This is a genomic window from Aeromonas simiae (genome assembly GCF_014892695.1).
In the GTDB taxonomy this organism is placed as follows: Bacteria; Pseudomonadota; Gammaproteobacteria; order Enterobacterales; family Aeromonadaceae; genus Aeromonas; species Aeromonas simiae.
The window spans coordinates 3,870,001-3,912,500 of record NZ_CP040449.1 but is presented as its reverse complement, the minus strand read 5'-3'; the positions used below and the strand labels follow the sequence as shown (position 1 = coordinate 3,912,500).

36 protein-coding genes, 5 tRNA genes and 2 rRNA genes (1 of these 43 running past the window's edge) are annotated in these 42,500 nt (G+C 59.6%); 5 read left to right on the top strand and 38 right to left on the bottom strand.

What is annotated here, in order from left to right; all coding sequences use genetic code 11:
* Positions 1–91: 91 nt before the first annotated feature.
* From gmhB to FE240_RS18540, 23 genes are all read right to left on the bottom strand, one after another.
* Positions 92–631: a D-glycero-beta-D-manno-heptose 1,7-bisphosphate 7-phosphatase gene (gmhB, locus tag FE240_RS18650; protein ID WP_042048500.1), complete on the bottom strand. Its 540-nt coding sequence runs from the start codon at positions 629–631 to the stop codon at positions 92–94.
* A 117-nt stretch (positions 632–748) separates the two neighbouring features.
* Positions 749–1,933 (bottom strand): elongation factor Tu, encoded by a 1,185-nt coding sequence (gene tuf, locus FE240_RS18645; protein WP_193002862.1) that lies wholly within the window; start codon positions 1,931–1,933, stop codon positions 749–751.
* Positions 1,934–1,987: 54 nt separating this feature from the next.
* Complete coding sequence (gene fusA / locus FE240_RS18640; protein ID WP_042048502.1) at positions 1,988–4,093, bottom strand: elongation factor G; 2,106 nt, start codon at positions 4,091–4,093, stop codon at positions 1,988–1,990.
* A 75-nt stretch (positions 4,094–4,168) separates the two neighbouring features.
* On the bottom strand, positions 4,169–4,639 hold the full coding sequence (gene rpsG, locus FE240_RS18635) for a 30S ribosomal protein S7 (RefSeq protein WP_042048503.1): 471 nt from the start codon (positions 4,637–4,639) through the stop codon (positions 4,169–4,171).
* A 94-nt stretch (positions 4,640–4,733) separates the two neighbouring features.
* Positions 4,734–5,108: a 30S ribosomal protein S12 gene (rpsL, locus tag FE240_RS18630; protein ID WP_005360265.1), complete on the bottom strand. Its 375-nt coding sequence runs from the start codon at positions 5,106–5,108 to the stop codon at positions 4,734–4,736.
* 146 nt (positions 5,109–5,254) lie between these two features.
* On the bottom strand, positions 5,255–5,533 hold the full coding sequence (gene tusB, locus FE240_RS18625; protein WP_042048504.1) for a sulfurtransferase complex subunit TusB: 279 nt from the start codon (positions 5,531–5,533) through the stop codon (positions 5,255–5,257).
* 7 nt (positions 5,534–5,540) lie between these two features.
* Positions 5,541–5,897 carry a sulfurtransferase complex subunit TusC gene (gene tusC / locus FE240_RS18620; protein WP_042048505.1) on the bottom strand — a complete coding sequence of 119 codons (357 nt, stop codon included), beginning with the start codon at positions 5,895–5,897 and terminating at the stop codon, positions 5,541–5,543.
* Between the two features lie 13 nt (positions 5,898–5,910).
* Positions 5,911–6,303: a sulfurtransferase complex subunit TusD gene (gene tusD / locus FE240_RS18615; protein ID WP_193002861.1), complete on the bottom strand. Its 393-nt coding sequence runs from the start codon at positions 6,301–6,303 to the stop codon at positions 5,911–5,913.
* A 90-nt stretch (positions 6,304–6,393) separates the two neighbouring features.
* Positions 6,394–6,774, bottom strand: a complete 381-nt coding sequence (locus tag FE240_RS18610; protein WP_042048507.1) for a RidA family protein — start codon at positions 6,772–6,774, stop codon at positions 6,394–6,396.
* A gap of 23 nt (positions 6,775–6,797) precedes the next feature.
* Positions 6,798–7,514 (bottom strand): helix-turn-helix transcriptional regulator, encoded by a 717-nt coding sequence (locus FE240_RS18605; protein WP_042048508.1) that lies wholly within the window; start codon positions 7,512–7,514, stop codon positions 6,798–6,800.
* 187 nt (positions 7,515–7,701) lie between these two features.
* Positions 7,702–12,006, bottom strand: a complete 4,305-nt coding sequence (gene rpoC, locus FE240_RS18600) for a DNA-directed RNA polymerase subunit beta' (protein WP_042048509.1) — start codon at positions 12,004–12,006, stop codon at positions 7,702–7,704.
* Positions 12,007–12,086: 80 nt separating this feature from the next.
* Positions 12,087–16,115 (bottom strand): DNA-directed RNA polymerase subunit beta, encoded by a 4,029-nt coding sequence (gene rpoB, locus FE240_RS18595; protein ID WP_084214848.1) that lies wholly within the window; start codon positions 16,113–16,115, stop codon positions 12,087–12,089.
* Positions 16,116–16,335: 220 nt separating this feature from the next.
* A complete protein-coding gene (rplL, locus tag FE240_RS18590) occupies positions 16,336–16,704 on the bottom strand; it encodes a 50S ribosomal protein L7/L12 (RefSeq protein ID WP_042048511.1) in 369 nt (122 codons plus the stop codon).
* Between the two features lie 51 nt (positions 16,705–16,755).
* Positions 16,756–17,253 carry a 50S ribosomal protein L10 gene (gene rplJ, locus FE240_RS18585; protein ID WP_042048512.1) on the bottom strand — a complete coding sequence of 166 codons (498 nt, stop codon included), beginning with the start codon at positions 17,251–17,253 and terminating at the stop codon, positions 16,756–16,758.
* Positions 17,254–17,499: 246 nt separating this feature from the next.
* Positions 17,500–18,201 (bottom strand): 50S ribosomal protein L1, encoded by a 702-nt coding sequence (gene rplA, locus FE240_RS18580; protein WP_042048513.1) that lies wholly within the window; start codon positions 18,199–18,201, stop codon positions 17,500–17,502.
* Between the two features lie 4 nt (positions 18,202–18,205).
* On the bottom strand, positions 18,206–18,634 hold the full coding sequence (rplK, locus tag FE240_RS18575; protein ID WP_042048514.1) for a 50S ribosomal protein L11: 429 nt from the start codon (positions 18,632–18,634) through the stop codon (positions 18,206–18,208).
* Between the two features lie 133 nt (positions 18,635–18,767).
* Positions 18,768–19,319, bottom strand: a complete 552-nt coding sequence (gene nusG, locus FE240_RS18570; RefSeq protein ID WP_042048515.1) for a transcription termination/antitermination protein NusG — start codon at positions 19,317–19,319, stop codon at positions 18,768–18,770.
* A 9-nt stretch (positions 19,320–19,328) separates the two neighbouring features.
* On the bottom strand, positions 19,329–19,712 hold the full coding sequence (secE, locus tag FE240_RS18565) for a preprotein translocase subunit SecE (protein WP_042048518.1): 384 nt from the start codon (positions 19,710–19,712) through the stop codon (positions 19,329–19,331).
* 60 nt (positions 19,713–19,772) lie between these two features.
* Positions 19,773–19,849: transfer RNA gene (locus FE240_RS18560), tRNA-Trp, on the bottom strand.
* A gap of 52 nt (positions 19,850–19,901) precedes the next feature.
* Positions 19,902–21,086 (bottom strand): elongation factor Tu, encoded by a 1,185-nt coding sequence (gene tuf / locus FE240_RS18555; protein ID WP_042048519.1) that lies wholly within the window; start codon positions 21,084–21,086, stop codon positions 19,902–19,904.
* A 94-nt stretch (positions 21,087–21,180) separates the two neighbouring features.
* A tRNA-Thr gene (locus tag FE240_RS18550) sits at positions 21,181–21,256 on the bottom strand.
* 4 nt (positions 21,257–21,260) lie between these two features.
* A tRNA-Gly gene (locus FE240_RS18545) sits at positions 21,261–21,335 on the bottom strand.
* A gap of 36 nt (positions 21,336–21,371) precedes the next feature.
* Positions 21,372–21,456, bottom strand: a tRNA-Tyr gene (locus FE240_RS18540).
* A gap of 255 nt (positions 21,457–21,711) precedes the next feature.
* On the opposite strand from FE240_RS18540, the gene coaA reads away from it, so the two are divergent.
* Positions 21,712–22,647 (top strand): type I pantothenate kinase, encoded by a 936-nt coding sequence (gene coaA, locus FE240_RS18535; RefSeq protein ID WP_042048522.1) that lies wholly within the window; start codon positions 21,712–21,714, stop codon positions 22,645–22,647.
* 89 nt (positions 22,648–22,736) lie between these two features.
* Here the strand turns inward: coaA and FE240_RS18530 are convergent, their stop codons facing one another.
* From FE240_RS18530 to murB, 3 genes are all read right to left on the bottom strand, one after another.
* Positions 22,737–24,059, bottom strand: a complete 1,323-nt coding sequence (locus tag FE240_RS18530) for a Na+/H+ antiporter family protein (protein WP_042048523.1) — start codon at positions 24,057–24,059, stop codon at positions 22,737–22,739.
* A 151-nt stretch (positions 24,060–24,210) separates the two neighbouring features.
* On the bottom strand, positions 24,211–25,173 hold the full coding sequence (gene birA / locus FE240_RS18525) for a bifunctional biotin--[acetyl-CoA-carboxylase] ligase/biotin operon repressor BirA (protein ID WP_042048525.1): 963 nt from the start codon (positions 25,171–25,173) through the stop codon (positions 24,211–24,213).
* Entirely contained in the window at positions 25,170–26,207 is a 1,038-nt protein-coding gene (gene murB, locus FE240_RS18520; RefSeq protein WP_042048527.1) for a UDP-N-acetylmuramate dehydrogenase, read from the bottom strand. Before murB ends, birA begins: the two co-directional genes overlap by 4 nt.
* 128 nt (positions 26,208–26,335) lie before the next feature.
* On the opposite strand from murB, the gene FE240_RS18515 reads away from it, so the two are divergent.
* Together FE240_RS18515 and FE240_RS18510 are read left to right on the top strand one after the other, a co-directional pair.
* Entirely contained in the window at positions 26,336–26,989 is a 654-nt protein-coding gene (locus FE240_RS18515) for a potassium channel family protein (RefSeq protein ID WP_042048529.1), read from the top strand.
* The gene (locus tag FE240_RS18510) at positions 26,986–28,338 is read left to right on the top strand and encodes a TrkH family potassium uptake protein (protein ID WP_042048530.1); all 1,353 of its coding nucleotides are present in this window, start codon (positions 26,986–26,988) and stop codon (positions 28,336–28,338) included. Before FE240_RS18515 ends, FE240_RS18510 begins: the two co-directional genes overlap by 4 nt.
* A gap of 41 nt (positions 28,339–28,379) precedes the next feature.
* Here the strand turns inward: FE240_RS18510 and FE240_RS18505 are convergent, their stop codons facing one another.
* The 3 genes from FE240_RS18505 to FE240_RS18495 all read right to left on the bottom strand — a co-directional run bounded on the left by FE240_RS18505 (position 28,380) and on the right by FE240_RS18495 (position 33,063).
* Positions 28,380–30,323 carry a DNA topoisomerase III gene (locus FE240_RS18505; protein WP_042048532.1) on the bottom strand — a complete coding sequence of 648 codons (1,944 nt, stop codon included), beginning with the start codon at positions 30,321–30,323 and terminating at the stop codon, positions 28,380–28,382.
* Between the two features lie 68 nt (positions 30,324–30,391).
* Entirely contained in the window at positions 30,392–31,474 is a 1,083-nt protein-coding gene (locus FE240_RS18500; protein ID WP_042048534.1) for an endonuclease/exonuclease/phosphatase family protein, read from the bottom strand.
* Entirely contained in the window at positions 31,471–33,063 is a 1,593-nt protein-coding gene (locus FE240_RS18495) for a GGDEF domain-containing protein (protein ID WP_052449522.1), read from the bottom strand. Before FE240_RS18495 ends, FE240_RS18500 begins: the two co-directional genes overlap by 4 nt.
* 147 nt (positions 33,064–33,210) lie before the next feature.
* On the opposite strand from FE240_RS18495, the gene FE240_RS18490 reads away from it, so the two are divergent.
* Positions 33,211–34,101: a DMT family transporter gene (locus FE240_RS18490; RefSeq protein ID WP_042048535.1), complete on the top strand. Its 891-nt coding sequence runs from the start codon at positions 33,211–33,213 to the stop codon at positions 34,099–34,101.
* Between the two features lie 40 nt (positions 34,102–34,141).
* Here the strand turns inward: FE240_RS18490 and FE240_RS18485 are convergent, their stop codons facing one another.
* The 6 genes from FE240_RS18485 to arcA all read right to left on the bottom strand — a co-directional run bounded on the left by FE240_RS18485 (position 34,142) and on the right by arcA (position 40,115).
* On the bottom strand, positions 34,142–34,999 hold the full coding sequence (locus tag FE240_RS18485) for an AraC family transcriptional regulator (RefSeq protein WP_042048536.1): 858 nt from the start codon (positions 34,997–34,999) through the stop codon (positions 34,142–34,144).
* Positions 34,996–35,145, bottom strand: coding sequence for a hypothetical protein (locus tag FE240_RS18480; protein ID WP_156991838.1), 150 nt, complete (start codon positions 35,143–35,145; stop codon positions 34,996–34,998). The genes FE240_RS18485 and FE240_RS18480 overlap by 4 nt, the downstream gene beginning before the upstream one ends.
* Positions 35,146–35,321: 176 nt before the next feature.
* On the bottom strand, positions 35,322–36,725 hold the full coding sequence (locus tag FE240_RS18475; RefSeq protein WP_042048537.1) for a YfcC family protein: 1,404 nt from the start codon (positions 36,723–36,725) through the stop codon (positions 35,322–35,324).
* Between the two features lie 122 nt (positions 36,726–36,847).
* On the bottom strand, positions 36,848–37,852 hold the full coding sequence (gene argF, locus FE240_RS18470; protein WP_042048539.1) for an ornithine carbamoyltransferase: 1,005 nt from the start codon (positions 37,850–37,852) through the stop codon (positions 36,848–36,850).
* A 50-nt stretch (positions 37,853–37,902) separates the two neighbouring features.
* A complete protein-coding gene (gene arcC / locus FE240_RS18465; RefSeq protein ID WP_042048540.1) occupies positions 37,903–38,829 on the bottom strand; it encodes a carbamate kinase in 927 nt (308 codons plus the stop codon).
* Positions 38,830–38,894: 65 nt separating this feature from the next.
* Positions 38,895–40,115: an arginine deiminase gene (arcA, locus tag FE240_RS18460; RefSeq protein WP_042048541.1), complete on the bottom strand. Its 1,221-nt coding sequence runs from the start codon at positions 40,113–40,115 to the stop codon at positions 38,895–38,897.
* A 736-nt stretch (positions 40,116–40,851) separates the two neighbouring features.
* Here arcA and FE240_RS18455 point away from each other — a divergent pair.
* Positions 40,852–41,019 carry a hypothetical protein gene (locus FE240_RS18455; RefSeq protein WP_156991839.1) on the top strand — a complete coding sequence of 56 codons (168 nt, stop codon included), beginning with the start codon at positions 40,852–40,854 and terminating at the stop codon, positions 41,017–41,019.
* A 446-nt stretch (positions 41,020–41,465) separates the two neighbouring features.
* Here the strand turns inward: FE240_RS18455 and FE240_RS18450 are convergent.
* The 3 genes from FE240_RS18450 to FE240_RS18440 form a co-directional block, all read right to left on the bottom strand.
* Positions 41,466–41,542 (bottom strand) — tRNA-Asp (locus tag FE240_RS18450).
* A 96-nt stretch (positions 41,543–41,638) separates the two neighbouring features.
* Positions 41,639–41,753, bottom strand: a 5S ribosomal RNA gene (rrf, locus tag FE240_RS18445).
* A gap of 103 nt (positions 41,754–41,856) precedes the next feature.
* Positions 41,857–42,500, bottom strand: a 23S ribosomal RNA gene (locus FE240_RS18440) (it continues 2,243 nt past the right edge of the window).

Here is a 42,500-nt window from a genome sequence, read left to right as displayed (position 1 = left end):
CATTATAGGGATCTCAACGCGGCTGGCAAGGGGAAAAAGCAGAAAAAGATGCCCTTTGCATTTGTTCGTTCAATAAACCAGCAAAAACGCTTTATAAGGTAGGAACACTCTTGGCAAACGCCAGTAGATCATCATAAACCGCATTCGCTAGCGTCTCCCCCTGGTCAGTGAGCGCCTTCCCGGTTCGCACCAGCACGTTTGTCCCAACACCGGCCTTGATACCGGCTTGGATATCGGCGGTCTTGTCTCCCACCATGTAGGAGGAAGGCAGGTCAATGTCCAGCTCCTTGGTCGCAGCCAACAGCATACCCGGCTCTGGTTTGCGGCAATCACAGGCAGGTCCATGTTCTGGGTGGTGGGGACAAAAGTAGATGCCATCGAGATCCACATCGCGATCGGCCAGAGACCAATCCATCCACTCGGTCAGATTCATGAAATCAGCTTCACTAAAGTAGCCGCGGGCAATACCGGACTGATTGGTCACAACAACCAGCAGATAGCCCTTCTTCTTCAGGAGTTGCAGCGCTTCGATGGTACCGGGCAGGAAATGAAAATCGTCAACCTGGCTCACATAGCCGGTGTCTTCATTGATGACACCATCACGATCGAGAAATATTGCGGACTTGGCCACGATGACTACCTCTGAAAAATAATGCGTCCGGATTATGGCACAGTGCCGTGATCGGAAAAACAAAAGGGGCGGCCAAAGCCACCCCCTTTCATAGACATTGAAACGCAGGGATATCGATTAAGCGATAACCTTGGCAACAACGCCGGCGCCAACAGTACGGCCACCTTCACGGATTGCGAAGCGCAGACCGTCGTCCATCGCGATCGGGCAGATCAGGGTAACAACCATCTTGATGTTGTCGCCCGGCATCACCATCTCTACGCCTTCCGGCAGTTCGATGGTGCCAGTCACGTCGGTGGTACGGAAGTAGAACTGCGGACGGTAGCCCTTGAAGAACGGGGTGTGACGGCCACCTTCGTCCTTGGACAGTACGTACACTTCGGATTCGAACTTGGTGTGCGGGGTGATGGTGCCCGGCTTGGCCAGTACCTGACCACGCTCTACGTCTTCACGCTTCACGCCACGCAGCAGTGCGCCGATGTTCTCGCCTGCACGACCTTCGTCCAGCAGCTTACGGAACATTTCTACACCGGTACAGGTGGTCTTGGTGGTGTCCTTGATGCCGACGATCTCGACTTCTTCACCTACCTTCACGATACCACGCTCTACACGACCGGTTACTACGGTACCACGGCCTGCGATGGAGAATACGTCTTCGATCGGCATCAGGAACGGCATGTCGATGGCACGCTCCGGCTCCGGGATGTATGCATCCAGGTGGCCTGCCAGCTCGATGATCTTCTCTTCCCACTGGGCGTCGCCTTCCAGTGCCTTCAGAGCAGAACCACGTACTACCGGCAGGTCGTCGCCCGGGAAGTCGTACTCGTTCAGCAGCTCACGCACTTCCATTTCTACCAGCTCGAGCAGCTCTTCATCATCAACCATGTCGCACTTGTTCATGAACACGATGATGTACGGAACACCTACCTGACGACCCAGCAGGATGTGCTCACGGGTCTGCGGCATCGGGCCGTCAGTCGCTGCAACTACCAGGATCGCGCCGTCCATCTGGGCAGCACCGGTGATCATGTTCTTAACGTAGTCGGCGTGACCCGGGCAATCTACGTGAGCGTAGTGACGGGTCGGGGTGTCGTATTCTACGTGGGAGGTGTTGATGGTGATACCACGCTCACGCTCTTCCGGGGCCTTGTCGATCTGGTCGAAGGCGAAGGCCTTACCACCGTAGTGCTTGGCCAGCACGTTGGTGATGGCGGCGGTCAGGGTGGTCTTACCGTGGTCAACGTGGCCGATGGTACCCACGTTTACGTGAGGCTTGGAACGCTCAAATTTTTCTTTAGACACGACGTAGTCCTTCTAGGTTAAACCCGCCTGCCGTCGCAGGCGGGGATTCTGAAATTACTTGGATTTGCGCTCGTCAATCACTGCCTGGGCAATGTTGTTCGGAGCTTCAGAGTACTTGCCGAACTCCATGGAGTAGGAGGCACGACCCTGGGTAGCGGAACGCAGGTCGGTAGCGTAGCCGAACATCTCAGCCAACGGAACCATGGCGCGTACGATCTTGCCGGACGGGCCATCTTCCATGCCTTCGATGATGCCACGACGACGGTTCAGGTCACCGATCACGTCACCCATGTAGTCTTCCGGGGTCTCAACTTCGACCTTCATCACCGGCTCGAGCAGAACAGGGCTGGCCTTCATGAAGCCGTCCTTGAACGCCATAGAAGCAGCGATCTTAAACGCCAGTTCGGAAGAGTCCACATCGTGGTAAGAACCGAAGTGCAGACGAACACCCAGGTCTACTACCGGATAGCCGGCCAGCGGACCAGTCTTCAGCTGCTCTTGGATACCCTTGTCGACGCCCGGGATGAATTCACCCGGAATCACGCCACCCTTGATGTCGTTAACGAACTCGTAGCCCTTGCCTTCTTCCAGCGGGTACATGTCGATAACCACGTGACCGTACTGACCACGACCACCAGATTGCTTGGCGTGCTTACCAGTGATGTCCACCGCCTTGCTGCGGATGGTTTCACGATAGGCAACCTGCGGCTTACCTACGTTGGCTTCAACCTTGAACTCGCGACGCATACGGTCAACGATGATGTCCAGGTGCAGCTCGCCCATACCGGCGATGATGGTCTGACCGGATTCTTCGTCGGTCCATACACGGAAGGACGGGTCTTCCTGAGCCAGACGGCCCAGTGCCAGGCCCATCTTCTCTTGGTCAGCCTTGGTTTTCGGCTCAACCGCGATGGAGATTACCGGCTCCGGGAATTCCATACGCTCGAGGATGATCGGGGCCTTCTCGTCACACAGGGTGTCACCAGTGGTAACGTCCTTCAGACCGATGGCAGCCGCGATGTCACCCGCGCGTACTTCCTTGATCTCTTCACGCTTGTTGGCGTGCATCTGTACGATACGGCCAAAACGCTCGCGCTTGTCCTTAACGGAGTTCAGCACGGAGTCACCGGAGTTAACCACACCGGAGTAGACGCGGAAGAAGGTCAGGTTGCCCACGAACGGGTCGGTGGCAATCTTGAACGCCAGAGCAGAGAACGGCTCGTCATCGGAAGCGTGACGCTCGTCTTTGGTCTCACCGTCCATCTTCAGGCCATCGATGGCCGGAACGTCGGTCGGGGCCGGCAGATAGTCGATCACGGCATCCAGCATGGCCTGTACGCCCTTGTTCTTGAACGCGGAGCCACAGGTAACCAGGATGATTTCGTTGTTCAGCACGCGCTGGCGCAGAGCACCCTTGATCTCTTCCTCGGTCAGGTCTTCACCGCCCAGGTACTTCTCCATCAGCTCTTCGGAGGCTTCAGCAGCAGCTTCGATCAGGTTCTGACGCAGCTCAAGTGCTTTGGCTTCCAGCTCAGCAGGAACGTCTTCATAGGTGAAGCTCACGCCTTGGTCGGCTTCGTTCCAGTTGATGGCCTTCATCTTGACCAGGTCGATGACGCCCTTAAAGTTCTCTTCTGCACCGATGTTCAGTTGCAGCGGAACCGGAACGCCCTTCAGACGGGTCTTGATCTGCTCAACGCAGCGCAGGAAGTTAGCACCGGTACGGTCCATCTTGTTGACGAACGCGATACGGGGAACTTTGTACTTGTTAGCCTGACGCCATACGGTCTCAGACTGGGGCTGAACACCACCTACGGCACAGTAAACCATCACGGCACCGTCCAGAACACGCATGGAACGCTCTACCTCGATGGTAAAGTCCACGTGACCCGGGGTATCGATGATGTTGATGCGGTGCGGCTGGAACTGCTTGCCCATGCCGGACCAGAAAGCGGTGGTCGCAGCGGAAGTAATGGTGATACCACGCTCCTGCTCCTGCGCCATCCAGTCCATGGTGGCAGTCCCTTCATGGGTCTCACCGATCTTATGGTTTACACCGGTATAAAACAGAACACGCTCGGTGGTAGTGGTCTTACCTGCGTCGATGTGAGCGGAGATACCGATGTTACGGTAACGCTCAATGGGGGTTGTACGAGCCATTGTCATCCTCTTACTAAGGAATAGTCCTTAGGTCTGCAAAAGATGCGCAGAGCCCATAGGCCCTGCGCAGGCGGATTACCAGCGGAAGTGAGCGAAAGCCTTGTTCGCTTCAGCCATGCGGTGCACGTCTTCACGCTTCTTGACGGAGGCGCCTTTGTTTTCGGCTGCATCCAGCAGTTCACCTGCCAGGCGCTGAGCCATAGATTTTTCACCACGTTTACGAGCGGCCTCAACCAGCCAGCGCATTGCCAGGGCATTGCGACGTACCGGACGCACTTCTACCGGCACCTGATAGGTTGCACCGCCGACACGACGAGACTTAACTTCGACGGCCGGACGGATGTTGTCCAGAGCCTCTTCGAATACGGCCAGGTGCTCTTTGCCAGTCTTAGTGGCAATGATATCCAGGGCACCGTATACGATGGCTTCGGAAACAGATTTCTTACCGTCAACCATTACTACGTTGACGAACTTGGCCAGCAGCTCAGATCCGAACTTGGGATCCGGCAGGATTTTACGCTGACCAACAACACGACGTCTTGGCATTTCAAATTCTCCGTGAACTTCAGGGGTTACCCAAAACTAGAAAGTTTTTAACTAGATAACGTATTAACGTTTGGCCTTACTTAACGGAGAACCATTAAGCTTTCGGGCGCTTCACACCGTACTTGGAACGAGCTTGCTTACGATCCTTAACGCCAGCGCAGTCGAGGGCGCCGCGAACGGTGTGATAACGCACACCCGGCAGGTCCTTAACACGACCGCCACGGATCAGCACAACGCTGTGCTCTTGCAGGTTGTGACCTTCACCACCGATATAGGAGGTGACTTCGAAACCGTTGGTCAGACGCACACGGCAAACTTTACGCAGAGCGGAGTTCGGCTTCTTCGGGGTGGTGGTGTATACACGGGTGCACACGCCACGCTTCTGAGGGCAGGCTTCGAGTGCCGGAACGTTGCTCTTGTACACGTTCTTGACACGCGGCTTGCGCACCAGCTGGTTGATAGTTGCCATCAAAAGGCTCCTGATAATGACTTCATAAACATGTGAAAAATCCTCCCCGCATACACGGGGACGCGAAATTCTAGGTCTACATGGGACGTGAGTCAAGATTTATACAATTCTTGCCCGGCAAATGATCGGGTAGCGCTCTTTTCGGATCACTCGGGCCAGCTGTGGGGCGAGCCGAGGCGGGCCACCAGATCAACCAAGCCGGTCATCGTGATCAGGGTACCGACCTTCGCCTCAAGGCCACGCGCCTTGAGATCCTCCTCCAGCACATACAGCGCCACCCCCTGCAAGCGAGAGGCATGTTGTGGCGCACTCGCCGCAATCACCCCATCTTGCAGCAACACCAGCGCATCATCGGCAGAGCGATAAGCCAGGTACTGTTCCAGTGCCGAAGAGGTGAAAGGAGAGCTCATGACCAAATGCAGCATGGAAGCCTCAGAATGTGATGTGGGTCGGGAAGCGTTGCCAGCAGACAACCAGCTCACTGCGGGACAACAGAGTAACCGGAATGAGTAGATCATCCCGCGTCAAGCCACGCTCGGCCAGGGAGTCGGCGCACACATAGACTTGCTCGATGTCATAGAGTTCGAGCATGCGGAACGTGGGGGCATAGTGGCGCTGCCCTACCCCCTCAGGTTGCTGACCGGCCAGCAATTGATACACACCGTCACCGATAAAGAAGAGGGCGAGATCCTCGGTCAGTGCAGAGGTCGCCAATACTGCGTCGAGGGCTTCGCGACCATAAGCGCTACCGTGCGGAGCATGGCGGGTGATGAAGGCAATCGGGTTCATGAAGGACTCCAGCTCAAAATTGCACGAAGCGATCGGCCTCGAGGGCCGCCTCAGCCAACTGACCCAAGCCACTCATCACAAACGGTGCAGACAGGTTATGCTGCGCCTTGCCTTGAGCCTGCGCCTCGCCCGCATCGATGACCCCGCGCCGCATCGCGGCCGCGACACAGACATCAAGGCACAGCCCTTCTCCTTCGGCCAACTCACGCCAGCGCTGAACCAAGTCCACTTCATCGCTAGCCGGGGCATGGAGAAAATTGGCATTGGCCACACCATCCCCATAGAAGAACAGATGGCTGATGCGATGCCCCTGCTCCAGCACCTGGCGAGCGAAGCGGTAGGCGCTATGGGCTCGTTCGATGCCATAAGGGGGGGCCGTGACCAGGATGGCAAATGTCAGGCTCATGGATCCACTCTCTTTGCTGCAAACGCCCATTCTAGGGAGATGCAGGATAACAAAAAAGCCCCAGAGGGGCTTTCATGCACAGGGTATTGCTCAGACGTGGGCGATGGCTTCGACTTCCACCTTCACATCTTTCGGCAACCGAGCGACTTCGACGCAAGAGCGGGCCGGAGCGGATTCACCGAAGTACTTGGCATAGACCTGGTTGAACGCGACGAAGTCATTCATATCACTCAGGAAGCAGGTGGTCTTGAGCACCTTGTCGGCCCCCGAGCCCGCCTCTTCCAGCACGGCCAGCAGATTCTTCATCACCTGCTCAGCCTGCACCTCGATCCCCCCGTTGACGATCTCCATGGTCGCCGGGTCGAGCGGGATCTGGCCTGAGGTGAAGATCAGGTCGCCCAGCCGGGTACCCTGAACATAGGGGCCGATGGCGGCCGGCGCCTTGTCGGTTGCAATGATCTGTTTTGCCATTAAGTTATCCCCCTGTTTGGCAATTATTCGCTCTCCTCTTCACCCTGCTTGCGCTGCCGGATGTAGAGATAGACGGTGTGTTTGGAAATATTCAGCTTGTCCGCCACCAAGTTGATGGAATCCTTGATATCGAAGATCCCCTTCTCGAACAACTGAGTCACGATGAAACGATTCTTGGCGTTATTGGCCACCGTCGGGTCCCGGTTGATCTCGTCGATGGTGTTGTCCACCGTCTGAGCAACCAGCTCTTCGACACTATTGGCAAACGTCTCGGGTGTATGCCGTTCCACCTGTTGCGGGGTCGGGAAAAACTCGGCCACAAACTCGTGAAACGGCGCATTGATGTGTAAGTTGATGCAAATAAGGCCGATGACCCGCTGCTCCTTGTTACGGATAGCGATGGTGGTCGACTTCATCAGGGCACCGGTACGACTGCGGGTAAAGTAGCTCTGGGTATAATCCAGCCCGGTCGTTTCGATGTCCTTAAGCATGCGCAGTGCCAGATCGGTGATCGGCGCCCCTTCGGTGCGCCCGGTGTTGAACCCGTTGGCAATCTTGATGACTGATTCGTGCAGGTTTTCCAGGGAATGGAGCACCACTTCGCAGTGTTTGCCGAACAACTCGGCCATGCCCAATACCACCCCTTCATAGGAGCGCAACAATTCCCTGTCTTCTGCGGTAAATGCGCATCCAATTGCTGCCTCTTCAGGCAACAGCGCTTCCTCTATACCGACCGTCATGGTCCCCCCTGTAAAACCACATAACTTTGTCGAGTTTTCAGAGCCGGCCAAGGCTTGTCAACTTTTTTTGATTTTTTGCTTCATAAGCTTGAGTCAGATCATCCTGATCCGGGCCGACCTGACACACTACGCCAGTCGGCAGGATAAAAAAAGGGCTCCCGCAGGAGCCCTTTCTATCAGCAGCAGCTTACTCTTCGTCGAAGCTACCGGCTGCGTTCAGCAGATCCGCCAGGTTCTGCTGCGCCTCGTCGGCGGTCACCTGCGGCACACCCACGTCACGCGCTGCGGCAGCGCGCTTGGTGATGCGGCCCTGGTGGTACGCAAAACCGGTACCGGCCGGGATCAGACGACCCACGATCACGTTCTCCTTCAGACCGCGCAGTTCATCGCGCTTGCCACCAACGGCGGCTTCGGTCAGTACGCGGGTAGTCTCCTGGAAGGAGGCCGCGGAGATGAAGGATTCGGTGCTCAGAGAAGCCTTGGTGATCCCCATCAGCACGTGACGGAACGTCGCCGGCGTCTTACCTTCGGCAACCAGTCGACGGTTGGCGATGTTGACGCGGGCAATTTCCACCTGCTCGCCATCGATGAACTCGGAATCACCGGAGTTCATGATCTCACCCTTACGCAGCATCTGACGTACGATGACTTCGATGTGCTTGTCGTTGATCTTAACGCCCTGCAGACGGTAAACGTCCTGCACTTCGTTAACGATGTAGTTGGCGACCGGGCTGATACCACGCAGACGCAGGATATCGTGTGCAGATTCCGGACCGTCGGCCAGCACTTCACCCTTGGTGACCTTTTCACCTTCGAAGACGTTCAGGTTACGCCACTTCGGAATCATCTCCTCGTAGGCGTCGCCGCCCTCGGTCGGAGTGATCACCAGACGACGCTTGCCCTTGGTCTCCTTACCGAAGGAGATGGTACCGGAGATCTCGGCCAGGATGGCCGGCTCTTTCGGTTGACGCGCTTCGAACAGATCCGCAACGCGCGGCAGACCACCGGTGATGTCCTTGGTACCGCCGGATTCCTGCGGGATACGCGCAACCGCGTCACCCACGTTCACGTTGGCACCATCTTCCAGGTTGACGATCGCCTTGCCCGGCAGGAAGTACTGGGCGGCGACATCGGTACCCGGGATCATCACGTCGTTGCCGGCTGCATCGAGCAGCTTCACGGTCGGACGCATCTCCTTACCGGCGCTCGGACGCTCGTTGACGTCCAGCACGACGATGGAGGAGAGACCGGTCAGCTCGTCGGTCTGACGAGTGATGGTCACGCCATCGATCATGTGTTCGAAGTGGATACGACCGGCCACTTCGGTGATGATCGGGTGGGTGTGCGGGTCCCAGTTAGCAACGGTCTCGCCTGCGTTCACAGCCTGGCCGTCCTTCACTTCCAACACGGCACCGTAGGGCAGCTTGTGGCTTTCCTTGGTACGGCCCATGTCGTCCATGATGGTCAGTTCGGTAGAACGGGAGGTGATAACCAGCTTGTCGTCGCTGTTGTGAACGAACTTGGCGTTCTGCAGCTTGATGGTACCGGTGTTCTTCACCTGGATGCTGCTCTCGGCCGCGGCACGGGATGCAGCACCACCGATGTGGAACGTACGCATGGTCAGCTGGGTACCCGGCTCACCGATGGACTGGGCGGCGATAACACCGACCGCTTCACCACCGTTCACCAGGTGGCCACGGGCCAGATCTCGGCCGTAGCAGTGGGCGCAGATACCGAAGTCAGTCTCACAGGTGATGGCAGAACGTACCTTCACACGGTCGACGGAGTTGCGCTCCAGCAGGTCACACAGATGCTCGTCGAGCAGGGTGTTGCGAGCCACCAGGATCTCGTCCTCGGTACCCGGCTTGATGACGTCTTCCGCCACCACACGACCCAGCACGCGCTCACGCAGCGGCTCGACCACGTCACCACCTTCGATCAGCGGAGCCATCCACAGACCTTCAACGGTGCCACAGTCGCTCTCGGTCACCACCATGTCCTGCGCCACGTCAACCAGACGACGGGTCAGGTAACCGGAGTTCGCGGTCTTCAGCGCGGTATCCGCCAGACCCTTACGAGCACCGTGAGTGGAGATGAAGTACTGCAGTACGTTCAGACCTTCACGGAAGTTCGCCACGATCGGGGTTTCGATGATGGAGCCGTCCGGCTTCGCCATCAGGCCACGCATACCGGCCAGCTGACGGATCTGGGCAGCAGAACCCCGTGCACCGGAGTCAGCCATCATAAAGATGCTGTTGAAAGAGGCTTGCTCTTCCTCTTCGCCCAGGGAGTTGACGGCGCGCTCCTTGGACAGGTTCTCCATCATGGCCTTGGAGACACGCTCGTTGGCGCTGGCCCAGATGTCGATAACCTTGTTGTAGCGTTCGCCCGCGGTCACCAGACCGGACAGGAACTGATCCTGGATCTCGGCGACTTCGGCTTCGGCGGCGGCGATGATGTCCTTCTTGGCATCCGGGATCAGCATGTCGTCGATGCCTACGGAGGCACCGGACAGGGCTGCATAGTGGAAACCGGTGTACATCAGCTGGTCAGCGAAGATGACGGTGTCCTTCAGGCCCTGCTTGCGATAGCAGGTGTTCAGCAGACGGGAGATCTGCTTCTTGCCCATGGCCTGGTTGGAGACGTACTTGATCCAGTTCTGCGGGTTGGCAGCCAGATCGGCCTTAGCGGCCTCGGTCAGCACCATCGGCGGATCGATCAGCGCGTACTCCATGCCCTTCGGCAGGATCAGGCTCAGGATGGCACGACCGACCGTGGTGTTCTTCATCTCGGTCTTGGCAACCAGCTCACCGGCTTCGTTCTTCACGTACTCGGTGATGCGAACCTTGACGCGAGCGTGCAGGTCGGCCAGACCGGCGCGGTACACCTTCTCGGCTTCCTTCGGGCTAGACAGCACCATGCCTTCGCCCTTGGCGGCGATGCGGGCACGGGTCATGTAGTACAGACCCAAGACCACGTCCTGGGACGGCACGATGATCGGCTCACCGGAGGCGGGCGACAGGATGTTGTTGGTGGACATCATCAGGGCGCGCGCTTCGAGCTGGGCTTCCAGGGTCAGCGGAACGTGTACCGCCATCTGGTCACCATCGAAGTCCGCGTTAAACGCGGCACACACCAGCGGGTGCAGCTGGATGGCCTTGCCTTCGACCAGGGTCGGTTCGAACGCCTGGATACCCAGACGGTGCAGGGTCGGCGCACGGTTCAGCATGACCGGGTGCTCGCGGATCACTTCGTCCAGGATGTCCCAAACGACCGCTTCCTCGCGCTCCACCATCTTCTTGGCAGCCTTGATGGTAGTCGCCAGACCACGGGTTTCCAGCTTGCCATAGATGAAGGGCTTGAACAGCTCGAGGGCCATCTTCTTGGGCAGACCGCACTGATGCAGGCGTAGGGTCGGACCTACGGTGATAACGGAACGACCGGAGTAGTCGACGCGCTTACCGAGCAGGTTCTGACGGAAACGACCTTGCTTACCCTTGATCATGTCAGCCAGGGACTTCAGCGGGCGCTTGTTGGAGCCAGTGATGGCGCGGCCACGACGACCGTTATCCAGCAGCGCATCTACAGATTCCTGCAGCATACGCTTTTCGTTGCGCACGATGATGTCCGGGGCAGCCAGGTCGAGCAGGCGCTTCAGACGGTTGTTACGGTTGATCACGCGGCGGTACAGATCGTTCAGATCGGAGGTCGCGAAACGACCACCGTCGAGCGGCACCAGCGGGCGCAGATCCGGCGGCAGCACCGGCAGCACGGTCATGATCATCCACTCCGGCTTGTTGCCGGATTGCAGGAAGGCTTCCATCAGCTTCAGACGCTTGGTGGTCTTCTTGCGCTTGGTCTCGGAGTTGGTCTGATCCAGCTCTTCGCGCATGGTACGCACTTCGCCTTCCAGATCGATGCCGCGCAGCAGCTCGAGGATGGCTTCGGCACCCATCTTGGCGTCGAACTCATCACCCCACTCTTCCAGCTTGTCCAGGTACTGCTCTTCGGTCAGCATCTGGCTGCGCTCGAGATCGGTCATGCCCGCTTCGATCACCACATAGGATTCGAAGTAGAGCACGCGCTCGATGTCACGCAGGGTCATGTCCAGCAGCAGACCGATACGGGACGGCAGCGACTTCAGGAACCAGATGTGAGCGGTCGGGCTGGCCAGCTCGATGTGGCCCATGCGCTCGCGGCGCACCTTGGTCTGGGTCACTTCGACGCCGCACTTCTCGCAGATCACGCCACGGTGCTTGAGGCGCTTGTACTTGCCGCACAGACACTCGTAGTCCTTCACCGGTCCGAAGATACGGGCACAGAACAGACCATCACGCTCCGGTTTGAAGGTGCGGTAGTTGATGGTCTCAGGCTTCTTGACCTCACCGAACGACCACGAACGGATCATGTCGGGAGAGGCCAGACCGATCTTGATGCTATCAAACTCTTCGGTCTTGGTCTGAGCCTTCAAAAACTTGAGTAAGTCTTTCACGTGTTTCCCCTGTCAGGAGTCTAACCTCGGCGCCCCTTGCGGGGCGCCCACGTCAATTTGTGAACAATAAGAGCTTGCTCTTACTCTTCTTCCAGCTCGATGTTGATACCCAGGGAGCGGATTTCCTTCAGCAACACGTTGAAGGACTCGGGCATGCCCGGCTCCATGCGGTGGTCGCCATCCACGATGTTCTTGTACATCTTGGTACGGCCGTTCACATCGTCGGACTTGACGGTCAGCATCTCCTGCAGGGTATATGCCGCACCGTAAGCCTCCAGGGCCCACACTTCCATCTCACCGAAACGCTGACCACCGAACTGCGCCTTACCACCCAGCGGCTGCTGGGTAACCAGGCTGTAGGAACCGGTAGAACGCGCGTGCATCTTGTCGTCTACCAAGTGGTTCAGCTTCAGCATGTACATGTAGCCAACGGTAACCTTGCGCTCGAACGGCTTGCCGGTGCGACCGTCGATCAGGGTGATCTGACCGGATTCCGGCAGATCGGCCAGCTTCAGCAGCGCCTTGATTTCACGCTCCTTGGCACCGTCGAACACCGGAGTGGCGACCGGCAGACCCTTACGCAGGTTCTCAACCAGAATACGAACTTCATGGTCGGAGAGCTCGGCGATGTCGACCTGCTGGCTGTCCTTCTCGCCCAGGTCATAGACCTGTTGCAGGAAGTTGCGCATCTCGTGCAGTTCGCGCTGCTCCTTGACCATGCGATCGATCTTCTCGCCGATCCCCTTGGCCGCCAGGCCCAGGTGAACTTCGAGGATCTGACCGATGTTCATACGGGAAGGTACGCCCAGTGGGTTCAGTACGATGTCGACCGGACGGCCGAACTCGTCATGCGGCATGTCTTCGACCGGGTTGATCTTGGAGACCACACCCTTGTTACCGTGACGGCCCGCCATCTTGTCACCCGGCTGGATGCGACGCTTAACGGCCAGATAGACCTTAACGATCTTCAGCACGCCCGGCGCCAGGTCATCGCCCTGGATGATCTTGCGACGCTTGTTCTCAAACTTCTTGTCGAAGTCAGCCTTCAGCTCGACGTGCTGTTCGGCGATCTGCTCCAGCTCGGTCTGCTTGCCTTCGTCTTCGATGGCCAGCTCGAACCACTTGGTGCGATCCAGCTTGGAGAGCTTGTCTTCGCTGTAACCGGCAGAGGTCAGCAGGTTGCGGGCACGACCGAAGATACCGTTCTCGAGGATCTTGAACTCCTCGGTCAGGTCCTTCTTGGCCTGCTTGAGCTGCATCTCTTCGATTTCCTTGGCACGCTTGTCCTTCTCCACGCCATCGCGGGTAAAGACTTGCACGTCGACCACGGTACCGTAGACGCCGTTCGGCACGCGCAGGGAGGAGTCCTTCACATCGGAGGCCTTCTCACCAAAGATGGCGCGCAGCAGCTTCTCTTCCGGGGTCAGTTGGGTTTCGCCCTTCGGGGTCACCTTACCAACCAGGATATCGCCACCCTTCACCTCGGCACCGACGTAGACGATACCGGACTCGTCCAGCTTGGACAGCGCGGCCTCACCCACGTTCGGGATGTCAGCGGTGATCTCTTCCGGGCCCAGCTTGGTATCACGGGAGATACAGGCCAGTTCCTGGATGTGGATGGTGGTCAGACGGTCTTCCTGAACGATTCGCTCGTTAAGCAGGATGGAGTCTTCGAAGTTGTAACCGTTCCACGGCATGAACGCGACGCGCAGGTTTTGGCCCAGCGCCAGTTCGCCCAGGTCGGTAGACGGGCCGTCAGCCAGCACGTCGCCCGCCATCACCGGCTCACCCAGCATCACGCAGGGGCGCTGGTTGATACAGGTGTTCTGGTTGGAACGGGTGTACTTGGTCAGGTTGTAGATGTCGATACCGGCTTCGCCAGGCATCAGCTCATCTTCGTTCACCTTGATCACGATGCGGGAGGAGTCGACCTGGTCAACCATACCGCCACGCTTGGCAACGACGGTCACACCGGAGTCAACGGCCACCGCACGCTCCATACCGGTACCAACCAGCGGCTTGTCGGAGCGCAGGGTCGGCACGGCCTGACGTTGCATGTTCGAACCCATCAGTGCGCGGTTCGCGTCATCGTGCTCAAGGAACGGGATCAGGGCCGCTGCAACGGAAACGATCTGTTGCGGGCTCACATCCATGTACTGGATCTGATCGGCGTTCATGAAGGTGGATTCACCCTTATGACGGCAGGGGATCAGCTCGTCCTTCAGGCGGCCGTCTTCGGTGGTCGCAGCGTTAGCCTGTGCGATCACATACTTGCCTTCCTCGATAGCGGAGAGGTATTCAACCTCATCGGTGATCACACCGTCGTTCACCTTGCGGTACGGGGTCTCGAGGAAGCCGTACTCGTTGGTACGGGAGTAGACGGACAGCGAGTTGATCAGACCGATGTTCGGACCTTCAGGCGTCTCGATCGGGCACAGACGACCGTAGTGGGTCGGGTGTACGTCTCGAACTTCAAAGCCGGCACGCTCACGGGTCAGACCGCCCGGGCCCAGCGCAGAGATACGGCGCTTGTGGGTCACTTCGGACAGCGGGTTGTTCTGGTCCATAAACTGGGACAGCTGGCTGGAACCAAAGAACTCCTTGACCGCGGCAGAGATCGGCTTGGCGTTGATCAGATCCTGCGGCATCAACGCGTCCAGGTCGCCCAGAGACAGGCGCTCCTTGACGGCACGCTCAACACGGACCAGACCGACGCGGAACTGGTTTTCGGCCATTTCACCGACGGAACGGATACGACGGTTACCGAGGTGGTCGATATCGTCCACTTCGTCGTTACCGTTACGGATGTCGATGAGGCGCTGCATGACCTCGACGATGTCGTCCTTGGTCAGCACACCGACGCCAGTCTCGTCTTCACGACCCAGACGACGGTTGAACTTCATGCGACCCACGGTGGACAGGTCATAACGCTCGGAAGCGAAGAACAGGTTCTCGAACAGCTGCTCGGCGGCTTCACGAGTGGGCGGCTCGCCCGGACGCATCATGCGGTAGATTTCTACCAGGGCTTCCAGACGGTTGGTGCTGGAGTCGATGCGCAGGGTCTCGGACATATAAGCACCGTGATCCAGTTCGTTGGTGAACAGGACCTCGAAATGCTTGAAGCCGGCTTGGGACAGGTTGGCGATCGCCTCCAGGCTCAATTCCTGGTTGGCGGTCACGACCAGCTCGCTGGTCTGCGGGTTCAGGTAATCCTTGGCGGAAACCTTGCCCACAACATACTCAACCGGTACCTCGATCTGGGTGATGGCGTCTTTTTCCAGCTGGCGGATGTGACGGGCGGTGATACGACGACCCTTCTCAACGACCACATTGCCATTGGCAACGATATCGAAGGTAGCGGTCTCGCCACGCAGGCGCTCCGGCACCAGATCCATCATCAGCTTGCCATCCTTGATCTCGAAACGGATGGTGTCGAAGAAGGTGGCCAGGATCTCTTCGGTGGTGAAGTCCAGCGCACGCAGGATGATGGAAGCCGGCAGCTTACGGCGACGGTCGATACGGACAAACAGGTTGTCCTTGGCATCGAACTCGAAATCCAGCCAGGAACCACGGTAGGGAATAACGCGAGCGTTATACAGCACCTTACCGGAGGAGTGGGTCTTGCCCTTGTCGTGATCGAAGAAGACACCCGGGCTGCGGTGCAGCTGGGAGACGATCACACGCTCGGTACCGTTGATGACAAAGGTACCGTTGTCGGTCATGAGCGGAATTTCGCCCATGTACACTTCTTGTTCTTTGATGTCTTTGACGGTGCCGGCTGCCGCTTCACGGTCATAGAGGACCATGCGAAGTTTTACGCGCAGCGGCGCGGAGTAGGTCACTCCACGGATTTGGCATTCTTTTACATCAAATACCGGCTCACCCAGGCGATAGCTGACATATTGAAGCTCAGCACTACCGGAGTAACTGGTGATCGGGAAAACGCTACGGAAGGCAGCCTCAAGGCCGTACGCACCTTCCGGGTCAGCCTCGATGAACTGCTTGAAGGAGTCCAGCTGAATGGACAACAGATAAGGCGTGTCCAGTACCTGGTCTCGCTTACCGAAGTCCTTACGAATGCGTTTTTTTTCGGTATAAGAGTAAACCATAGGGTTCCTCAGCTCGCTGATAAGTGACCCACTCTGCCCAATAGGGCAGCTCTGTCTCAACACCGTTTTTGTAGACCGGACAACAGGGTCGTCCAGGGCTGCGATTCTGAGAGACGAAAACGGTGTGAAATGCTCTCAGTCTACAGCGCAAAAGGGCCGGTGAATAAAAATTCACCAGCCCTAGCCCGAAATGAATCAGGCTAATCTACATAAATGCAGATTATTTGATCTCAACGGAGGCACCGGCAGCTTCCAGCTCTTTCTTCAGAGCTTCAGCTTCGTCCTTGGAGATGCCTTCCTTCAGGTTAGCCGGAGCGGATTCAACCAGATCCTTAGCTTCCTTCAGGCCCAGACCGGTAGCAGCGCGTACAGCCTTGATGACGGCAACCTTGTTGGCACCGGCGTTGGTCAGTACTACGTCGAACTCGGTCTTCTCTTCAGCAGCGTCAGCGGCAGCAGCCGGGCCAGCCATAACGGCAGCAGCGGCGGAAACACCGAACTTCTCTTCCATGGCGGAGATCAGCTCAACTACGTCCATTACGGACATGGAAGCAACGGCTTCGATGATTTGGTCTTTAGTGATAGACATGACAAAAATTCCTGATGTTGAATTAACTTAAACTGCCTATAGAGGCGAGAATCAAGCAGCTTCTTTCTGATCGCGGACAGCAGCGATGGTACGAACCAGCTTGCCAGCGGCGGCTTCCTTCATGGTAGCCATCAGCTTTGCAATTGCTTCTTCGTAAGTCGGCAGCGTGGCCAGACGATCAATTTGTGCAGCGGCGATAAACTCACCGTTAAAAGCGCCAGCCTTGATCTCGAACTTTTGGTTCGCCTTGGCAAACTCCTTGAACAGACGAGCAGCAGCGCCCGGGTGTTCGTTGGAGAATGCGATCAGGGTCGGACCGCTGAAAGCGTCGTTGAGGCACGCGAATTCGGTACCTTCAACAGCGCGACGCAGCAGGGTGTTACGCACAACGCGCATATACACACCGGCTTCACGAGCGCTCTTACGCAGGGCGGTCATCTTGTCTACAGTAACGCCGCGAGAATCGGCAACCACTGCGGACAGGGCGCCTTTGGCAGCTTCGTTGACTTCAGCAACAATCTGCTTTTTGTCTTCGAGTCCCAATGCCATTGGCTTAACTCCTGGATTGAACCTGGGCCACCGTGACCCAGAAATAAAACACCCCTTACGGGGAACGATATCGGTGGCAGGATTCCAGAAGAGACAGAATTCTATCTCGCTGGGTTTCCGGCACCGTCTACGCAGGGAAATTAAGGTTTTTCAACCACCTGCGGTCTTGGACGGAGGTCGAAGCCCCCAACCAAACTCAAGGCGCAAAATTGTAGTTCAAATTTTGCGCCTTGTAAATCAGATCAATTAGGCTTGGGTGCTCAGGGAGGCCTGGTCAACCGCGACGCCAGCACCCATGGTGGTGGAGACGCTTACCTTCTTGATGTACTGACCCTTGGCGGAAGACGGCTTGGCCTTTTTCAGGGCAACCAGCAGCGCTTCCAGGTTTTCTTTCAGCTGTTCTTCAGTGAAGGAAACCTTACCCAGGGTAGTGTGGATGATACCGTTCTTGTCGTTACGATAACGAACCTGACCAGCCTTGGCGTTCTTGACGGCCTCAGCAACGTTCGGGGTTACAGTACCAACCTTCGGGTTCGGCATCAGACCACGCGGGCCCAGGATTTGACCCAGTTGACCAACAACGCGCATGGCATCCGGAGAGGCGATGACGACGTCGAAGTTCATTTCACCCTTCTTGACCTGGTCAGCCAGATCATCCATGCCCACCAGATCAGCACCGGCAGCCTTGGCGGCTTCGGCGTTGGCACCCTGGGTGAACACAGCAACGCGAACGTCACGACCGGTGCCGTGCGGCAGCACAGTGGCGCCACGAACGTTTTGGTCGGACTTACGAGCGTCGATGCCGAGGTTTACGGCGACGTCTACGCTTTCAACGAACTTGGCGGTAGCCAGTTCTTTCAGCAGAGCAACGGCTTCGCTGATACCGTACTCTTTGGTACCGTCAACCTTCTCGCGAATAACGCGCATGCGCTTGGACAGTTTAGCCATCGTCTTATTCCTCCACTACCAGGCCCATGGAACGGGCGGAACCGGCGATGCAACGAACCTTGGCAGCCAGATCGGCACCAGTCATGTCCGGCTCTTTGGTCTTGGCGATCTCTTCCAGCTGAGCAATGGTCACTTTACCGACCTTGTCTTTGTTCGGCTTGGCAGAACCAGACTTGATACCAGCCGCTTTCTTCAGCAGGAAGGCTGCGGGCGGAGTCTTGGTTTCGAAGGTGAAGGAGCGATCGCTGTAAACGGTGATCACGACCGGAGTCGGGGAACCCTTTTCCAGCTTCTCTGTACGAGCGTTGAACGCCTTACAGAATTCCATGATGTTCACACCGTGCTGACCCAGTGCCGGACCAACAGGGGGGGACGGGTTGGCTGCACCAGCAGCAACCTGCAGCTTGATATAAGCTGTGACTTTCTTAGCCATTACAAAATTACCTCAAATATGGGTTCTAACGCCTCGGAGACATGCTCCTGCAAACGGCTCCCCAACTAAAAAAGGGGCAGCGAATTATATTGATAATCGCGGCCCCTGACAACACATAATGTGCAGGATTTAATCAGGCCTTCTCGACCTGACTGAAGTCCAGCTCCACCGGGGTGGAACGACCGAAGATCAGCACAGAAACCTTCAGACGGCTCTTCTCGTAGTCGACTTCCTCGACGACACCGTTGAAATCGGCAAACGGGCCATCGGCCACACGCACCATTTCACCCGGCTCAAACAGGGTCTTCGGCTTCGGCTTGTCATGAGCATCTTGCAGACGGTTCAGGATGGCATCGGCTTCCTTATCGGAAATCGGGGCCGGACGGTCTGAAGTGCCGCCGATGAAGCCCATGACGCGCGGAACACTGCGCACCAAGTGCCAGGAGGTTTCGTCCATGGTCATCTGCACCAGAACATAGCCTGGGAAAAACTTGCGCTCACTCTTGCGCTTTTGGCCGGCACGCATCTCGACCACTTCTTCGGTCGGAACCAGTACCTCACCGAATTTATCTTCCATGCCGTGCATCTTGATATACTCGCGCAGCGACTTGGCAACCCGGCCTTCATAGCCAGAGAATGCCTGCACGACATACCATCTCATACGTTGTTCACGTTGCTCAGTCATGGTTTTTCCTTACACACCGGTAATCAAGTTGACCAGCCAGACCAAGGCTCCGTCCAGAACGAACAGCAGCAAGCCCATCACAGCAGTCACTGCCAGCACGATCAGGGTTGTCTGAATGGCTTCCTGGCGAGTCGGCCATACGACCTTGCGGACTTCCAGGCGGGATTCACGGGCAAAAGCCAGCGTGGCCTTCCCCTTGGTGGTCTGCAATGCAAGTACGCCGGCGACGGCGATGGCGACAACTACGCCGAGAACACGGACCAGAGTGTGTACCTCTTTGAAGTACTCACCTACGGCCCAGTTCCCTGCAACTACGGCTGCCAGGATGATGAAAACCAGGCCCCAAAGCAGGGTATCCTTGCTTCCGCCCTGGCTCTCAGGATTCACATTCATACAACCTACCTGTATCTGACGTTATCAAAGACACAAAAGCCCCGCACTTGGCGAGGTATATGGCAGGGGCGGAGGGACTCGAACCCCCAACCATCGGTTTTGGAGACCGCTGTTCTACCAATTCGAACTACGCCCCTGCATAAGAAAGCCCCTATTATAGGGGCTTTCATTATTCATTGTAAGCCTTGATTATTCGATAACCTTGGCAACAACGCCGGCGCCAACAGTACGGCCACCTTCACGGATTGCGAAGCGCAGACCGTCGTCCATCGCGATCGGGCAGATCAGGGTAACAACCATCTTGATGTTGTCGCCCGGCATCACCATCTCTACGCCTTCCGGCAGTTCGATGGTGCCAGTCACGTCGGTGGTACGGAAGTAGAACTGCGGACGGTAGCCCTTGAAGAACGGGGTGTGACGGCCACCTTCGTCCTTGGACAGTACGTACACTTCGGATTCGAACTTGGTGTGCGGAGTGATGGTACCCGGCTTGGCCAGTACCTGACCACGCTCTACGTCTTCACGCTTCACGCCACGCAGCAGCGCACCGATGTTCTCGCCTGCACGACCTTCGTCCAGCAGCTTACGGAACATTTCTACACCGGTACAGGTGGTCTTGGTGGTGTCCTTGATGCCGACGATCTCGACTTCTTCACCTACCTTCACGATACCACGCTCTACACGACCGGTTACTACGGTACCACGGCCTGCGATGGAGAATACGTCTTCGATCGGCATCAGGAACGGCATGTCGATGGCACGCTCCGGCTCCGGGATGTACGCATCCAGGTGGCCTGCCAGCTCGATGATCTTCTCTTCCCACTGGGCGTCGCCTTCCAGTGCCTTCAGAGCAGAACCACGTACTACCGGCAGGTCGTCGCCCGGGAAGTCGTACTCGTTCAGCAGCTCACGCACTTCCATTTCTACCAGCTCGAGCAGCTCTTCATCATCAACCATGTCGCACTTGTTCATGAACACGATGATGTACGGAACACCTACCTGACGACCCAGCAGGATGTGCTCACGGGTCTGCGGCATCGGGCCGTCAGTCGCTGCAACTACCAGGATCGCGCCGTCCATCTGGGCAGCACCGGTGATCATGTTCTTAACGTAGTCGGCGTGACCCGGGCAATCTACGTGGGCGTAGTGACGGGTCGGGGTGTCGTATTCTACGTGGGAGGTGTTGATGGTGATACCACGCTCACGCTCTTCCGGGGCCTTGTCGATCTGGTCGAAGGCGAAGGCCTTACCACCGTAGTGCTTGGCCAGCACGTTGGTGATGGCGGCGGTCAGGGTGGTCTTACCGTGGTCAACGTGGCCGATGGTACCCACGTTAACGTGCGGTTTATTACGCTCAAATTTCTCTTTAGACATGATCGTCCCTCTAAACTAACGCTGAGTACGCGGTGGCAAGCTAACCACAGAACAGTTTATTACATGCGGATGAAATCGGTGAGATAGAGAGAGGTGGTGCTGATAGGCAGAATCGAACTGCCGACCTCATCCTTACCAAGGATGCGCTCTACCGACTGAGCTATATCAGCATCTTGGAGCGGGCAGCGGGAATCGAACCCGCATCATCAGCTTGGAAGGCTGAGGTAATAGCCATTATACGATGCCCGCACTTCTCTAACCCAGATAACTCAAACCGCAGAGAAATGGTGGAGGGAGAAGGATTCGAACCTTCGAAGGCAGAGCCGTCAGATTTACAGTCTGATCCCTTTGGCCACTCGGGAACCCCTCCGGTCACTTCAGCGTCGCAACGGCATTTGTGCTTGCACCCGTTGCTCTGCCGCTTTTTCATACAAAAAAGACGGCCGACATCTAAAGCGTCGCGCATTTTATTGTAACCCTCGGGGGGATGCAACACCTGTAGCCCTGAATCGCCCGCCAGCCGCTGTCTTGCGCGATTTTGGAGGCTGACTGGCCGCGCTTTTTCTTGTGGCGTCCCTCGCCCATGGTGTAAGGTCGCCCTGCCCGATTACCTATCGATGACATCATGACAACAGACCACAACCCCTACCTGCAATTCAGCCGCGAGCAGTGGTCGCTCCTGCGCGACGCCGTACCCTTGACGCTGACCGAGCAGGATCTGCAAACACTGCGTGGCATCAATGAGCGGGTTTCGTTGCATGAAGTCGAGACCATCTATCTGCCCCTGTCGCGCCTGCTCAACCTCTATATCAAGGCCAAGCAGCGCCGTAGCAGAGTGCTGGAGCAGTTTCTTGGCCAGACCCGTGGCCGCATCCCCTATGTCATCAGCATCGCGGGCAGCGTCGCTGGCGGCAAGAGCACCACGGCGCGGATCCTGCAAGCTCTGCTGGAACGCTGGCCAGAGCATCCCAAGGTTGAGCTCATCACCACCGATGGCTTCCTCTACCCTAACCAGGTGCTGGAAGAGCGCGGTCTGATGCATCGCAAGGGCTTCCCCGAGTCATACGACATCCGACAGCTGGTCGAGTTCGTCGCCAATATCCGCGCAGGTCACGAGCGGGTCGAGGCCCCCGTCTACTCCCACCTCGTCTATGACATAGTCCCGGATGAGAAGAAGGTGGTCGAGCAGCCGGATATCCTGATCTTGGAGGGGCTCAATGTGCTGCAAAGCGGCATCGACTCCCTGCACCCGCACCGGGTCTTCGTCTCCGACTTCGTCGACTTCTCCATCTATGTGGATGCCGAGACCGATCTGCTGCGAACCTGGTACATCGAGCGCTTCCTCAAGTTCCGCAGCGGCGCCTTCGCCGATCCTGACTCCTACTTCCACCACTACGCCCAGCTGCGTGAAGAGGAGGCAGTGGCCATCGCCAGCAACATCTGGCAGGACATCAACTACCGCAATCTGGTTGAGAACATACTGCCGACCCGCGAACGCGCCAACCTGATCCTGACCAAGGGACCGGAACACGCGGTGGAGCAGGTCAAGCTGCGCAAGTAAGCACTCGCATCAGGAATAAAAAAAGGTGGCCATTGGCCACCTTTTTTTGCGCTCGACACCTGCCAAACAGGCGATAGTCGCGTCCTGGATTACAGCACCATGGCCGCCACCCAACCAAAGCCCAGCAAGGGAATGTTGTAGTGGATGAAGGTCGGCACCACGCTGTCCCAGATGTGATCATGCTGGCCGTCGGCGTTGAGGCCTGAGGTCGGGCCCAGCGTCGAGTCGGAAGCCGGTGAGCCCGCATCCCCCAGCGCGCCGGCGGCGCCGACCAGAGACATGGTGGCCAGCGGCGAGAAGCCGAGGTGGATGCACAGCGGCACATAGATGGTGGCGATGATGGGCACGGTGGAGAAAGAGGAGCCAATCCCCATGGTGATGAGCAGCCCCACCAGCAGCATCATGAAGGCGGCGATCCCCTTGTGCCCCTCCATCATTCCGCTGACGGCCTGCACCAGGGTGTCGACCCCGTGGGTGGCCTTCATCACGGCGGCAAAGCCGGCGGCGGAGATCATGATGAAGCCGATGAGCGACATCATGCGCACCCCCTGGGTAAAGGCATCCTGACTCTCGCGAAACGGAATAACGCCGCCCAGCGTGAAAATCACGAAACCGGCCAGAGCCCCCAACACAATGCTGTCGGTGGTCAATTGCAGGCCGAGCGCCACCGCGATGGCCAGCAGTGCCACCCAGATGTGCTTCAGGTTGAGCTCGGTGCTCTCCGGCTCGGCCGCTAGGATCTGAGCCACGTCATACTGGCGCGGCTTGCGATAGGTGATAAAGACCGCCACCAGCAGACCGAGGAACATGCCCGCCACCGGGATTGCCATCGCCAGCGACAACTGGCCCGACGCGACCGGCACGCCGTTGTCGATCAGGTTCTTGGCCAGGATGTTGTTGAGGAAGATGCCACCAAAGCCCACCGGCAACAGCATATAGGTCGCGGTCAGGCCGAAGGTGATGACACAGGCCACCAGGCGGCGGTCGATCTGCATCTGGGCCATCACGTGCAACAACGGCGGGATCAGGATCGGGATGAAGGCGATGTGCACCGGGATCAGGTTCTGCGAGGAGATAGAGACCAGCAGCACGGCGGTCAGCAGCAGCGCCTTGACCCACATGATCCGGTTAGGGCTGGCCTCCTTGCCGAGCTGGTCGATCACCTTGCGCGCCAGCAGATCGGTGATGCCGGAGCGGGAGATGGCAACGGCAAACGCCCCCAGCATGGCATAGGAGAGGGCGATCTCGGCGCCGCCCCCCAGCCCACCGCTAAAAGCGGAGAGCGTATCGGAGAGGGAGAGCCCCCCCACCAAGCCACCGACGATGGCACCGATACTCAGTGACACCACGACATTGATTCGCAGCAGGCTGAGCACCAGCATCAGGCTGACCGCGATAACCACAGGGTTCATTGCACTTCCTTTTTTATCTTTGGGACGCTGTCTGTCGAAAAAGGCGTCTAAATTGGCCAATTACATGATGAATGTCTAGAAAAATCTGGCCCGCACTATGGCGGGCCGAGGGTGATGCTGAAAATATGGAATAAACGGCTACGTGTGGCGCTCATACCGGGCGCAGCGACAGCTCACCACCGAAGAAGACCTGGATCCCCTCCTCCGTTTCCAGGCGCAGGGCGCCCCGTTCATCGACCCCGCGGGCGATGCCACGGATCTCCTGATCGCCCATCAGCAGCCGCACTGGACGCCCCTGGAAACTGTCGAGCTGGTTCCAGCGCGCCACGAAGGCCCCCAGCCCATCCTGCTCGAAACGCAGCATCGCCCGCTGCAATCCCCCAGCGACCCGGGCTGCCAGCAGGTTGCGATCGACCGGCTCGCTGCGCACCTGGCGCAGCTCGGCCCAGGCCTGATCGATCTTGTCGGCCTCGGCCTGCGGCATCGCCAGATTGACCCCCACACCGACCACCACGTGACAAAGACTGCCGGCGCTCCCGCTCATCTCAACCAGGATGCCGGCCAGCTTGCGCCCCTGATAGTAGAGATCGTTGGGCCACTTGAGCTGCACCCCGTGATAACCCAGCTCTTCCAGGGCGTCGACCACCGCCACCCCGATCGCCAGACTGAGCCCCATCACGGCGGCCATCCCCAACTCCAGCCGCCAGTAGAGGCTGACAATGAGCTGACAGCCGAACGGTGAGACCCACAACTTGCCACGGCGGCCACGGCCAGCGCTCTGGCACTCGGCCAGACAGAGGGTGCCCGAATCGAGCCTATCAACCCGCTCCAGCAGATACTGGTTGGTGGAGTCGATCACCGGGAAGACGTGAACCGGCGCCAGCGGCAACTGCTGCTGCAACCACTCCCGATCGTAGAGCGCCAGCGGCAGGGCAAGGCGGTGGCCGCGACCGGTCAGGCTGTAGATGTCGAGGCCCAGGGTCTTGAGCGCGGCCACATGCTTGCTCACCGCCGCCCGGCTGATGCCGAGCCGCTCACCGAGCTGCTCACCGGAGTGGAATTCACCATCAGCCAGGATCTCAAGCAGCGCCTGGCGCACCGGTGTCAACGTCATGCCATCACCTCATCGAGCGTGGTTTCCCCGGTGGCCCCCATGAAGCGCACCTCATGCTCCAGCCGCACCCCGAAGCGCGCCCCCACCGTATCGCGCACATGGGCCGCCAGGGTGAGCAGCTCGTGGGCGCTTGCCCCGCCACAGTTCACCAGCACCAGCGCCTGCTCCTGATGCACTGCCGCCTGGCCGATGCTAAACCCCTTGAGCCCGCACTGCTCGATGAGCCAGCCGGCGGCCAGCTTGACCTGCCCTTCGCCAGCCGGGTAGCTCGGCATGGTGGGGTAGTCGCTTCGTAGCCGCTCGGCCAGCGCCGTCGGCACCACGGGGTTTTTGAAGAAGCTGCCGGCGTTGCCGAGCCGCGCCGGATCCGGCAGCTTGGCCATGCGGGTGGCACACACGGTATCGAAGATGGCCTGGGGCGTCGGCTGCTCACCGAGGGCGGCCAGCGGCCCGTAGCCACGCACCGGTTGCCACGCCTTGGGCAGGCGCAGCCCCACTGCGGTGATGAGGTGACTCTCCTGATACTCATGCTTGAAGATGCTGTCGCGATAGCCGAAGCGGCAGTCGGCTGCGGCTATCCGCTCGGACTCCCCATCGGCCCAGCGCAGGGTATCCACGTAGGCACAAAAACGCGCCAGCTCGACCCCGTAGGCACCGATGTTCTGCACCGGCGCGGCCCCCACGCAGCCGGGGATCAGCGCCAGATTCTCCAGCCCCGGCATGCCTTGCTCCAGGGCGTGGCACACCAGATGGTGCCAGTTCTCACCGGCCGCCACGTGCAGCAGCCAGCTCTCCCCCTCATCGGTCACCGTGATGCCGCGCAGACGGTTAAGCAGCACCAGCCCGGCAAAGTCGCAGGTAAACAGCACATTGCTGCCCCCGCCCAGCACCAGCCTGGGGAGCCCGGCCCAACGCGGGTCGCAGCGCAAGGCGGCGAACTCGTCGGGCTGCTCCAGCGTGACCAGCCAGTCGGCGCGGGCCGCCAGACCCAGGGTGTTGAGATCGTTCAAAGGGGCATGGGGGAGCAGTTTCATGGGCGTCGTCCAACAACAGAGTGGCGCCAAGTCTACCTCAATTGATTGGTCACGGAAAAATTGCCTCCACTTCTCCCCCGTGGTCGGCTGGATTAGAGTATCTCCTTCCCATTGAGCAGGAATCCCCCATGAACAGCCAATTTGCCGTGATCGGTCTGGGTCTGTTTGGCAGCGCCCTGTGTGAGGAGCTGGATCGTCAGGATGCCCAGGTGCTGGCCATCGATATCGACGAGACCAAGACCCGCCAGGTCGCGACCTTCTGCAGCCACACCATCGTCGCCGACGCCAGTGACGAGGCCACCGTGGCCGAACTCGGCCTGACCGACTATGACATCGTCTTCGTCGCCATCGGCGACAGCCTGGAGACCAGCATCCTCATCACCCTGATCCTCAAGGAGGCCGGCGTGAAGAAGGTGTGGGTCAAGGCACGCGACAAGTTCCACGCCAAGATCCTGCAAAAAGTGGGTGCCGACAAGGTGATCAACCCGGAGTGGGACATGGGGCGCCGGGTAGCCCAGAGCATGCTCGACAACCGGCTGTTCGACTACCTCGAGCTGGGCCACAACATGGTGCTAACCGAGTTCGTCATCGGCTTGCAGCAAAATGGCCGCACCCTGGGGGATCTGCACCTGCTGCAACAAAGCGAGTTCCAGCTGCTCGCCATCAAGCGCGGCGAGACCTTGCATAACGTGCTGACCGGCAAGATGGAGATGCAGCTCGGCGACATCCTGATCCTGGCTGGCAACAAGCACGCCATCGATCACTGGCTGGATACCCTATGACCCGCTGGCGCAGCAGTTTCGCCTTCCGCCTGCAACAGGACGAGTCACGCTGGAGCGAGGCCAAGCTGATCCTCAACAGCTTCCTCTCGATCCTGCTGGTCGGCACCCTGTTCCTGATGCAGCCCTCCAGCCACAACGGCTCGCTCACCTTCATCGACGCCCTGTTCACCGCCACCTCGGCCATCAGCGTGACCGGGCTCGGCGTGGTCGACACCGGCACCGTCTTCACCCTGCAAGGGCAGATCATCCTGATCCTGCTGATGGAGATTGGCGGGCTCGGCCAGATGACCATGACGGTGCTGCTGCTGGCGCTGCTGAGCAAGCGGGTCAGCCTGCGCCAGCAGGTGCTGGCCAAGGAGGCGCTGGGCCAGGAGGGGAGCATCGACATAGTGCGGCTGGTCAAGCGCATCATACTGTTTGCCCTGATCGCCCAGCTCATCGGCACCGCCCTGATGGGCATTCGCTGGGTGCCTGAGATGGGCTGGGGGCATGGCCTCTATGTCAGCTTCTTCCATGCGGCGTCGGCCTTCAACAACGCCGGCTTCTCCCTGTTTGCCAACAACCTGATGGACTATCGCGACGACGCCTTGATCAGCCTGACCATAGCCGGGCTGCTGATCCTCGGAGGCATAGGGTTTACGGTGATCGTCGACGTGGTGCGCCGGCGCCACTGGCGCCGCTTCAAGCTGCACACCAAGTTGATGCTGGTCGGCACGCCGGTGCTACTGCTGGTCGGCACCCTGATCTTCTGGCTGCTCGAGCACGGCAACCGGGGCACCCTGGGGGGCGCCACCTTCGGCCACCAGATGCTGGCCGCCTTCTTCCACTCGGCCAGCGCCCGCACCGCCGGCTTCAACACGGTCGACATCGGCCACTTCACCCCGGCCGCCCTACTGTTCCTGATGGCGCTGATGTTCATCGGCGCCGGCACCTCCTCCACCGGTGGGGGGATCAAGGTGACCACCTTCGCCGTGGTGGTGCTGGCGACCCGCGCCTTCCTCACCAAGCAACCCCACGTCACCGCCTTCGGCCGCAGTGTCTCGTCCCAGGTGGTGACCCGCTCGCTGGCCATCATCATCGTCAGCGCCATGGTGCTGTTTCTGGCCATGTTCCTGCTGATGATGACCGAGTCGCTGCCGTTCGACAAAATCATGTTCGAGGTGGTCTCGGCCTTCGCCACCGTGGGACTGTCGACCGGCATCACTACCGCCCTGAGCGAGCCGGGCAAGCTGATCCTGGTGCTGGTGATGATCTGCGGCCGTCTCGGCCCGCTCACCCTCGCCTTCATGCTGGCCCGGCCGGTCGAGACCCGCATCCGCTACCCGGAAGAGAACGTCTATACCGGCTGAGGCCAGATGCAAGCAGGGAGGCCAAGGCCCCCCTGCTTCGCTTATGCCGACGTGGCGGCGGTTGGTCGTTTCCCCCCCGCGCCCGCCTTCCCCTTGCGCCGGGTGAAACGGCGCTTGGGCGCTTCGTTCTTGGGCAAGGCTCGAAAGCCGGCGCCATCGCTGTGGCGGGCGTCGTCGATGAGTTGGCGCAGCTGCACCTCGAGCGGCCCCATGAAGTGCTGGTAGCTCTCCTGGCGCTCGCCGATGCGCCCGAGCGCCTGCTCCCACAGGGCGGTCATGTCGGGTCGGCTGGCACTCTCGGGCAGGGCGTTGATGAGGGCGTGGCCGGTCGGGGTCGCCTTGATGCTCTTGCCCTGGCGGGCCAGAAAACGGCGCTTGAACAGCAGCTCTATGATGCCGGCCCGGGTCGCCTCGGTGCCGAGGCCATCGGTGTCGCGCAAGGTCTTGCGGATCTCCGGATCCTGCACGTAGCGGCCGATACCGGTCATGGCGGCAAGCAGGGTGGCGTCGGTGAAGGATTTGGGCGGCTGGGTCATCTTTTCGAGCAGTTCGCCGCGCTCGCACTGCACCGCCTCCCCCTCGCGCAAGGCCGGCAGGGTGCCTGCCGTCTCCTCGTCATCGTCCTCTTCCACCCCGAGCAGGCTCTTCCAGCCCGCCTTGAGGATGCGCCGCGCCTTGGCCTCGAACAGACCGCCCTGAATACGCACCAGCACCTTGCTGTCGTTGTACTCGAACGGCGGGTAGAACTGCATCAGGTACTGGCGGGCCACCAGGGCATAAAGCTTGGCCTCGTCACCGGAGAGGCTGCCAGGGTTGCCCCCCTTCTCGGTCGGGATGATGGCGTGGTGGGCGTCCACCTTGCTGTCGTTCCACGCCTTGCTGCGCAGCCGGCCATCGGCCTGCTCCACCGCCGCCGCCAACTGGGGCGCCGTGCTGGCGATCGCCTGGCGCACTCGCTCGGCGCGGCCATAGTGCTCCACCGGCAGGTGTCGGCTGTCGGAGCGCGGATAGGTGATGAGCTTGTGGCGCTCGTAGAGGGCCTGACAGACGTCGAGCACCCGCTTGGCGTCCATGCCAAAGCGCTTGGCGGCGTCGATTTGTAGGCTGGAGAGGTTGTAGGGAAGCGGCGGCGCCTGCTGCTTGGCCTTCTCGTCGACGGCCTCAACCTGACCACTCTGGCCCTGAATGCGGGTCACCACGTTCTCGGCCAGCTTGCGGCTGAGCACCCGCCCCTCCTCGTCCTGCCACGGCTGACACGCCTCGGAGGGGAGCCACTTGGCCGTGAACGGCTCGCCCGCCGCGCTGCGCAGGTGGGCCAGCACCTCGAAGAAGGGCTTGGGCACGAAGGCGGCAATCTCCTGATCCCGGCGCACCACCAGCCCGAGCAGCGGGGTCTGCACTCTGCCGACCGAGAGCAGCTGATCGCAGCCGGCCTTGCGCCCGACCAGGGTGTAGGCGCGGGTCATGTTGATGCCGTAGAGCCAGTCAGCACGGGTGCGTGCCAGGGCCGACACCGCCAGCGGCACGAAGTCGCGGTTGTCGCGCAGCTGCTCCACCGCCCGGCGTACCGCCGGCGGGTTCATGTCGCTGATGAGGCAGCGGCGCACCGGCTTGCCCTTGGGGTAGCCGAGGTAGTCGATCACCTCGTCCACCAGCAGCTGCCCCTCCCGATCCGGGTCACCGGCATTGACCACTTCATCGGCCTGCTTGATGAGCCGACGCAGCACCGCCAACTGCCCCTTGGTCTTGACCTTGGGATTGAGCTGCCAGCGTTCGGGCACGATCGGCAGGTGCTCCATGCGCCACTGCTTGAAGGCGGCGTCGTAGGCATCTGGCTCGGCCTGCTCGAGCAAGTGGCCGATGCACCAGCTCACCACGTCTCCCTGGGCGGTTTCGATGTAGCCCTCCCCCTTCTTGTGGGGCTTGGGCAGCACGTCGGCGATGGCACGCCCCAGGCTGGGTTTCTCGGCGATGAAGAGTCGCATGGATGAAGATACCGAAGTGGCTGTATATAAACACAGTATAGGGATTTCGCTCGCGTCGGCCAAGCCGCTCACAGCGCGATGTCGACCCACACCAGCCGGTGATCGGAGGAGGCATCGCTCCCCCGCGTGGTGGCAAACAGGGGCCCGAGCGGAGTGTGCGCCGCCTCCCAGCAGACACCGGCGCCCAGCGGGGTCAGCTCGCGCGAAGGCAGCACATAGTCGAGCCGCAGCCCCTGCCTGTGAGTCCAGCAGGCAGGATCGCCCTGGTGGCCGGGGCGCCGCCCACCCCATGCCAGCCCCCCTGCCGAGCGTGGCAATGCCACCCCTTCCCGGCTGGCGGGGTGCAGGCGCGGGTGCGCCAGCAGGCGACGGATCCGCTCATGATCCCCATCCCCATCACAGGGATCGGCGTTGAAATCCCCCAGCAGTACGAAGGCCTCTCCCTCGGCCAGCCCCCCCGCTTGCCCGGCGTCATCCACCAGATAGCCGGCATCGTCCAGGTAGTCGTGAAACAAGCGCAGCTCATCGCTGTTGCGCGCCAGATTGTGCGGCTGGAACACTGGGGGGGTCGGGTGCATGGCTAGCAGATGCAGCCGGCGCCCGTCGATGCACACCGGCACATCGATGTGATTTTTGGAGGAGAGCCGCAGCAGGCTGCGCGCCGGTTCGGGCAGGGAGGGCGGCAATGCGGCGCCGGGCACCTCGCACCAGCGCAAATGCCGGAAGCTGCGCAGTGCCGCCACCTCGATTGGGAAGCGCGACAGCAACAACATGCCGTACTGGCCGTGGAATTGGCCGAAGCCGTGGCAATCCTGCGGCGCCGTGATACGGCCATCCCCGTCGAGATCGCAGGGCAGCCGCTCCCCGGTATTGGTGGGGATGAGCAGGGCGTGCGGGTAGTCGATGGGGGCTCCGCCCCCCTCGGTGGCGGCCAGGAAGCGCTGCCGGAAAGCATCGACCGCGCCATAGTCGCGCCCCTCGCCGTCATGGTCGAACTCACACAGCAACAGGATATCGGGGCGCACCCGCCGGATGATCTCGGCCACTCTGGCCACCTGTGGCGCCGCCTGCCCCGCCAGCTCGCGGGCCAGCGCACCAAGCGCGGGGCGATCGAACGCCACATTGAAACTGGCCACCCGCAGCCTCGTCATGCGGGGGCCCCCTGCACCCGCTCCGCCTGCGGCGGCTCGCTGGTGATGCGGTTCTTGCCGCCGTGCTTGGAGGCATAAACCAGCTCGTCTACCCGCTGGAGGCAACTCTCGACACTCCCCCCCTGCACTCGCACCAAGCCACCGCTCAGGGTCACCATCAGCCCTGGCTCACGCCAGTGCAGCAGCTCCACTTCGAGGCGCAGATCGTCGAGCAGCTCGTGGGCCAGCACCGAGTCCTGCACCAGCAGGATCACCACCAGCTCTTCGCCGCCATAGCGGCAGAACCAGCCATGCTGGCCAAACAGGGCCTGCCCGGTCTGGGCCACCCGGCGCAGCACTATGTCGCCCGTGTTGTGGCCGAAGGTGTCATTGATGCACTTGAAGTCATCGAGATCGACCATGCCGAGATAGAAGGGGATGGATCGCTCAAGCAGACTGGCCAGTTGCCGATCGAAATAGCGCCGGTTATAGAGGCCGGTCAGGGCATCCAGATCCGCCTGCAAGCGGGCCGTTCGATAGTCGGCGCCCACGGCGGCCAACTCGGCATAGACATGGCTGAATTCGCGCAGCCGCTCACCCGGTACTGCGCCACTCGGGGTGCGCGCGGCCTGCACCAGACGACGCAACTCGTCGGCCATGCGCCGCAGATCCCGTGACCAGAGCAGGGCCACCACCAGATAGAGCAGGCAAGCGAGGCCGATCATCAGCAACAGGTTCTGCTGGGCTTGGGCCATGGCGGCCCGGATGCGCGATTCGGGCATGACGCTGATCAGCACCCAGTTGGCGTGAGAGAGGCGGTGATAGGCGACATAGAGGTGTGACGCCTCATCGAGGAAGGCCCCCGACTCACCGCTTAGCCGTGGCAACCAGGCCGGATGATCCATGTTATGCAGCAGGCGGGAGGTATCCGGCGTCGCGATCAGCGCCCCCTTCGCATCGACGATGAGCTGGTAGCTGCCGGCGGGCTCCCCCCCTTGCATCACACCGGAGAGATGGTTCAGCACCAGATCGGCGGCAAACACCCCTTGCAGCCGCCGTTCTTCATCATGCACCGCCCGGGACACCGTCATCATCAGCTCGCCGTTGGCATAGTCGTAATAGGGCTCGCTCCACACCACCTGCTGCGGCGTGGCGATGGCCAGTTTGTACCAGGGGCGCTGGCGCGGATCGAAACGCGCATCGGGTTGCCAGGCGGGGGTGACGAAGAGACGGCGTGACTCGGTGCCAAGGTAGACGGCCCGCAGATCCCCGCGCAGTTGCAGGAAGTGCTGCCAATCGTGAACGTAGTGGGTGAGACGCGGGGAGGAGATGCCCTGAAAGTGGCGGATATCGAGGTCATCGAAGATGAGATCGAATTGACGCTCCAGCTCGCTCAGATAGGGTTCGACATAGACGGAGCGCAGCTTGCGGTTCTCCTCCTGCAAATCTTGCTTGATCCGCTGCTCGAGCACGCTGCCAAGATGCAGGTAGTAGAGGCCGCCCAGCAGCAATACCGGCAGAAAGAGCAACAGCACGGCCCAGCGCATGCGGCTGACCAGTGACCAGGAGCCCGGTTGTTCCTGCGAATGATCCAACTGCTCGCGCTGCACGGCAACCCCTTGTCCCTGTCGATACGACTGAGCCTGAGCATATCAGCAGCCTGCCCGGGCCACCACATCACGCCTTCCTTCCCCCTGTTCAGATCGGGTAAGCTGCCTCAAGGCGCCAGCGGGCGCCCTCTCTTCATGGACGAAACGATGCAATCGAATCTGATGCTGCTGCTGGCTGCGGCCATCTGGGGCATGGGCTTTGTCGCCCAGCGCCTCGGCATGGATCACATGGGCCCTTACACCTTCAACGGCCTGCGCTTCCTGCTTGGGGCCCTCTCCCTGCTGCCCCTCATCCTCTGGCTGCGAACCCGTCAGCAGACCGGCACCTCACGCGAACTGCTCAAAGGGGGCCTCATCGCCGGCGGCGTGTTGTTTGCCGCCGCCTCCTTGCAACAGGTGGGGCTGCTCTATACCACGGCGGCCAAGGCCGGCTTCATCACCGGTTTCTACATCATCATAGTGCCGCTGCTCGGGCTGGCTCTGCGCCATAAGACCGGGCTCAACACCTGGATTGGCGGTGCCGTCGCCCTGGCCGGCCTCTACCTGCTGAGCGTCACCGAGGATTTCACCATGAACCTCGGCGACCTGCTGCAAGTCGTGGGGGCCCTGTTCTGGGCCATCCACCTATTGCTGCTGGATCACTACTCGAGCCGGGTGGCGCCGATCCGGCTGGCCGCCGTGCAATTTGTGGTGTGCGGCCTGCTCAGCCTGGCCGTGGCCTTCACCATCGAGGTGCCGAGTATGGCGGGCGCCGTGGCCGGCTGGCAGGCACTGCTTTATGCCGGTCTGGTCTCGGTCGGGGTGGGGTATACCTTGCAGGTGCTTGGTCAGCGCGAGGCACACCCCGCCCATGCCGCCATCATCCTCAGCCTCGAAACGGTGTTCGCCGCCATCGGCGGGGTGCTGCTGCTCGGTGAACACCTGGATAGCCGAGCCATGGCCGGCTGTAGCCTGATGCTGGCCGGCATGCTCATCTCTCAAGTACACCTGCGCTGGTGGTGGAAATCGCGCCGCGATCGGGTCGCCAACGCCAAATAAGACGAGGCGCCCTGTGGCGCCTCGCTCTTTTTGGGCAGGCCTAGCGCACGCTGGAGCAGAAACTCACGTCGTCGCGCAGCGGATCCTGACTCACGCTGTGGTAGAGCTCAAAGCAGGGGCCATCACCCAACTCCAGCCCGGCCGCGACGATCTCGCCGATATGCTCCTGCCAGCGCGGCCCGTACTGAGTGCGATCGGTGATGAGGTAACGCGACTGGGCATAGCGCCCGCCGGGAATGCGCTGGAGTTCCACCTCTCCTTCCCCCTGAGTGTCGGCAGGGACACTGATGCAGATATCGGTGCGGCACTGCTCCGGCGGTGTCACCTCAGGGCTGTCATGGTAGATAAAGATCCACTCCCCGCCCGTCAGACCACGCGCCGAGGCCCACTGGTGCAGCCGGCCACAAACGGCGTCATACCCAACACCATACGGGCCGGTCACCCGGATATAGGCCAGGGTGCGCGCCTCCATCTCAACGGTTTTCATGGCATTGCTCCTTGCTGATGAGTGGCCTTCAGCATAAGGGAGCAGCCCCTCCCAGACGTGTCCCTCCTTGCTCTCTTGGTGTCCAATCTTGCGCTTGTCACGACGAAACGCCCCCGGCGTACCGCCATAGTGGCGGCGAAATGCCTTGGCAAACGCTTGGGAACTGGCAAAACCGGCTGTGAGCGCGATCGTCGTGACGCTGGCATCGCTATAGCAGAGCTGCCAAGCCGCCCGCTGCATGCGTAACCGCCGGCACATCTCCCCCGGCGCCTCACCCGCCACGGCGGTAAAGACGCGGTGAAAATGGTAAAGCGAGAGGCAGGCTCGCCGCGCCAGCTCATCGAGCGACTGATCCGGGTTCTGCTCGAGCGAGCGCAGTACCGGCAGCAGGCGCTCACGGTAGTCGATCATGGGCGCCGCCCCGCTATGTCGATGGCGCTCACCCGCCCGCCATGGCACCGGCCATCACCGCAAGCCACCGCCGCCAAGCCACTCCAGCGATAAGGTGCCAGCGCGGCGGCATCCTGCGCCCGGGCAGGGCGAGTCGTGATCGTCATAGCGCCTCCTTAGCAAGGCCCCATCATGCCGTAAACGGCCCCGCCGGACACCCCTCAAACCGTCATTGTCACATGGTCTGGGGATGAGCCTTTCAGCACCGGCCGCAACAGTAGCGGCAATCCCAGACAAAACAACCGGAGCCATGGGCTCCGGTTGTCGCTGTCTAAGACGCGGCTTAGAACATGGCTCCGATACTCAAGGTAAGCATGATCAGCACCGTCAGGATGCCGAGCAGCGGGGCCACCCACTTGAGCCAGCGCACATAGGGAACCCGGGCGATGGCCAGCCCCCCCATGACCACGGCGGAGGTCGGGGTCACTAGGTTGACGATGCCGGAGGCAGACTGGTAAGCGGTGACCACCAGATCGCGACCCACGTTGGCGAAGTCGGCCAGCGGTGCCATGATCGGCATGGTCAGCACCGCCAGACCAGAGGAAGAGGGCACCAGGAACGAGAGCACCACTTCCAGCCAGTACATCACGTTGATGAAGACCACGGTGGAGAGACCGGTCACCATCCCTTCGGCGCCGTGCAAAATGGTGTGGGTGATCATCCCCTTGTCCATGATGACCACGATGCCGCGGGCAATCCCGATGATGAGGGCCACCCCGAGCAGGTCACGGGCACCGTCGATGAAGTTGGAGGTGAGCTGCTCTTCGCTCATGCGGGCGATGAGGCCGACGATGATGGCCGCCGCCAGGAACACGCCGGAGATCTGCGCCATCCACCAACCGAGTACCGCCACCCCGTAAATCATCACCGCGAAGGCACCGGCGAAGATGGCCAGCACTATCTTGCGGGTGGTGGTGAACTCGAGCATCTCCTGGCCCTTGTTGCCGAGGAAGTGGGCCTTGTTCTCTTCCATCTTGTCGGCCACCAGGGAGCGGCTCGGGTCCTGACGCACCATCTTGGCATAGCGCATCACATAGCCCACGCAGATCACCCAGCCGATGACCAGCATGACGACCCGCAGCCAGATGCCGTCGGTGAAGGGGATGCCGGCGGCGTTGGCGGCAATCACGGTAGCAAACGGGTTGATGGTAGAGCCGAGGGTTCCGATCCCGGCGCCGAGCAGCACGGTGGCAGCCGCCACGACCGGGTCGAAGCGAGCGGCCATCATCACCGGCACCAGCAGGGTGTAGAAGGGCAGCGACTCTTCGGCCATGCCGTAGATGGTGCCGCCGGCGGCAAACAAGGACATCAGGATGGGGATCATCCACTCCTCGCGGCCACGCAGGCGGTCGGTGACACGCTCGATGCCGGCATCGATGGCGCCGGTCTTGGTGACGATGCCGAGGAAGCCACCGATGATCAGAATGAACAGGGCGACGTCGATGGCACCGGCTTCATAGGTTTCGTGGTTGTAGAGGCCATCGACCGGGGCCAGCAGCACGTCGACCAGCCCCTGCGGGTTGGAGTCGACCTGCTTGTAGGTGCCGGCCACCGGGACTTCTTTACCGAGGGCCTGGTTCATGGTCATTTCGTATTTACCGGCCGGCACCACCCAGCTCAGGGCGGCCACCAGGGCGATCAACACGAACAATATGGTATAGGCTGACGGGAACTTGAATTTAGTCATGATTCAGCGTCCTTCTGTGTGGTAGTCCATGGGGCAGCCTTTATAGGTAGGGATTAGAGGTAAGATGCCGCCTGCTCATGGGGAAAAACCGGGGGTTGCCCCCCGGCACCACTACGGCGACCTTAGTCGCCCAGCGTAGCAACCATCACTGCCTTGATGGTGTGCATCCGGTTTTCGGCCTCGTCGAATACGATGCTGTGTTTGGATTCAAACACGTCCTCGGTGACTTCCAGCCCCTTCATGCCATATTTGTCGGCCACTTCCTTGCCCATGGTGGTCTCGTCGTTGTGGAACGCCGGCAGGCAGTGCATGAACTTCACATCCGGGTTCTTGGTGGCGTTGACCACATCCATGTTGACCTGATACGGGGTCATCAGCTTCACCCGTTGATCCCAGGCCTCTTTCGCTTCGCCCATGGAGACCCAGACATCGGTGTAGAGGAAGTCGACACCTAGCACCCCCTCTTTGACATTCTCGGTCAGGGTGATACGGGCGCCGGTCTCTTCGGCGATGAGTTGGCACTGTGCCACCAGTTCCTCTTCCGGCCAGAACGCCTTGGGCGCGACCAGGCGGATATCCATGCCCATCTTGGCGGCGCCGACCATCAGGGAGTTACCCATGTTGTTGCGGGCATCCCCCAGGTAGGCGAACTTGATCTGCTCCAGGCGCTTGCCCTTGCCGTGCTCCAGCATGGTCATGAAGTCGGCCAGGATCTGGGTCGGGTGGAACTCGTTGGTCAGGCCGTTCCACACCGGTACGCCGGCGTGGGCCCCCAGCTCTTCAACGATCTCCTGGCCGTAGCCGCGATACTCGATACCGTCATACATGCGGCCGAGGACGCGGGCGGTGTCCTTCATCGACTCCTTGTGACCGATCTGGGAGCCGCTCGGGCCGAGGTAGGAGACCTGAGCCCCCTGGTCAAAGGCCGCCACTTCAAACGCGCAGCGGGTGCGGGTGGAGGTTTTCTCGAAGATCAGCGCGATGTTCTTGCCGACCAGGTGCTTACGCTCGTAGCCACCGTACTTGGCCTTCTTCAGATCGATCGCCAGATCGATCATGTATTGGATCTCGCGCGGGGTGAAGTCGAGCAGTTTCAGGAAGTTACGGTTACGCAGGTTGTAGGCCATGATGTTTTCTCTCTTATATCTGGTTCAGACCAATGGGCAGTAGGGTGTGACTACGCTGTTACGTTTTCCTTGGCGACGATGTTGGTGCCGGCTTCTCCCCTGAGGATGGCCAGACCATCTTCCAGAGAGCCGATCCCGACCATGCCGCCGGTGGCTTTCACAAATTCGCAGGAGGCGTCGATCTTCGGCCCCATGGAGCCGGCATCGAACGGCACCTCGGCCAGCGCGGCTGGCGTGGTGATACGCAGCGGGCGCTGAGTCGGCTTGCCCCAATCTAAGTAGACGGCGTCGGCATCGGTCAGGATCAGCAGGGCGTCAGCCTTGATCTGCTTGGCCAGGTAGGCGGCAGACATGTCCTTGTCGATGACTGCCTCAATCCCGTTCAGGCGCTCGCCATCCCAGGTCACCGGAATACCACCGCCACCGGTGCAGATGATGAGGTGGCCCTGGGCAATCAGGGTTTCGATGGCGTCACCTTCGACGATGCGCTGGGGCAGCGGTGAGGGGACCACGCGGCGGAAGAACTTGCCATCCGCCTTAACCGACCAGTGCTTCTCCTCGGCCAGGGCACGGGCTTCCGCCTCTTCATAGACGGGGCCGATAAACTTGGTCGGGTTGGCGAAGGCCGGGTCCTGAGGGTCGACCTGCACCTGGGTCAGCAGGGCGGTGACGTTGCGGCTCGGCATCAGGTTCTTGAGCTCCTGGATCAGCATGTAACCGATCATGCCCTGGGACTCGGCACCCAGCACATCCAGGGGATAGGGAGAGACCTTGGTGTAGGCACTGTTTTGCAATGCCAGCAGACCGACCTGCGGGCCATTACCGTGCACCAGCACCACGTTGTAATCTTCGGCAATACGGGCAATGGTCTTGGCGGCGATGGCGATGTTGCGGCGCTGAATGTCGGCTTCGAGCGGCTCACCGCGACGGAGCAGGGCATTGCCACCAAGGGCGACAACGACTGTCGGTTTCTTCATGATTCGACTCTCTTGTTATTGGTTCCTACCTGGGTGCCCGCAAGCAGGCACCCGGTTTTTCAGTCTCAAATACCGTCGCGCTCCATCGGGCAACTCATGCAGCGAGCCCCGCCGCGACCGCGACCCAGTTCGTTCCCCGAGATGGAGAGCACCTTGATACCGGCCTTGTCGTACTTCTCGTTGGTGTAGGTATTGCCTTCGTAGCCGACCACCACCCCAGGACGCACGGTCAGTACGTTGTTGGCGTCATTCCACTGCTCACGCTCGGCCTCGAAGCTGTCACCGCCCGTGGTGATGAGCTTGAGCTGATCGACACCCAGCGCTTTTTCGATGGCGTTGACGAAGTAGCCCTCTTCCTTGACCCGCATACCGGTGTTGCCGTCCGGCGTGAGGGACCAGCACTTGACGTCCTTGCGGATCACTTCCGGGTAGACCGAGAAGGTGTCTATATCCATGTGGGTCATGACGGTGTCGAGGTGCATGCAACTGCGATGCTTCGGCAACTCCATCGCGATGACCTGCTTGGCCTGGCCGCTTTGGAACAGTCCGCGAGCCAGATGCTCAACCCCTTGCGGTGTGGTGCGCTCGGACATGCCGATGAGTACGGCGCCACGGCCGATGACCAGTACGTCACCCCCTTCGATGGTGGAGTTGTCGTAGTCCTTCAGCTCGTCACCGAAGTACTTGATGAACTCCTGACCGGCGAACATGGGATGCCAGCGATAGATAGCGCGCACATTATTGGTCTCGCGCCGGCGGGCGGCCTTGGCCATGGGGTTGATGGAGACACCGCCGTACACCCAGCAGGAGGTATCACGGGTAAAGAGGTGGTTGGGCAGCGGCTCGATGATGAAATCGGTCGGGGCATGCATACCGGCAACCATGTTGACGCCGCTGTAGGGCATCTCGCCGTAGGTCAGGCCACCGGAGAGGATGCGGGCCATTTCGCGGTGCGGCAGATCGGCCAGGTAGCAGCGCACGTCATTAGCGAACGAAGGACCGAGGCGATAATCGGAGATCTGGTTTTCCAGCAGCCACGCCTTGGCTTCCGGCACGTCCAGGGTCTCGGTCAGCAGATTGGTGAGCAGGAACACTTCCACCCCCTGGTCACGCAACACCTGGGCAAACTTGTCGTGCTCCTGACCGGCGCGCTCGACGGACAATACGTCATCAAACAGCAGATCCTGGCAGTTGGAAGGAGTGAGTCGTTTCAAGCTGAGGTTGGGACGATGCAGCATGACACGGCGCAGTTGGCCAACTTCAGATCCGACGTAGAATTTACTCATGGTGATATTCCGTCCTAGCAGTGGTCCTTGCGAGTGAATGAATAGATTCCTTCTATTCAAGCTCGTGGCTATGGCGGGATATATCGTATGTAGGGTATTTGGCTTGTGTTCTATCCTGCCTTCGCCTTTCGAAATGAAGGTTAGGACTAATACCCACCCATAAAATAGAGATAGATCACATTCACTCTGGAATGAATAAAACGCCCCTTTATTCTTTGAAGGGGCTAGCAAATATAAGCTTTTTCACGACAGCCGTAATGATTAAAAATACATTTTTTCATGGGAATCTTTCTTTCATGCACGCAGGAAAATTCACATGCACCTGTAGCCAACGAATATGATTTAAAAATAAACTCTTTCATATCAGCATGATGCGTTAAAAGCATCATGTTAATATAGATATCATTCACCAAATATGAATATTCATACCTTATCCGCTGATAGCCATACGAGATAAATAGTCATCCCGTACTGAAATGGTGAATAAAAATATTATTGCTTCAGATCAATGAAAACGCTGCCAGCCATATTTCAAGCACTACAGAAAGGGGGGATACACAAGATAGAAATAGATGGTTATTCACTCCTCAGGCATCATTCTCTACCCAAGAACTCCCCCTAAAGTAGCAAGTCGGAATGAGGCTTTTTTCACCTCTAAAATTTGCATACCGCCCTTGCTGCCTCCTTCTGCTGAGCGTTAACTGAAACGTGACACACATCACAAAGGAGAATGACCATGAGACCAATCCTGCTTGCCCTGATGGTGATGGTATCCTGGGTCCCCCAGGTTCATGCCGACGGAGCTCCTGCTATGCCCCTCAAGCTTTGCCAGATGGATCAGGCACAACCTCAACTGGTGCCCGAATATCAGTGCCTGTGGCATGAAATGAGTAAGAAGGGTTAAACGAAGAGGAGGGCTGGCCCTCCTCGTCATTTAGTTGTTGGTGGCACTGCGTGTGGCGTCAGCTCACCCAGTCGAGAGAACCGCAACTGAGATGATGTCAGAGCAGATCTGAGCCCTGCTGCGAGATAAATGACCGCACATGCCCAGCACAAAAAAGCCCGCCCTCACGGTGAGCTTCGATTGCGATGGCGCATCCAGGCATCTGATACATTCAAGCGCGCCGCTACCCCTCGAACCAAACGAAAAAAGCCCAGTCGCTCGACTGGGCTGCTCTTGCGTGACGGGGTGACTGCCGCGCGAATGGCAGAGGGTGAAACACAGGGCTGAGGGGCGGTATCCGAAGGTAGAGGCTATAGCGACCCTCTTCCGTCGTCCGGCGATTCAGCGATAAATGCCCCATGCAAAAGCAAAAAGGCCTTCCCGTCTGGGAAGGCCTTCGAAAATAGTGGCGGAGCGGACGGGACTCGAACCCGCGACCCCCGGCGTGACAGGCCGGTATTCTAACCGACTGAACTACCGCTCCGCATTCGGTTAGCTTATTAGCTAAATCATCTGCCGCTTACTGAGGTGTCATCCTCTCGGCCAACAATGTGATATCCACATCATCGTTTAATTGGGTGCCTGGCAGTGTCCTACTCTCGCATGGCATCTGCCACACTACCATCGGCGCTACAGCGTTTCACTTCTGTGTTCGGCATGGGAACAGGTGGGTCCACCGCGCTATGGCCGCCAGGCAAAATCGTAATCCGAAAAGCTGAGTGCACTCACGATACCCATCGCAAGCACTAAAGTCGTTCTCGCTTGTCACAAGCGCTCAAAACACTTCTTGGGTGTTGTATGGTTAAGCCTCACGGGTAATTAGTACGGGTTAGCTCAACGCATCGCTGCGCTTACACACCCCGCCTATCAACGTTGTGGTCTCCAACGGCCCTTTAGGACCCTCAAGGGGTCAGGGATGACTCATCTCAGGGCTCGCTTCCCGCTTAGATGCTTTCAGCGGTTATCGATTCCGAACTTAGCTACCGGGCAGTGCCACTGGCGTGACAACCCGAACACCAGAGGTTCGTTCACTCCGGTCCTCTCGTACTAGGAGCAACTCCCTTCAATCATCCAACGCCCACGGCAGATAGGGACCGAACTGTCTCACGACGTTCTGAACCCAGCTCGCGTACCACTTTAAATGGCGAACAGCCATACCCTTGGGACCAACTTCAGCCCCAGGATGTGATGAGCCGACATCGAGGTGCCAAACACCGCCGTCGATATGAACTCTTGGGCGGTATCAGCCTGTTATCCCCGGAGTACCTTTTATCCGTTGAGCGATGGCCCTTCCATACAGAACCACCGGATCACTATGACCTGCTTTCGCACCTGCTCGACCTGTCCGTCTCGCAGTTAAGCTGGCTTATGCCATTGCACTAACCTCCTGATGTCCGACCAGGATTAGCCAACCTTCGTGCTCCTCCGTTACTCTTTGGGAG

What these genes read in the sequence shown, in the direction of transcription:
- fusA (WP_042048502.1), bottom strand. Translation starts at nt 4,093, where the DNA reads ATGGCTCGTACAACCCCCATTGAGCGTTACCGTAACATCGGTATCTCC.
- rpsG (WP_042048503.1), bottom strand. Translation starts at nt 4,639, where the DNA reads ATGCCAAGACGTCGTGTTGTTGGTCAGCGTAAAATCCTGCCGGATCCC.
- rpsL (WP_005360265.1), bottom strand. Translation starts at nt 5,108, where the DNA reads ATGGCAACTATCAACCAGCTGGTGCGCAAGCCGCGTGTCAAGAACGTG.
- tusB (WP_042048504.1), bottom strand. Translation starts at nt 5,533, where the DNA reads ATGCTGCATTTGGTCATGAGCTCTCCTTTCACCTCTTCGGCACTGGAA.
- tusC (WP_042048505.1), bottom strand. Translation starts at nt 5,897, where the DNA reads ATGAACCCGATTGCCTTCATCACCCGCCATGCTCCGCACGGTAGCGCT.
- tusD (WP_193002861.1), bottom strand. Translation starts at nt 6,303, where the DNA reads ATGAGCCTGACATTTGCCATCCTGGTCACGGCCCCCCCTTATGGCATC.
- FE240_RS18610 (WP_042048507.1), bottom strand. Translation starts at nt 6,774, where the DNA reads ATGGCAAAACAGATCATTGCAACCGACAAGGCGCCGGCCGCCATCGGC.
- FE240_RS18605 (WP_042048508.1), bottom strand. Translation starts at nt 7,514, where the DNA reads ATGACGGTCGGTATAGAGGAAGCGCTGTTGCCTGAAGAGGCAGCAATT.
- rpoB (WP_084214848.1), bottom strand. Translation starts at nt 16,115, where the DNA reads ATGGTTTACTCTTATACCGAAAAAAAACGCATTCGTAAGGACTTCGGT.
- rplL (WP_042048511.1), bottom strand. Translation starts at nt 16,704, where the DNA reads ATGTCTATCACTAAAGACCAAATCATCGAAGCCGTTGCTTCCATGTCC.
- rplJ (WP_042048512.1), bottom strand. Translation starts at nt 17,253, where the DNA reads ATGGCATTGGGACTCGAAGACAAAAAGCAGATTGTTGCTGAAGTCAAC.
- rplA (WP_042048513.1), bottom strand. Translation starts at nt 18,201, where the DNA reads ATGGCTAAACTGTCCAAGCGCATGCGCGTTATTCGCGAGAAGGTTGAC.
- rplK (WP_042048514.1), bottom strand. Translation starts at nt 18,634, where the DNA reads ATGGCTAAGAAAGTCACAGCTTATATCAAGCTGCAGGTTGCTGCTGGT.
- nusG (WP_042048515.1), bottom strand. Translation starts at nt 19,319, where the DNA reads ATGACTGAGCAACGTGAACAACGTATGAGATGGTATGTCGTGCAGGCA.
- secE (WP_042048518.1), bottom strand. Translation starts at nt 19,712, where the DNA reads ATGAATGTGAATCCTGAGAGCCAGGGCGGAAGCAAGGATACCCTGCTT.
- tuf (WP_042048519.1), bottom strand. Translation starts at nt 21,086, where the DNA reads ATGTCTAAAGAGAAATTTGAGCGTAATAAACCGCACGTTAACGTGGGT.
- coaA (WP_042048522.1), top strand. Translation starts at nt 21,712, where the DNA reads ATGACAACAGACCACAACCCCTACCTGCAATTCAGCCGCGAGCAGTGG.
- FE240_RS18530 (WP_042048523.1), bottom strand. Translation starts at nt 24,059, where the DNA reads ATGAACCCTGTGGTTATCGCGGTCAGCCTGATGCTGGTGCTCAGCCTG.
- birA (WP_042048525.1), bottom strand. Translation starts at nt 25,173, where the DNA reads ATGACGTTGACACCGGTGCGCCAGGCGCTGCTTGAGATCCTGGCTGAT.
- murB (WP_042048527.1), bottom strand. Translation starts at nt 26,207, where the DNA reads ATGAAACTGCTCCCCCATGCCCCTTTGAACGATCTCAACACCCTGGGT.
- FE240_RS18515 (WP_042048529.1), top strand. Translation starts at nt 26,336, where the DNA reads ATGAACAGCCAATTTGCCGTGATCGGTCTGGGTCTGTTTGGCAGCGCC.
- FE240_RS18510 (WP_042048530.1), top strand. Translation starts at nt 26,986, where the DNA reads ATGACCCGCTGGCGCAGCAGTTTCGCCTTCCGCCTGCAACAGGACGAG.
- FE240_RS18505 (WP_042048532.1), bottom strand. Translation starts at nt 30,323, where the DNA reads ATGCGACTCTTCATCGCCGAGAAACCCAGCCTGGGGCGTGCCATCGCC.
- FE240_RS18500 (WP_042048534.1), bottom strand. Translation starts at nt 31,474, where the DNA reads ATGACGAGGCTGCGGGTGGCCAGTTTCAATGTGGCGTTCGATCGCCCC.
- FE240_RS18490 (WP_042048535.1), top strand. Translation starts at nt 33,211, where the DNA reads ATGCAATCGAATCTGATGCTGCTGCTGGCTGCGGCCATCTGGGGCATG.
- FE240_RS18485 (WP_042048536.1), bottom strand. Translation starts at nt 34,999, where the DNA reads ATGATCGACTACCGTGAGCGCCTGCTGCCGGTACTGCGCTCGCTCGAG.
- FE240_RS18480 (WP_156991838.1), bottom strand. Translation starts at nt 35,145, where the DNA reads ATGACGATCACGACTCGCCCTGCCCGGGCGCAGGATGCCGCCGCGCTG.
- FE240_RS18475 (WP_042048537.1), bottom strand. Translation starts at nt 36,725, where the DNA reads ATGACTAAATTCAAGTTCCCGTCAGCCTATACCATATTGTTCGTGTTG.
- argF (WP_042048539.1), bottom strand. Translation starts at nt 37,852, where the DNA reads ATGGCCTACAACCTGCGTAACCGTAACTTCCTGAAACTGCTCGACTTC.
- arcC (WP_042048540.1), bottom strand. Translation starts at nt 38,829, where the DNA reads ATGAAGAAACCGACAGTCGTTGTCGCCCTTGGTGGCAATGCCCTGCTC.
- arcA (WP_042048541.1), bottom strand. Translation starts at nt 40,115, where the DNA reads ATGAGTAAATTCTACGTCGGATCTGAAGTTGGCCAACTGCGCCGTGTC.
- FE240_RS18455 (WP_156991839.1), top strand. Translation starts at nt 40,852, where the DNA reads ATGAGACCAATCCTGCTTGCCCTGATGGTGATGGTATCCTGGGTCCCC.